54 protein-coding genes, 1 tRNA gene and 2 pseudogenes (1 of these 57 running past the window's edge) are annotated in these 57,034 nt (G+C 49.5%); 20 read left to right on the top strand and 37 right to left on the bottom strand.

All coding sequences use genetic code 11. The features are described 5' to 3' along the window. Both OGV79_RS21000 and OGV79_RS20995 read right to left on the bottom strand, forming a co-directional pair. On the bottom strand, positions 1–630 hold the 5' end (the start) of the coding sequence (locus tag OGV79_RS21000) for a glycoside hydrolase family 38 N-terminal domain-containing protein (RefSeq protein ID WP_230012241.1). 1,989 nt of this gene lie to the left of the window's left edge; only the first 630 of its 2,619 coding nucleotides appear in the window; the start codon lies at positions 628–630; its stop codon lies beyond the left edge, outside the window. 14 nt (positions 631–644) lie between these two features. Continuing rightward, positions 645–2,042 carry a PTS fructose transporter subunit IIC gene (locus tag OGV79_RS20995; protein ID WP_286468897.1) on the bottom strand — a complete coding sequence of 466 codons (1,398 nt, stop codon included), beginning with the start codon at positions 2,040–2,042 and terminating at the stop codon, positions 645–647. Between the two features lie 180 nt (positions 2,043–2,222). On the opposite strand from OGV79_RS20995, the gene OGV79_RS20990 reads away from it, so the two are divergent. After that, positions 2,223–2,882, top strand: a complete 660-nt coding sequence (locus OGV79_RS20990; protein WP_012134352.1) for a MurR/RpiR family transcriptional regulator — start codon at positions 2,223–2,225, stop codon at positions 2,880–2,882. A gap of 4 nt (positions 2,883–2,886) precedes the next feature. On the opposite strand, the gene OGV79_RS20985 is transcribed toward OGV79_RS20990, so the two are convergent. From OGV79_RS20985 to treR, 4 genes are all read right to left on the bottom strand, one after another. Further along, positions 2,887–3,633, bottom strand: coding sequence for an oligogalacturonate-specific porin KdgM family protein (locus OGV79_RS20985; protein ID WP_047459367.1), 747 nt, complete (start codon positions 3,631–3,633; stop codon positions 2,887–2,889). Between the two features lie 197 nt (positions 3,634–3,830). Then, positions 3,831–5,486: an alpha,alpha-phosphotrehalase gene (gene treC / locus OGV79_RS20980; RefSeq protein WP_012134350.1), complete on the bottom strand. Its 1,656-nt coding sequence runs from the start codon at positions 5,484–5,486 to the stop codon at positions 3,831–3,833. 49 nt (positions 5,487–5,535) lie between these two features. Next, on the bottom strand, positions 5,536–6,954 hold the full coding sequence (treB, locus tag OGV79_RS20975) for a PTS trehalose transporter subunit IIBC (protein ID WP_024130770.1): 1,419 nt from the start codon (positions 6,952–6,954) through the stop codon (positions 5,536–5,538). Positions 6,955–7,130: 176 nt separating this feature from the next. Further along, the gene (gene treR / locus OGV79_RS20970) at positions 7,131–8,078 is read right to left on the bottom strand and encodes a trehalose operon repressor TreR (protein ID WP_012134348.1); all 948 of its coding nucleotides are present in this window, start codon (positions 8,076–8,078) and stop codon (positions 7,131–7,133) included. Between treR and mgtL the strand changes: the two genes are divergently transcribed. The 4 genes from mgtL to OGV79_RS20955 all read left to right on the top strand — a co-directional run bounded on the left by mgtL (position 8,050) and on the right by OGV79_RS20955 (position 13,510). Then, on the top strand, positions 8,050–8,358 hold the full coding sequence (gene mgtL / locus OGV79_RS21665) for a mgtA regulatory leader peptide MgtL (RefSeq protein WP_353622144.1): 309 nt from the start codon (positions 8,050–8,052) through the stop codon (positions 8,356–8,358). The genes treR and mgtL overlap by 29 nt on opposite strands. 143 nt (positions 8,359–8,501) lie before the next feature. Then, positions 8,502–11,210, top strand: coding sequence for a magnesium-translocating P-type ATPase (gene mgtA, locus OGV79_RS20965; RefSeq protein WP_200076073.1), 2,709 nt, complete (start codon positions 8,502–8,504; stop codon positions 11,208–11,210). Positions 11,211–11,683: 473 nt separating this feature from the next. Then, positions 11,684–12,193: a TRAP transporter small permease gene (locus OGV79_RS20960; protein WP_012134344.1), complete on the top strand. Its 510-nt coding sequence runs from the start codon at positions 11,684–11,686 to the stop codon at positions 12,191–12,193. 30 nt (positions 12,194–12,223) lie between these two features. Beyond that, entirely contained in the window at positions 12,224–13,510 is a 1,287-nt protein-coding gene (locus OGV79_RS20955) for a TRAP transporter large permease (RefSeq protein ID WP_012134343.1), read from the top strand. Between the two features lie 185 nt (positions 13,511–13,695). Here the strand turns inward: OGV79_RS20955 and ridA are convergent, their stop codons facing one another. From ridA to pyrL, 4 genes are all read right to left on the bottom strand, one after another. After that, complete coding sequence (gene ridA, locus OGV79_RS20950) at positions 13,696–14,082, bottom strand: 2-iminobutanoate/2-iminopropanoate deaminase (RefSeq protein ID WP_012134342.1); 387 nt, start codon at positions 14,080–14,082, stop codon at positions 13,696–13,698. Between the two features lie 74 nt (positions 14,083–14,156). Next, a complete protein-coding gene (pyrI, locus tag OGV79_RS20945; protein ID WP_012134341.1) occupies positions 14,157–14,618 on the bottom strand; it encodes an aspartate carbamoyltransferase regulatory subunit in 462 nt (153 codons plus the stop codon). Between the two features lie 11 nt (positions 14,619–14,629). Then, entirely contained in the window at positions 14,630–15,565 is a 936-nt protein-coding gene (gene pyrB, locus OGV79_RS20940; protein ID WP_114848015.1) for an aspartate carbamoyltransferase, read from the bottom strand. Between the two features lie 2 nt (positions 15,566–15,567). After that, positions 15,568–15,702, bottom strand: a complete 135-nt coding sequence (gene pyrL, locus OGV79_RS20935) for a pyr operon leader peptide (protein ID WP_024130768.1) — start codon at positions 15,700–15,702, stop codon at positions 15,568–15,570. Here pyrL and OGV79_RS20930 point away from each other — a divergent pair. Beyond that, positions 15,682–15,801 (top strand): hypothetical protein, encoded by a 120-nt coding sequence (locus OGV79_RS20930; protein ID WP_077956855.1) that lies wholly within the window; start codon positions 15,682–15,684, stop codon positions 15,799–15,801. The genes pyrL and OGV79_RS20930 overlap by 21 nt on opposite strands. Here the strand turns inward: OGV79_RS20930 and OGV79_RS20925 are convergent. From OGV79_RS20925 to arcA, 5 genes are all read right to left on the bottom strand, one after another. After that, entirely contained in the window at positions 15,792–16,280 is a 489-nt protein-coding gene (locus tag OGV79_RS20925; RefSeq protein WP_024130767.1) for an arginine repressor, read from the bottom strand. The two genes, OGV79_RS20930 and OGV79_RS20925, sit on opposite strands and share 10 nt — an antisense overlap. 288 nt (positions 16,281–16,568) lie before the next feature. Beyond that, a complete protein-coding gene (locus tag OGV79_RS20920; protein ID WP_200076071.1) occupies positions 16,569–17,972 on the bottom strand; it encodes a YfcC family protein in 1,404 nt (467 codons plus the stop codon). Positions 17,973–18,029: 57 nt separating this feature from the next. Then, positions 18,030–19,034 carry an ornithine carbamoyltransferase gene (gene argF / locus OGV79_RS20915; protein ID WP_012134335.1) on the bottom strand — a complete coding sequence of 335 codons (1,005 nt, stop codon included), beginning with the start codon at positions 19,032–19,034 and terminating at the stop codon, positions 18,030–18,032. Positions 19,035–19,146: 112 nt separating this feature from the next. Beyond that, the gene (arcC, locus tag OGV79_RS20910; RefSeq protein WP_012134334.1) at positions 19,147–20,079 is read right to left on the bottom strand and encodes a carbamate kinase; all 933 of its coding nucleotides are present in this window, start codon (positions 20,077–20,079) and stop codon (positions 19,147–19,149) included. A gap of 10 nt (positions 20,080–20,089) precedes the next feature. Beyond that, positions 20,090–21,310, bottom strand: coding sequence for an arginine deiminase (gene arcA, locus OGV79_RS20905; RefSeq protein WP_012134333.1), 1,221 nt, complete (start codon positions 21,308–21,310; stop codon positions 20,090–20,092). A 676-nt stretch (positions 21,311–21,986) separates the two neighbouring features. On the opposite strand from arcA, the gene OGV79_RS20900 reads away from it, so the two are divergent. Next, a complete protein-coding gene (locus OGV79_RS20900; protein ID WP_049010330.1) occupies positions 21,987–22,439 on the top strand; it encodes a YhcH/YjgK/YiaL family protein in 453 nt (150 codons plus the stop codon). A gap of 80 nt (positions 22,440–22,519) precedes the next feature. Here the strand turns inward: OGV79_RS20900 and argF (OGV79_RS20895) are convergent, their stop codons facing one another. Both argF (OGV79_RS20895) and argL read right to left on the bottom strand, forming a co-directional pair. Then, the gene (gene argF / locus OGV79_RS20895; protein WP_012134329.1) at positions 22,520–23,524 is read right to left on the bottom strand and encodes an ornithine carbamoyltransferase; all 1,005 of its coding nucleotides are present in this window, start codon (positions 23,522–23,524) and stop codon (positions 22,520–22,522) included. Beyond that, positions 23,494–23,589 carry a putative translational regulatory protein ArgL gene (argL, locus tag OGV79_RS21755; RefSeq protein ID WP_373271748.1) on the bottom strand — a complete coding sequence of 32 codons (96 nt, stop codon included), beginning with the start codon at positions 23,587–23,589 and terminating at the stop codon, positions 23,494–23,496. Before argL ends, argF (OGV79_RS20895) begins: the two co-directional genes overlap by 31 nt. 99 nt (positions 23,590–23,688) lie before the next feature. On the opposite strand from argL, the gene rraB reads away from it, so the two are divergent. Next, a complete protein-coding gene (gene rraB / locus OGV79_RS20890) occupies positions 23,689–24,114 on the top strand; it encodes a ribonuclease E inhibitor RraB (protein WP_047459344.1) in 426 nt (141 codons plus the stop codon). A gap of 65 nt (positions 24,115–24,179) precedes the next feature. Here rraB and OGV79_RS20885 read toward each other — a convergent pair whose 3' ends face one another. From OGV79_RS20885 to pepA, 4 genes are all read right to left on the bottom strand, one after another. Beyond that, positions 24,180–24,683, bottom strand: a complete 504-nt coding sequence (locus OGV79_RS20885; RefSeq protein WP_286468895.1) for a GNAT family N-acetyltransferase — start codon at positions 24,681–24,683, stop codon at positions 24,180–24,182. A gap of 198 nt (positions 24,684–24,881) precedes the next feature. After that, on the bottom strand, positions 24,882–27,737 hold the full coding sequence (locus OGV79_RS20880) for a valine--tRNA ligase (protein ID WP_200031131.1): 2,856 nt from the start codon (positions 27,735–27,737) through the stop codon (positions 24,882–24,884). Continuing rightward, positions 27,737–28,180 (bottom strand): DNA polymerase III subunit chi, encoded by a 444-nt coding sequence (holC, locus tag OGV79_RS20875; protein WP_071257400.1) that lies wholly within the window; start codon positions 28,178–28,180, stop codon positions 27,737–27,739. Before holC ends, OGV79_RS20880 begins: the two co-directional genes overlap by 1 nt. A 128-nt stretch (positions 28,181–28,308) precedes the next feature. Further along, positions 28,309–29,820, bottom strand: coding sequence for a leucyl aminopeptidase (gene pepA, locus OGV79_RS20870; RefSeq protein WP_200076069.1), 1,512 nt, complete (start codon positions 29,818–29,820; stop codon positions 28,309–28,311). A 153-nt stretch (positions 29,821–29,973) separates the two neighbouring features. Between pepA and ytgA the strand changes: the two genes are divergently transcribed. The 3 genes from ytgA (at position 29,974) to lptG (ending at position 32,269) form a co-directional block, all read left to right on the top strand. Further along, positions 29,974–30,024, top strand: coding sequence for a protein YtgA (gene ytgA, locus OGV79_RS20865; protein ID WP_211180521.1), 51 nt, complete (start codon positions 29,974–29,976; stop codon positions 30,022–30,024). A gap of 62 nt (positions 30,025–30,086) precedes the next feature. Then, positions 30,087–31,187 (top strand): LPS export ABC transporter permease LptF, encoded by a 1,101-nt coding sequence (gene lptF, locus OGV79_RS20860; protein WP_012134315.1) that lies wholly within the window; start codon positions 30,087–30,089, stop codon positions 31,185–31,187. After that, positions 31,187–32,269, top strand: coding sequence for an LPS export ABC transporter permease LptG (lptG, locus tag OGV79_RS20855; RefSeq protein WP_012134314.1), 1,083 nt, complete (start codon positions 31,187–31,189; stop codon positions 32,267–32,269). The genes lptF and lptG overlap by 1 nt, the downstream gene beginning before the upstream one ends. 78 nt (positions 32,270–32,347) lie before the next feature. On the opposite strand, the gene OGV79_RS20850 is transcribed toward lptG, so the two are convergent. Beyond that, the gene (locus OGV79_RS20850; RefSeq protein ID WP_286468891.1) at positions 32,348–33,850 is read right to left on the bottom strand and encodes a helicase HerA-like C-terminal domain-containing protein; all 1,503 of its coding nucleotides are present in this window, start codon (positions 33,848–33,850) and stop codon (positions 32,348–32,350) included. A 135-nt stretch (positions 33,851–33,985) separates the two neighbouring features. Continuing rightward, a complete protein-coding gene (ahr, locus tag OGV79_RS20845; protein ID WP_200076067.1) occupies positions 33,986–35,005 on the bottom strand; it encodes an NADPH-dependent aldehyde reductase Ahr in 1,020 nt (339 codons plus the stop codon). A gap of 201 nt (positions 35,006–35,206) precedes the next feature. Here ahr and OGV79_RS20840 point away from each other — a divergent pair. From OGV79_RS20840 to OGV79_RS20825, 4 genes are all read left to right on the top strand, one after another. Next, positions 35,207–35,291 (top strand) — tRNA-Leu (locus tag OGV79_RS20840). A gap of 199 nt (positions 35,292–35,490) precedes the next feature. Further along, the gene (locus tag OGV79_RS20835) at positions 35,491–36,768 is read left to right on the top strand and encodes a tyrosine-type recombinase/integrase (RefSeq protein ID WP_200076066.1); all 1,278 of its coding nucleotides are present in this window, start codon (positions 35,491–35,493) and stop codon (positions 36,766–36,768) included. A gap of 266 nt (positions 36,769–37,034) precedes the next feature. Beyond that, complete coding sequence (locus OGV79_RS20830; protein WP_195296443.1) at positions 37,035–38,732, top strand: ParB N-terminal domain-containing protein; 1,698 nt, start codon at positions 37,035–37,037, stop codon at positions 38,730–38,732. A 1-nt stretch (position 38,733) separates the two neighbouring features. Beyond that, on the top strand, positions 38,734–39,669 hold the full coding sequence (locus tag OGV79_RS20825; RefSeq protein WP_200076065.1) for a hypothetical protein: 936 nt from the start codon (positions 38,734–38,736) through the stop codon (positions 39,667–39,669). Here OGV79_RS20825 and dndE read toward each other — a convergent pair. From dndE to dndB, 4 genes are read right to left on the bottom strand one after another with little or no spacing between them, the layout of a single operon-like run. Further along, a complete protein-coding gene (gene dndE / locus OGV79_RS20820) occupies positions 39,666–40,007 on the bottom strand; it encodes a DNA sulfur modification protein DndE (RefSeq protein WP_195296444.1) in 342 nt (113 codons plus the stop codon). The two genes, OGV79_RS20825 and dndE, sit on opposite strands and share 4 nt — an antisense overlap. Before the next feature lie 2 nt (positions 40,008–40,009). Beyond that, positions 40,010–41,968 carry a DNA sulfur modification protein DndD gene (dndD, locus tag OGV79_RS20815; protein WP_233596921.1) on the bottom strand — a complete coding sequence of 653 codons (1,959 nt, stop codon included), beginning with the start codon at positions 41,966–41,968 and terminating at the stop codon, positions 40,010–40,012. After that, a complete protein-coding gene (dndC, locus tag OGV79_RS20810; RefSeq protein ID WP_233596918.1) occupies positions 41,958–43,622 on the bottom strand; it encodes a DNA phosphorothioation system sulfurtransferase DndC in 1,665 nt (554 codons plus the stop codon). The genes dndD and dndC overlap by 11 nt, the downstream gene beginning before the upstream one ends. Then, the gene (gene dndB / locus OGV79_RS20805; protein ID WP_153258725.1) at positions 43,619–44,698 is read right to left on the bottom strand and encodes a DNA sulfur modification protein DndB; all 1,080 of its coding nucleotides are present in this window, start codon (positions 44,696–44,698) and stop codon (positions 43,619–43,621) included. Before dndB ends, dndC begins: the two co-directional genes overlap by 4 nt. A 129-nt stretch (positions 44,699–44,827) precedes the next feature. Here dndB and dndA point away from each other — a divergent pair, with 129 nt between their 5' ends. Continuing rightward, positions 44,828–45,952, top strand: coding sequence for a cysteine desulfurase DndA (gene dndA / locus OGV79_RS20800; RefSeq protein WP_195296446.1), 1,125 nt, complete (start codon positions 44,828–44,830; stop codon positions 45,950–45,952). A gap of 107 nt (positions 45,953–46,059) precedes the next feature. Here dndA and OGV79_RS20795 read toward each other — a convergent pair whose 3' ends face one another. Both OGV79_RS20795 and OGV79_RS20790 read right to left on the bottom strand, forming a co-directional pair. Beyond that, positions 46,060–46,953, bottom strand: coding sequence for a hypothetical protein (locus tag OGV79_RS20795; RefSeq protein ID WP_195296447.1), 894 nt, complete (start codon positions 46,951–46,953; stop codon positions 46,060–46,062). A gap of 5 nt (positions 46,954–46,958) precedes the next feature. Then, positions 46,959–47,942 carry a DGQHR domain-containing protein gene (locus OGV79_RS20790; protein ID WP_195296448.1) on the bottom strand — a complete coding sequence of 328 codons (984 nt, stop codon included), beginning with the start codon at positions 47,940–47,942 and terminating at the stop codon, positions 46,959–46,961. A 356-nt stretch (positions 47,943–48,298) separates the two neighbouring features. Between OGV79_RS20790 and OGV79_RS20785 the strand changes: the two genes are divergently transcribed. Then, positions 48,299–48,487 (top strand): hypothetical protein, encoded by a 189-nt coding sequence (locus OGV79_RS20785; RefSeq protein WP_200076063.1) that lies wholly within the window; start codon positions 48,299–48,301, stop codon positions 48,485–48,487. Positions 48,488–48,534: 47 nt separating this feature from the next. Here the strand turns inward: OGV79_RS20785 and OGV79_RS21660 are convergent. From OGV79_RS21660 to OGV79_RS20750, 8 genes and pseudogenes are all read right to left on the bottom strand, one after another. After that, positions 48,535–48,744, bottom strand: a pseudogene (locus OGV79_RS21660) (DUF7828 domain-containing protein); the annotation flags it as partial. 77 nt (positions 48,745–48,821) lie between these two features. After that, the gene (locus OGV79_RS20780; protein WP_200076062.1) at positions 48,822–49,232 is read right to left on the bottom strand and encodes a putative zinc ribbon protein; all 411 of its coding nucleotides are present in this window, start codon (positions 49,230–49,232) and stop codon (positions 48,822–48,824) included. Between the two features lie 175 nt (positions 49,233–49,407). Beyond that, positions 49,408–49,641 (bottom strand): annotated as a pseudogene (locus tag OGV79_RS20775) (hypothetical protein); the annotation flags it as partial. A gap of 35 nt (positions 49,642–49,676) precedes the next feature. Beyond that, entirely contained in the window at positions 49,677–50,246 is a 570-nt protein-coding gene (locus OGV79_RS20770) for a YagK/YfjJ domain-containing protein (protein ID WP_286468883.1), read from the bottom strand. 475 nt (positions 50,247–50,721) lie between these two features. Further along, a complete protein-coding gene (locus OGV79_RS20765) occupies positions 50,722–50,967 on the bottom strand; it encodes a hypothetical protein (protein WP_200076060.1) in 246 nt (81 codons plus the stop codon). A 205-nt stretch (positions 50,968–51,172) separates the two neighbouring features. Further along, entirely contained in the window at positions 51,173–51,766 is a 594-nt protein-coding gene (locus OGV79_RS20760; RefSeq protein ID WP_200076059.1) for a hypothetical protein, read from the bottom strand. 95 nt (positions 51,767–51,861) lie between these two features. Next, complete coding sequence (locus OGV79_RS20755; protein WP_200076058.1) at positions 51,862–52,026, bottom strand: helix-turn-helix transcriptional regulator; 165 nt, start codon at positions 52,024–52,026, stop codon at positions 51,862–51,864. Further along, complete coding sequence (locus OGV79_RS20750; RefSeq protein WP_233596916.1) at positions 52,005–52,745, bottom strand: hypothetical protein; 741 nt, start codon at positions 52,743–52,745, stop codon at positions 52,005–52,007. Before OGV79_RS20750 ends, OGV79_RS20755 begins: the two co-directional genes overlap by 22 nt. A gap of 658 nt (positions 52,746–53,403) precedes the next feature. On the opposite strand from OGV79_RS20750, the gene OGV79_RS20745 reads away from it, so the two are divergent. The 3 genes from OGV79_RS20745 (at position 53,404) to dbpB (ending at position 56,808) form a co-directional block, all read left to right on the top strand. Then, entirely contained in the window at positions 53,404–54,360 is a 957-nt protein-coding gene (locus OGV79_RS20745; protein ID WP_286468882.1) for a hypothetical protein, read from the top strand. Between the two features lie 73 nt (positions 54,361–54,433). After that, positions 54,434–55,684 (top strand): tRNA-guanine transglycosylase DpdA, encoded by a 1,251-nt coding sequence (gene dpdA / locus OGV79_RS20740; protein WP_200076057.1) that lies wholly within the window; start codon positions 54,434–54,436, stop codon positions 55,682–55,684. Next, positions 55,681–56,808, top strand: coding sequence for a DGQHR domain-containing protein DpdB (gene dbpB, locus OGV79_RS20735; RefSeq protein ID WP_200076056.1), 1,128 nt, complete (start codon positions 55,681–55,683; stop codon positions 56,806–56,808). Before dpdA ends, dbpB begins: the two co-directional genes overlap by 4 nt. Positions 56,809–57,034 lie beyond the last annotated feature (226 nt).

The raw sequence follows: 57,034 nt of genomic DNA, 5'->3' as shown, positions 1-57,034 counted from the left end.
GTTCAGGCCGGAGCGTTGGCGGATGTGGTTGACGATTGGGAATATTTTGTCGTGCAGATGCGCGTCGTCTGCACGAATATTTTTTGCCGCGCCATAGCCGAAGGGCATGGCGCAAGCGATAACCTGCGCACCGGACGGCGCTTGCCAGATGAACTGACTCTTTTCGACCTGCGTATCATGGTTGATGCCCCGCCAGAAAACGATGTTATCAAGGTTACACCCGCGAAGCAGGGTCGGGAGCTGGCTGTTATGGCCGAACGTATCGGGTAAATAGCCAACCATCATGGCATGGCCCAGTTTACGCGCGGAAAGTATCCCGTATTTCAGGTTGCGAATGATGGATTCGCCATGAACATTATACGTATCCGTCTGGGTGTACCACGGGCCGATAAAAAGCCGTCTGTCGGCGACCAGCTGTTTCAGCCGTTCGCAGTATTGAGGATTGACGGCCAGGAAATCTTCCACGACAGCGGTTTGGCCGTCGAAGTGGTAACAGGTATACGCAGGGTTCTGTTCCAGGGTTCGGATCACATCCGCAAAATTCCAGGACGCGAGAATATTGCTATCCTGCAAGGTGAAATACCATTCCTGATCCCAGTGCGTATGGGCGATGACGTGAATGTTGCTCATTTCTACTTCCTGAATTATTTGGCGATCTTAGGGCTGGCGAAGAGCACGCCCAGCGCGCATACAAGAGAACCGGCAAACACGCTGATCAGATACCCTGTGACATTTGTCGCCAGCGGCCATCCCCAGATGGCAGGCAACGGCAGCGATTGCTTCACGCCGAGTGCGATAGCAATAAGCGCGCCGGACATCGCGCCGACCATAAAGACCGGAATCAGGCGTGGATTTTTCAGGATGAAAGGAATGGCGCCTTCTGAAATACCAATGAATCCCAGCAGTAAAGACGTACCGCCGACGGTTTTTTCTTCGCTGCTAAACACGTTGGGCAGGCCAAAACGGTTATTCAGCAACGCCGCCAGGCCGACGCCGATAGATGGAATGACGATCGCCAGCTCTCTGGCGGTTAAATCGAAGGTTTCGCTGACGCCGTTAAGCCCCAGCGCCACCGAACCAGCGGCTTTATTGATGGGGCCGCCGAGGTCGAAGGCCGTCCCTGCGGCGATCATCATGGCGTAAAAACCGCGACCGGTGTCGCCAGCGGAGGTGAAAAACTCGACCATCGCCTGGTTGATTGCGCCAAAGAAGGGGTTGATCAGGTACTGCATAACGATGACGAGCGTAATGCCGGTACACAGCGGCACGATAAGCATCGTTTTAATGGTGGTAAGTTGGGCGCGAACGTTAATGGTATTGTTGAGCCACTGCACCAGATGACCGACAAAAAAGCCGATGGCGATGGCGCCGAAGAAGCCTGAGGGCATAAAACCGTCGAGATCAAAAAAGCGTTTATAGACCTCGTCGGACATAATGCCGCCGATAAGTCCGGGGATCAGCGCAGGTTTACCGGCAATAGAGAACGCGAGGTACATGGCAAAAACCGGGTACATGAACTTGATCACCATAAAGCCCAGTTTATCCAGCACCTCGAACGGCGTACCGGCAATTGGAATAAACTGCCCGGTTATTTTGGCGACCGCCATCAGTAATCCACCGAGGACGACGACCGGGAGCATATAGCTGATCGCCGCCATAATATGGCCGATGAAGGTCTGCCAGACGGAGCGAGCTTCTTCCTGTTCTTCACACGCGGCCGTTACGGTTTTATCCATAGCCAGCGCCTGACGCAGGTAACGATCGGTATTTTTGATCAGTTCCTGAGTGCGTATTTTGAGATGAGGAACGTTATCGAATCGTTCAGCGTCCTGGATGGGAACATCGATTGCCAGAATGACGGCATCTGCGCTGGCAATATCTTGCCGGGAAAGCTTGTTTTTGACGCCATCGCTTCCTTGTGTTTCCACTTTGACGATGACGTTATTTTCTTCTCCCCACGCTGCAATTTTGTTGGCAGCCATAAAGGTATGAGCGATGCCGGTCGGGCATGCCGTTATCGCGACGACTTTTTGCCTTGTCATTGTAAAACCCCTAACAATAGAATTGCAGAAATTATAAAGAGAAATAAAAAAGGCAATAAAAGGTTTGATGGTACTAATTGCGTATCACCATACCTGTTGAATAGAGTGTGATTCGCATTCCAGTGTTATAAATACGATATTGATAGAATATATTATATTCGTAGGTTAAGGGTGGGTTTTATGAATTCCTTTCAGGGTAGTGAAAGATTAATATTTGAGTATATTCAGTGTCATGCTCATGAAATATCGGGTATTTCAGCTAAGGTGATTGCGAGCGAAACATTCACCACTACAACATCCGTTAATCGGGTGTGTAAAAAAATGGGATACCGGAGCTATACCGAGCTACGGTATCAGTTTTCTCGCGACAGGTTAATAGCCGAACCCGTAAGATATGTTGTTGGTGATGAAAAAGAAGAGACCATTACACAACTGTGCAACATACTGGTTAATTCCAGCCATATCTTCTTATATGCGCGCGGCGCGTCATTGACCAGCCTGAATTATTTGTCGCGTTTTTTGTCGCTGGCGAGCTTACCGCACCTCATTCTCAATGATGTTCATCAGCTGACGCGTGTCTCTAAAGGTACGCTGGTGTTGATCAGCAAATCGGGTGAAACGGCGTCGTTAGTCGAAATGGCGCGAAACGCGTTACGTAAGGGATTAAAAATCATTGCGATTACAAAACGAGAATCCACGTTAGCGACGATTTCAACATTATGCTGGCCTCTGGATATTGATATTGACGCAATCTCGTTATATCAACGAGAAGGCCAGCTGGAACTGCTGACGGTAGTAGACCGCATCGGATGTTATCTGCTGCAATACGATGCGGCATAGCGCGTTAAAGCTGTTTTACGATACCAAGACGTACGGCGTAATCATTTTCATGATGACCGTCGTCATTGATATAGGTTTTATCAAGAGAGACCAGCTCGACGTACGGCGTCCAGCCATCGTCCAGTTTGTAGTTGAACGCGAGGGTATGTTCCCAGTAAGTATCGTCGCCCGTCCCCTGATCAACGCCATCCTGATAGCGGAAACGGGGGTTATAAGACATGCCAAAGTTACCAATATTGTAGGCAAACCATATATCGAACTGATGAGATTCACGACGTGTATAACCGCTGCCGTCTAACTCTCTGTCGCTGTGCGCATCGTTCACCGTGTTGTAACGATAACGGGCGGAAAGGTTAAGGCCATTATCGAAGGATTTCCAGCCCTGAATAAAAGGGCGATAATGGGTATTACTGGACGTAAATACGGTGACCATCCCCGGTGCGACCGAGTAACCGTCACCTAAATCAAAGCGCCAGCGAGTTTCTATTTCCTGGGCCGCTTCGGTCACGCCTTTATCATCGGAACTGTAGCGATCGGTATCGCCAAAAAACGTATCGTTATGGTTTTGCGCAGCTTCAACGGAGAAATAAAAACCATTGTCGGCCTGGTGCATGACTTTAATTCTGGAATCATTAGCTTCTGAATTGGTATTATGACCAAAACGCAAATCAACAGAGGTATTACCGCACCATCCCTGGCTGCTAATGAGTAAAGCTGAAAGTAAACTTAACTTAATAAGAGGTTTATTCATGATATCCTGCCGGTTATATGATAAGTGTCAGTGGCAGGTCTATTTTTGTTTTATTCTTTAGCGCGTGTAAATTTTATGATGGTACATTCTAAGTATCACTATACGCGGCATTTTTTTACGTTGTCAGAAAGACGGAGAAAATATCTGTGGGCTGAATAATCCGGGATACAGACAGGTCTGTCCGTATCCCGTTGTGATTACTTTTGCAACCACCAGACGGCCTCAAACGGGCGTAACGTCATGGCGGCAGGGCGGGTGGCAACCTCGTCGTAGTTGTGCATCAGCGCCTGCCAGTTTCCTTCGTGATGCTCTGGCAACCAGGCCTGACAGGCGTTGCTCAGGTTGGCGACCACCAGTAGCCGCTGCCCCTGCCATTCGCGGCGATAGCACCATACATGCGGGCTGTCCGGCAGCAGATCCTGATAATTCCCCCAGGTTAAGACCGGCTCTGTTTTGCGCAAGGCAATCAGTCTTTGATAGGTGTAGAACACCGAGTCTTCATCATTTAGCGCCGCCGCCACGTTGATGTCCGCATAGTTATCGCAGAGGTTGATCCACGGCTCGCCTTGCGTAAACCCTGCATTCGCGCTGCTATCCCACTGCATGGGCGTGCGGCTGTTATCGCGGGATTTGCTGGCAAGAATAGCCAGTAAATCATTGGCTTCCCGGCCCTGGGCGCGCAGCCCGGCAAACATGTTGTGGCTTTCCACGTCACGGTAATCGGTGATGTGGGAGAAATGCGGGTTCGTCATGCCAATTTCTTCGCCCTGGTAGATATAGGGCGTACCCTGCATACCGTGCAGCACCATCGCCAGCATCTTCGCCGCCGGAACCCGCAGTTCGCCTTCGTCGCCAAAGCGCGACACGATACGCGGCTGATCGTGGTTACACCAGAACAGGGCATTCCAGGCAACGTTATGCATCCCCTGCTGCCAGTGGCGAAACAGTGCTTTTAGCGCCACGTAATCCGGCTTTGCCAGCGTCCATTTCTCGCCGCCGGGATAATCGACTTTCAGATGATGGAAGTTAAAGGTCATCGACAGTTCGCTGCCATCGAGAGCGGCATACCGCTGACAGTTTTCCAGGGTGGTGGATGACATTTCGCCCACCGTCATCAGGTTACGCGGAGTAAAAACGTCACGGTTCATCTCGTGCAAGAACTCATGCGCGCGCGGCCCGTCGGTGTAAAAGCGGCGACCATCGCCGTCCAGATCGTTCGGGAAACGCTGATCTTTGGAGATGAGGTTCACGACATCCAGGCGCAGCCCGTCCACGCCGCGATCGGCCCAGAATTCACACACTTTTTTCAGCTCAGCGCGTACCGCCGGATTTTCCCAGTTCAGGTCGGCCTGTTCCGGGGCGAAAAGGTGCAGGTAATACTGTTCGCTCTGGGCATGCCAGCGCCAGGCGCTACCGCCAAATTTGGAGCGCCAGTTATTGGGCGGCGCATCCGGCGTACCGTCGCGCCAGATATAAAACTCCCGGTGCGGACTCTCTTTATTCAGCGCGTTATGGAACCAGGCATGCTGCGTGGAGGTGTGGTTAAACACCATATCCAGAATAATGCGGATGCCGCGCGCTTTGGCCTGCGCCGCCAGTTCGTCAAAATCATCCAGCGTGCCGTAGGCCGGGTCGATGGCGGTGTAGTTCGCGACGTCGTAGCCGTTATCAATCTGCGGTGAAACATAGAATGGCGTCAGCCAGATAGCATCCACCCCCAGTTTTTGCAGGTAATCAAGACGCTGCGTAACGCCGCGTAAATCGCCGGTTCCGCTGCCGGTCGTGTCCTGAAAACTTTTGGGATAGATCTGGTAAATAACGCCGTTTTGCCACCAGTGGGGAAGGGTATTCATGCTTGTAACCTACATATGCGATGGGGCGCAACTGCGCCCCGAAGAAGAATCAGACAATCTGCAACGTGCCCTGACGGTATTTACGCTGATAGATAACGGAAGTCAGCACGATTGGGATGACGACCGCGATCGCCATCGCCATGCTAAACACCTGCCAGTAGCTCGGCTGGATAGAAAGGATGCCCGGCAAGCCGCCGACGCCGATCCCGTTCGCCATGACGCCGTTCAGGCCGCATAACAACCCGGCGAGGCCAGAGCCGATCATGGCGCACAGCATCGGGAAGCGGTATTTCAGGTTGATGCCGTACATCGCCGGTTCGGTCACGCCGAGGTAGGCGGAGATGGCGGCCGGAACGGAAATTTCGCGTTCGTTGTGCTTACGGCTGGAGATAATAATGCCCACCACAGCGGAAGCCTGGGCGATATTCGACAGCGCAATCAACGGCCATACCGGCGTACCGCCCATGCTCTGAATCATCTGCATATCGATAGCCAGCGTAGTCTGATGTACGCCGGTAATGACCAACGGGGCGTACAGGAAGCCGAACAGCGCCGCGCCGACAGGGGCGAAACTCCCGGTCATCAGATGGCGCACCGCAAAGGCCACGCCATCGCCAATCATGCGACCAAACGGGCCGATAAAGGCGTGTGCGAGAAAGACCGCGAGGATCAACGAGCATACCGGTACCACCACCAGATAGAGGTAATCCGGCACGATGCGCTTCATGCGCGTTTCAATAAAGCCGAGCGCCAGACCCGCCAGCAATGCCGGGATGACCTGCGCCTGATAGCCGACTTTCGCAATGCTGAACATGCCGAAGTCCCACACTTCAGGAGCCTGCTGGCCCAGCAGATAGGCGTTCATCAACTGCGGCGACACCAGCGTTACGCCGAGTACGATACCGAGGATCGGCGTGCCGCCCATTTTCTTCACCGCAGACCAGCAGATCCCGACCGGCAGGTAGAAGAAGATCGCTTCACCGATCAGCCACAGGAAGTCGTAGATCGTTTTCAGCGCGGGATGCATCTGCGCCAGCGTCTGGCCGTTGCTCATCGGCAGATCGCCGATCACGTTGCGAAAACCTAAGATCAGACCACCGCTGATCAGCGCAGGCAGCAGCGGGAAGAAGATCTCAGCGAAGTGGGAGATCAACTGCTCGTGCCATTTCATATTCTGCCGCGCGGCTTTTTTAGCCTGCTCTTTGTCGGCGTGCGCCTGACCGGTGGTCGCCAGCAGCGCGTTGTAGTAGTCGCCAACGTCAGTGCCAATCACCACCTGGAACTGCCCGGCGTTGGTGAAGCAGCCTTTAACCATCGGTAATTGTTCAATTTCTTTCGGTCTGGCATTTGCTGGCTGGTTCAGCACAAAGCGCAGGCGAGTAATGCAGTGGCTCACCGTGGCGATATTGTCTCGCCCGCCGACCAGTTCAATCAGCTGGTCTATATCAGCTTGTTTTACTTTGCTCATCATAAAGCCCCGTGGCAGATGAAATGTGTCCCTGTAAGCCGGATGATAAGACGCTTTAGCGTCGCCATCCGGCAGCTCTTACGTTGTTGGCGCAAGAGTATATCTTCGGTGAATATTAAAAAATGGGAACGTTCCCGAAACGCAGCGAAGATCACAAATTACCGTTCAGAAAAGAATCAGGAGAGGGTAGACGGAATGACGATCTGGCGGGGATCGCTGCGGCCGTTGATTTGCTCGATCAGCTGTAAGGCCGCTTGTTTCCCGGCTTCAGCGTAACCGGGATCAACCGTGATAATCTCCGGGTGGAGAAATTTCATCAGCGGCGTGTTCCCGACGCTCGCCAGTTGCAGAGAATCGATACGCTGTTCCTGCAAATATTTACTGGCACCCAGCGCTAGCGTATCGGTCGCGCAGACCAGCGCGCTGGTGTCTGGTGTAATGACATCCGCAGCGTGCTCATAGCCTTGTTTCATCGCCAGGCCAGGCAGAGCGGCGACAGGGTGCAGTTTATTTTTTTTGCAGAAACTCAGATAGGCTTCGTGACGGCGCTTACCGGTCGTGACGTCGCTGTGAGGCACGCCGAGAAAGCTGATCGCCCGATGTCCCTGGTCATACAGACGCTGCATTAAGGTATGGATAGCGCCTTCGTCGTCATAGCACACCGACGCAAAACCGCTGGCGTCCCTTGCCAGCAGCACCAGCGAGGCCTGCCAGGGCGCAAGCATCTCCTCGCAAATACCGGTAAAACCGAACAGCACCACGCCGTCAATATTACGCCGTCTGAGCATCCCCAGGTGTTCTTCTACCAGTTCTGGCGAGAACTGACTCTCCATCATGATGGGATCGTAACCCTGCTCGTAAAACGCGGGCAGCATGGTCTGGACGGCGAGGTTTTCTGACAGGGAATCCAGACGGGTAACAATAATGGCGACCACTTTATCACTTTGCCCGCGCATGGCGCGTGCGGAACGGGAAGGGGAAAAACCATGTTGATTCATTACGGCTTCCACACGTTCACGAGTCCGTTCACTTACCCCGCTTTCGTTGTTGAGCACGCGGGAAACGGTGGATTTCCCTACGCCGCTTAAGCGGGCAATGTCTTTAATGGTCAGCCGATTCTGCATCCTGTTTTCCCGTGGTGCGCATCAAGTTGTGTCAAAAAGAGTAACTTTACTCAAGCAAGGGGCAATGGGTAAAGTCTGGTTTATACGCTTCATCCTTCAAGCTAAATGTTTTTGTGTATACGTTTGGTTTAATTACACGGCGGTATCATACCGCCATAATTGCCACAAACCTTATGGTTTTCTGCGTATAATGCGCGGCGCCAATCATTCACTTACCGGAGGCTGCATGGATCCCGAACCCACCCCTCTCCCGCGATGGAGAAATAGCCCTTTCCGGTAAGCCTGTTTTTCACTGTCTTACCGGATACGTAAGGCAGTGACGTTCCCGACGTCCCTGTTATCGCTTTAAATTATCGTCAGGTAAGGTTTTGCCGCGCCTGAGAGATGTTTCTGCGCCACTTTTTCGGCGCGGAGGGACTGCTTATGCTGAAAAATATCACCCGCGAGCTGTTTGCCCGCCTTAACCGTCATTTACCTTATCGTCTGGTGCATCGCGACCCTCTGCCCAGTGCGCAGAGCGTTGCGAATACTCCGATTCCCCCGTCATTGAGCGATCGCTGCCTGAAAATGGCGGTGATGGAAGAGGCGGCGCTCTGGCGCGCATTCGATGCGCATCCTGAGGGGCTGAATGTCGCAGAGGTGGAGGATGCGCGCGAGAAATACGGTGAAAATCAGCTGCCCACACAGAAGCCGACTCCGTGGTGGAGACACCTGTGGGTCTGTTATCGCAACCCTTTCAATATCTTGCTGACCATTCTCGGCGTCATCTCCTATGCCACGGAAGATCTGTTTGCCGCAGGCGTTATTGCGCTGATGGTCGGGATTTCGACTCTGCTGAATTTTGTGCAGGAAGCGCGTTCGACCAAAGCGGCAGATGCGTTGAAGGCGATGGTCAGCAATACCGCTACGGTGCTGCGCGTTATCAATGAAAAAGGCGAGAACAGCTGGGTTGAGCTGCCCATCGACCAACTGGTGCCGGGCGATATTATCAAGCTGGCGGCGGGCGATATGATCCCGGCGGATTTACGCGTTATTCAGGCGCGCGATCTGTTTGTCGCGCAGGCTTCGCTCACGGGCGAATCTCTGCCGGTAGAAAAAGTGGCGACAACCCGCGACCCTAAGCAAAGCAATCCGCTGGAATGCGACACGCTGTGCTTTATGGGCACCAACGTGGTGAGCGGGACGGCGCAGGCGATCGTCATCGCGACGGGCGGCGAGACCTGGTTTGGTCAACTGGCGGGCCGCGTGAGCGAGCAGGAAAGCGAGCAAAACGCGTTTCAGAAAGGCATCAGCCGCGTCAGTATGCTGTTGATTCGCTTTATGCTGGTCATGGCGCCTATCGTGTTGATCATTAACGGCTATACCAAAGGCGACTGGTGGGAAGCGGCGCTGTTTGCGCTCTCGGTCGCGGTAGGCCTGACGCCGGAAATGCTGCCGATGATTGTCACCTCCACGCTGGCGCGCGGGGCGGTGAAACTGTCGAAGCAAAAAGTCATTGTTAAGCACCTGGACGCCATTCAGAACTTCGGCGCGATGGATATTCTCTGCACCGACAAAACCGGCACGCTGACTCAGGATAAAATTGTGCTGGAGAACCATACGGATGTCTCCGGCAAGCCCAGCGAACGCGTGCTGCATTCCGCCTGGCTGAACAGCCACTACCAGACCGGGTTGAAAAATCTGCTGGATACCGCAGTGCTGGAAGGCGTGGATGAAGAGTCTGCGCGTCAGCTCTCCGGGCGCTGGCAGAAAATTGATGAGATCCCGTTTGATTTTGAGCGTCGCCGGATGTCCGTAGTGGTGGCGGAAGAAGCCGATGTGCATCAACTGGTGTGCAAAGGCGCGTTGCAGGAGATCCTCAGCGTCTGCACCCAGGTGCGCCACAATGGCGATATTGTGCCGATGGATGACAACATGCTGCGCCGGGTGAAGCGCGTAACGGATACGCTGAACCGCCAGGGGCTGCGCGTGGTGGCTGTTGCCACGAAGTATCTGCCTGCGCGGGAAGGGGATTATCAACGCATTGATGAGTCTGACCTGATCCTCGAAGGCTACATTGCGTTTCTCGATCCACCGAAAGAGACGACCGCTCCGGCGCTGAAGGCGCTGAAAGAGAGCGGCATTACCGTGAAGATCCTCACTGGCGACAGCGAACTGGTGGCGGCGAAAGTATGCCATGAAGTCGGGCTTGATGCGGGTGATGTGGTGACTGGCAGTGATATCGAAGGGCTGAGCGATGATGAACTGGCGGAACTTGCCGCGCGCACCACGCTGTTTGCCCGCCTGACGCCGATGCACAAAGAGCGCATCGTCACGTTGCTGAAACGCGAAGGGCATGTGGTTGGTTTTATGGGCGATGGCATCAATGATGCTCCGGCGTTGCGTGCGGCGGATATCGGCATTTCCGTTGATGGTGCCGTGGATATTGCCCGCGAAGCTGCGGATATCATCCTGTTGGAAAAGAGCCTGATGGTGCTGGAAGAGGGCGTTATCGAAGGGCGTCGCACGTTCTCCAACATGCTGAAATACATCAAAATGACCGCGAGTTCTAACTTTGGTAACGTCTTTAGCGTGCTGGTGGCGAGCGCATTCTTGCCCTTCCTGCCAATGCTGCCGCTGCACTTACTGATTCAGAACCTGCTGTACGATGTATCCCAGGTGGCGATCCCGTTTGATAACGTGGATGACGAGCAGATCCAGAAGCCGCAACGCTGGAATCCCGCCGATCTGGGGCGTTTTATGATCTTCTTCGGGCCAATCAGTTCGATTTTCGACATCCTGACCTTCTGCCTGATGTGGTGGGTATTCCATGCGAATGTGCCGGAAGCGCAAACCCTGTTCCAGTCGGGTTGGTTTGTCGTCGGGCTGTTATCGCAAACATTGATTGTGCATATGATTCGCACGCGCCGCGTACCGTTTATTCAGAGCCGCGCCGCATGGCCGCTGATGCTGATGACGCTGGTGGTGATGGTGGTGGGTATCGCGCTGCCGTTCTCGCCGTTGGCGGGCTATCTGCAATTACAGGCGCTGCCGCTGAGCTACTTCCCGTGGCTGATCGCTATTCTCGCGGGTTATATGACATTGACACAATTAGTGAAAGGTTTTTATAGCCGTCGTTACGGCTGGCAATAATCCAGAATAATGGCTGCTGCGGCAGCCATTACGCTTTTCTATACTCCGTAAATATATCCTCACGAAAGTTCCTGTTTTATTTTTTTTGAAATACTAAAGAGTGTGACGGATCACAATTTTACTCCTCTTTCAGACATCTTTTTATCAGGAAAAAGACCTTCATTGCAAAAATGAAACAGCGTGCTAAAAATATTTCCATTCAGTCATATTTTATGAACATAATTATCGTAATACTTTCTTACATGCGTTGGCCTGCGCAGGCTACGCTGTAAAAGGTCATATATAACTGTAAGTTAAGCCCGGCACTCTTTTATCCTGTCAGTTAGCGCTATTCATGGCATTTTTTAAACTGCCAGCGAACCCTATAAAGATCGCCAGGATTTGATTAAACGGATTCAGGATATGAAGTAATACCTCTGGCGGGGTAAGGACTTTATCCGCCTGAACCTAAAGATTAATTCAAGGGGACGACCATGGGTGAATTTTATTCGTCGGTAATGGATTTGTTTTACCGAATCTCAATGTGGGTTGCCGGATTGGCGCTGTTGATTATGGTGGCCGTTATTCCCGTCGGGATATTTGCGCGCTATGTGATGAACAGCGCGTTGTCATGGCCGGAACCGGTCGCCATTCTTTGCATGGTGACATTCACCTTTGTTGGCGCAGCGGTGAGCTATCGCGCGGGTTCCCATATTGCCGTCAGCATGGTGACCGACCGCCTGAGCGAGGGCGCGCAGCGAATCTGTTTCATTGTGGCGGATCTGATGCTGATGGCCGTCAGCCTGTTTATCCTCTGGTACGGCTCCCTGCTGTGCTATGACCTGTGGGAACAGCCGGTGGCGGAATTTCCTCTGTTATCAGCGGGAGAGAACTACCTGCCGTTGCCTGTCGGCTCGGCCATCACGCTGCTTTTCATTATCGAGAAAATTTTCCGTGGTTCGCAGTATCAACGTCCTGTCGTCATGCTGGGCTCAACCCATTAATGCGCGACCCCATTTCATAAAGGAAAGCAGATGGATGCATTTATTCTCGTCTTTACGCTCGGCATTATGCTGGCGATTGGGGTGCCTGTAGCATACGCGGTGGGCATTAGCGCGATCGTTGGCGCCTGGTATATCGACATTCCCCTGGAAGCGGTCATGATCCAGCTCACCAGCGGCGTGAACAAATTTTCGCTGCTGGCGATCCCATTTTTTATTCTGGCGGGGGCGATTATGGCGGAGGGCGGTATTGCGCGTCGCCTGGTGAACTTCGCCTACATCTTTGTCGGCTTTATACGCGGCGGGTTGTCGCTGGTGAACATTGTGGCGTCTACCTTTTTTGGCGCGATTTCCGGCTCGTCTGTCGCGGATACGGCGTCTATCGGCTCGGTGATGATCCCGGAGATGGATAAAAAAGGCTATCCGCGTGACTTCGCGGCGGCGGTCACCGCCAGCGGCTCCGTACAGGCGATCCTGACGCCGCCCAGCCACAACTCGGTGATTTATTCGCTGGCGACGGGCGGTACGGTGTCGATTGCCGCGCTGTTTATCGCCGGCATTCTGCCGGGGCTGCTGTTAAGTTTTACCCTGATGGTGATGTGCGTCGGTTTTGCCCATAAGCGCGGTTATCCGAAAGGCGAGCGGGTGCCGTTTCGCCAGGCGTTGAAGATTTTTGTCGATACGCTGTGGGGGCTGATGACGGTTGTCATCATCATGGGCGGGATTCTCTCTGGCATCTTCACCGCGACGGAATCGGCGGCGATCGCCTGTCTGTGGGCCTTCTTCGTCACTATGTTTATCTACCGCGACTACAAATGGTCTGAACTGCCGAAGCTGATGTACCGCACGGTAAAAACGGTCACCATTGTGATGATCCTGATCGGGTTCGCCGCCGCATTTGGCGCCATCATGACCTACATGCAGCTGCCGATGCGCATTACCGAGGCGTTCACCAGTATTTCAGATAACAAATACGTCATCCTGATGTGCATTAACATTATGCTGCTGCTGATCGGGACACTGATGGACATGGCGCCGCTGATCCTGATCCTGACGCCTGTTCTGCTGCCGGTCACTACGGCATTGGGTATTGATCCGGTGCATTTCGGCATGATCATGCTGGTGAATCTTGGGATCGGCCTGATTACGCCGCCGGTGGGATCGGTGCTGTTTGTTGCCAGTGCGGTGAGTAAGCAGAAAATAGAACAGGTGGTGAAGGCGATGCTGCCGTTCTACGCGGTACTCTTCCTGGTGTTGATGTTAGTGACCTATATTCCGGCGATCTCGCTGTTCCTGCCGAAACTGTTTGGGGTGATGTGATAAATGCCCGGTGGCGCTGGCGCTTACCGGGCCTACAAACGGCACTGCCGTAGGCCGGATAAGGCGGAGCCGCCATCCGGCGCAATGCCCGGTGGCGCTGGCGCTTACCGGGCCTACAAACGGCACTTCCCGTAGGCCGGATAAGGCGGAGCCGCCATCCGGCGCAGACATATTTTTAAGGAGACTTAGCGGCGAACAGCGATCGCTTCGATCTCGATTTTTACGTCTTTCGGCAGACGCGCAACTTCAACGCATGAACGTGCCGGGAAGGTCGCATTATGCTCGGTGAAGAATGCTTCATAGGTCGCATTCACGGTCGCGAAGTCGTTCAGGTCTTTAACGAACACGGTTGTTTTCACGATGTCGCCCACTTTCAGGCCTGCGGCTTCGACGATAGCTTTTACGTTTTCCAGCGACTGGCGCGCCTGGGCGGACACGTCATCCGGTACGCTGCCGGTTTTTGGATCAACCGGGATCTGACCGGAAGTGATGATCATGCTGCCCAGGTCAACGCCCTGAACGTATGGGCCGATAGCTGCGGGTGCATTTTCCGTCGCGATAGTTTTGCTCATGATTTCTCCTGAATTACAGCGGTAAATTAGGTACAGGTCATTATAGGGAGCCGGATACCCATTACCAACCTCAATTAGTTGGCCAGCACCACATAATGCGAAAACTCTTTTTCGCAGTATTTACATTTGAGCGCAATGTCATCTGTGCGTTTTTTCACTGCAAAACTGGATGAAACCGGCTCAGCATGACTGATGCAGTTGCTGTTCGGGCAGACCAGCACGTTGTCGATGCGATCCGGCAGGCTCGGGCGCGATTTGCCCACCACATCATAGTTGTCGATGCGGTTTACCGTTGCCTGCGGCGCGTACAGGGAGAGCTGGTTAACCTGTTCTTCGGTCAGGAAGGTGTTCTCGATTTTAATCAGGTCTTTACGCCCCATCTCGCCGGACGGCAGGTTAAGGCCGATGGTGATGCGCTGATCGGTCTCGGTCAGTTTGAACAGCGTCAGTAACTTAAAGCCAACCTGCGCGGGAATGTGGTCGATTACGGTGCCACGTTTGATCGCTTCAACCTGTAGTTTATTGTCGTGTGTCATCTCTTTTCCCCTTACAGTGCCAGATCGCTATTCAGAACCAGTGCCAGTAACGCCTGGCGAGCGAAAATACCGTTTCCTGCCTGCTGGAAGTACCAGGCGTGCGGCGTTTTATCTACGTCGGTGGTGATCTCATCAATACGCGGCAGCGGATGCAGAACCTTCATGTTTTCACGCGCGCCGTTCAGGTCGCTGGCGCGCAGGACAAACTGCGCTTTGACGTTGGCGTATTCGGACGGGTCCAGACGCTCTTTCTGCACGCGGGTCATATACAGAATATCCACTTCCGCCATCACCTCTTCGATGGCGCTGTGCAGACTCCAGGCAATGCCTTTATCATCCAGCATATCCAGAATGTATTGCGGCATCGCCAGCGCGTCCGGCGCGATAAAGTAGAAGCGGTTGCCGTCAAACTTCGCCAGCGCCTGCGTCAGTGAGTGTACGGTTCGGCCATATTTCAGGTCGCCGACCATAGCGATGTTCAGATTGTCCAGGCGGCCCTGGGTTTCCTGAATGGTAAACAGATCCAGAAGCGTCTGGGTCGGATGCTGGTTTGCGCCGTCGCCGGCGTTCAGTACCGGCACGTTGCCGGAGAACTCGGTCGCCAGACGCGCAGCGCCTTCCTGTGGGTGACGCATCACAATCGCGTCCACATAAGTGCTGATAACGGAGATGGTATCCGCCAGCGTCTCGCCTTTTTTGCCCAGCGACGTGTTAGCGCTGTCGGAGAAGCCCACCACGCTGGCGCCGAGGCGGTGCATCGAGGTTTCAAACGACAGGCGGGTGCGTGTGGATGCCTCGAAGAAGCAGCTGGCGATCACTTTATGCTTCAGCAGCTCTGGCTGTGGATTGGCTTTTAATTTCGCCGCCGTCGCCAGAACCAGATTGAGGTCATCGCGGCTGAGGTCGTTTATGGAAATGATGTGTTTTTGGTATAGCGGGTTAGCCATGTTTATCTCCTGACGCCTGGGCAAAAAAAAAGCCCCTCAATGAGGGGCCTGGAATAGGTGAGCAACGGGAAGAAAAACGGCAGTCCAGCGTCTGTTTTCAGACGCGGTAAGACAGAATGTCGTACACACTGAACCATACTTCCTCCCGGCAAATTGTCCGCGATTATACTCAGCTATGTTATGGGATCAAGCGATTAATGCACATTTTATTCATCGCAAACGGTTCTCATGAATAAGAATTCATTTTTAATAAATAATTAATTTGCTTGTGAACAAGCCCGGTGCGCTGTACGACCCGTGGCGCGACCCAGACGATACTGCTGCCCGCAATCACACCTAAAATTTCCGGCAGGGCGTGATAATCCAGGATTCTGGCAACGGCGCGGCCATAACCGGCCACCGTGTGGATAAGGATAAATTCGCTATTGTGTTCCACGCTGACCACCATCTCGGATATCGATCGCGCAGCGTCAGGAGCGGGGCGCAATTGCGGATTTACGGAATAAATTTTTTGTCCCTTTGTATTTCTTATTTTTATGACGCCGAGCAGTTTCAACAGACGTGAAACGGTCGACTGGCTGATGCCTTCGAAGCCGTGGTTTTGCAGATCGCGACGTATTTCCTCCTGGGATAAGTAACTTTTTTCTGTAATCAGGCGCTGACATACCGCCAGTTGCTGCTGTTCTTTGGCGGAGCAATCATTGTATTCCTTCATATATGCACCTTGCTTTGTCATTGATATCAATGGACTAGCGAAATTCATCCTGTTTGTCACATTGATAACGAATCAACCGGTCGGTTTTGCAGGAAAGTGAGAAGCCAGTCAAAAAAGAAAGCGTATTGGCTGCGTTCGTTTGCCGGATGGCGGCGCTAAAGCGCCTTATCCGGCCTACGAAATGCGCAACCTGTTGGCCTGTGCCGGATGGCGGCGCTAAAGCGTCTTATCCGGCCTACGAAATGCGTAACCTGTAGGCCGGATAAGCGAAGCGCCATCCGGCGGGAGTTACAGCATTGCGCCAACGCTCAAAACAGCCATATTCAGTAGCGTCAGGATCAGCAGCAGCGGCGCGACCCACTTCAGATACCGCACATACGGCACGCGCGCAATCGCCAGCCCTCCCATTACGACCGCCGACGTCGGCGTAATCAGGTTCACAATCCCGGACGCCGATTGATACGCCGTTACCACCAGATCCCGTTGCACATGGGCGAAGTCCGCTAACGGCGCCATGATCGGCATGGTCAACACCGCCAGACCAGAGGAAGAGGGCACCAGGAATGAGAGCAATACTTCCAGCCAGTAAGTGACATTGATAAAAATGGTGGTGGACAAGCCAGATACCAGATTTTCCGCGCTGTGCAAAATGGTATGCGTAATCATGCCATTATCCATCACCACCACAATGCCGCGTGCAATACCGATAATCAGCGCTACGCCAAGCAGATCCCGCGCGCCGTCGATAAACGTACTGGTGAACGCCTCTTCGCTCATCCGGGCGATAATGCCGACGATAATCGCGGACGCCAGGAAAACGCCGGAAATTTCCGCCATCCACCAGCCGAGAACCGCGACGCCGTAAATCATCACGGCAAAGGCGGCGGCGAAAATCAGCAAGATCCATTTGCGGGTTGCGGTGAACTCCAGCAGCGTGCTGGAACGGTTGCCAAGAAAGTGAGCGCGGTTCTCCTCCATCTTATCTGCCACGATAGATAACTCCGGGTTGCTGCGCACTTTGCGGGCATAGCGCATCACCCAGACCACGCAAATAACATAACCAACGACCAGCAGAATGATGCGTAACAGCATACCCTGAGTGAACGGGATTCCGGCGGCGTTGGCGGCAATCACCGTGGCAAAAGGGTTGATGGTCGAACCGAGTGTGCCAATACCTGCGCCGAGCAGCACGGTGGCGGCCGCGACCAGCGGATCGAATCGAGCGGCCATCATCACCGGAACCAGCAGCGTGTAGAAGGGGAGTGACTCTTCTGCCATTCCGTAAATCGTCCCGCCTGCGGCAAAGAGTCCCATCAGTATGGGGATCATCCACTCCTCTTTGCCGTTGAGCCGTACCGTGACGCGTTCAATACCCGCATCGATTGCACCGGTTTTGTTCACTACGCCGAGAAAGCCGCCGATGATTAGTACAAACAGCGCCACATCGATTGCGCCTGCGGTATAGGTTTCGTGGTTGTAGAGGCCGTCAATGGGAGCCAACAGTACGGCGGTAATCCCTTGCGGATGCGACTCGGCAGGAGCATAGGTGCCCGCGACCGGAACCTCTTTACCCAACGTGGGGTTCATCGCCATCTGGTATTTGCCCGCCGGGACAATCCAGGTCATCACAGCGACCAGTGCGATAAGAATAAACAGGATGGTATACGCGCTGGGAAATTTAAATTTGCCCATGGTGTTCTCTCCAGATAACACGGGCATGCGTCGTCAGGCGGCACATGCCCGGAGGGGTTAGTCGCCGAGCGTCGCCACCATGACCGCTTTAATGGTGTGCATACGGTTTTCTGCTTCGTCAAACACGATGGAGTGGGCTGACTCGAACACCTCTTCCGTCACCTCCAGTCCTTTCAGGCCATAGGCGGCCTCGATTTCGCGGCCCACTTTGGTGTGCTCGTTGTGGAAGGCGGGCAGGCAGTGCATAAACTTCACGTTGGGGTTGCCGGTGGCGTTGATGACCTGCTGGTTGATCTGGTATGGCTTCATCAGGCTGACGCGCTCCGCCCACGCCTCTTTTGGTTCGCCCATCGACACCCAGACATCGGTATAGAGGAAATCCACGTCATAAACGCCTTCCTCCACGTCCTCGGTTAGCGTAATGCGCGCGCCGGTGACGCTGGCGATGTCGCGACACTGCGCCACCAGTGCGTCGTCCGGCCAGAAGGATTTCGGCGCGACCAGGCGGATGTCCATCCCCATTTTTGCCGCGCCGACCATCAGCGAATTGCCCATGTTATTGCGGGCGTCGCCGAGATAAGCGAAGCTGAGTTCAGGCAGCGTTTTGCCCGGCGCATGTTCCAGCATGGTCATCAGGTCGGCGAGGATCTGCGTAGGGTGAAATTCATCGGTCAGGCCGTTCCACACCGGTACGCCCGCGTACTGTCCCAGTTCTTCAACGATCTGCTGACCAAAACCGCGATACTCAATGCCGTCATACATCCGGCCCAGCACGCGGGCGGTATCTTTCATGGATTCTTTATGCCCAATCTGCGAGCCGCTTGGCCCGAGATAGGTCACCTGTGCGCCCTGATCGAATGCGCCGACCTCAAACGCGCAGCGGGTGCGGGTGGAGGTTTTTTCGAAAATTAGCGCGATGTTTTTACCGACCAGCGTTTGCTTCTCGCGTCCGGCTTTTTTTGCCGCTTTCAGCTCGATGGCCAGATCGATCAGGTACTGGATCTCCGTCGGAGTGAAGTCGAGCAGTTTAAGAAAGTTGCGATTTTTCAGTGAAGTAGCCATTACAGTGTCCTTGTTAAAATGAATTACCTGATGGCGCTGCGCTTGTCAGACCTACGGTTATGCGCGTGCTGTAGGCCGGATAAGGTGCCGCCGCCATCCGGCAGAAATTGACTTATGCGTCGTAATCGACGGTTTCGGGTCGAATCAGGGTGCCTTTGTCACCGCTGAGAATGGCCGGGCCGTCGGCCAGTGAACCGATGCCGGCAATCCCCTGGCAGTGGCTGACAAACTCGGCGCAGGCGGTGACTTTCGGCCCCATCGAACCGGCATCGAACTGCATTTCGCTGAGCAGTTCCGGCGTTACCTGAGCCAGCGGGCGTTGGGTCGGCTTGCCCCAGTCGAGGTACACCGCGTCGGCATCGGTCAGGATCAGCAGCGCGTCCGCGTGGATTTGACTGGCGAGCAGAGCGGCAGAGAGGTCTTTGTCGATCACCGCTTCAATGCCATGAAAACCATCGGCTTTTTCCACTACCGGCACGCCGCCGCCACCGTTGCAGATCACGAGATGGTCGCGGGCGATCAGGGCGCGGATCGCGTCGCTCTCAACGATGCGTTTGGGCTGTGGCGAAGGCACTACGCGGCGAAACGCTTTTCCGTCGGCTTTGAAAATCCAGCCTTTTTCCGCCTGTAGCGCGTTGGCCTGGTCGCCGTCATAAACCGGGCCGATATATTTGGTTGGGTTGCGGAATGCCGGATCGTCGGCGTCCACCTCCACCTGAGTGAGCAGGACGCTGATTTCACGCTGCGGAAGCTGGTTTTTCAGCGACTGTTGCAGCATGTAGCCGATCATCCCCTGGCTTTCCGCGCCGAGAATATCGAGCGGGTAGGGGGTGACGCGGTCATAGGCGCTGTTCTGTAACGCCAGCAGGCCAACCTGCGGGCCGTTGCCGTGTACCAGCACCACGCGCCACTGTTGCGTCAGTTGGGCGATGGTTTTTGCCGCCAGATCGATGTTTTTGCGCTGGATATCCGCTTCCAGCGGTTCGCCGCGTTTGAGCAGCGCATTGCCGCCCAGTGCGACAACCAGAGTGGGTTTGTTGTCCATAATCGCTTCCTTAAATGCCGTCGCGTTCCAGCGGGCAGCTCATGCAGCGCGCGCCGCCGCGTCCGCGTCCCAGTTCATCGCCAGGAATGGGCAGAACGGTGATGCCCGCTTTGTCGTATTTTTCGTTGGTCCAGATGTTGCGCTCGTAGCCGACCACCACACCGGGGCGCAGGGTGAGAACGTTATTGGCGTCATTCCACTGCTCACGTTCGGCTTCGAAGGCATCGCCGCCAGTGGTGATCAAACGCACCTGATCAATGCCGAGGGCTTTTTCGATGGCGTGTACCAGCGTGCTTTCCTGGGTACGCTTCAGCCCGCCGCGCCCGTCCGGTGTTAAGGTCCAGCACTGGACGTCCGGGCGAACCACTTCCGGGTAGACGGAGAAGGTGTCGATGTCGATATGGGTCATGACGGTATCGAGGTGCATGCAGGAACGGTGTTTTGGCAACTCAACGGCGATGACGCGCTCGGCCTGGCGATGTTTAAACAGCGACTGGGCGAGGAACTCGATCCCCTGCGGGGTGGTACGTTCAGACATGCCAATCAGCACGGCGCCGCGACCAATAACCAGCACGTCTCCGCCTTCTAACGTGGCATGGTCGTAATTAATGTTTTCGTCGCCGAAATATTTAATAAATTCGCCATCTGCAAATTGTGGATGCCAGCGATAAATTGCCCGCAGATTATTGGTCTCACGCTGGCGCGCTGTTTTTGCCATTGGGTTGATCGACACGCCGTTATATATCCAGCATGAGGTATCGCGGGTAAATAAGTGATTGGGTAATGGCTTCATAATAAAGTCATTAATATCGTGTGTATCAACCACCATATTTTTAATCGAGGCGGGGATTTCGCCATATGTCAGCCCACCGCTTAAATGGCGCGCTAATTCCCGATGCGGCATATCCGCCAGCCAGGCGCGAATATCCGCCGCGAACGTCGGGCCCAGGCGATAGTCGGAGATTTGTGTTTCCAGCAGCCAGGTTTTGGCTTCGATAACATCCAGTGTTTGCGTCAGCAGGTCGGTTAGCAGCAACACCTCTATGCCTTGTTGGCGTAACGTATTAGCGAAAATATCGTGCTCTTCGCCTGCGCGTTCCACCGACAGAACGTCATCAAAAAGCAGCTCCTGGCAATTTGACGGCGTCAGTCTTTTCAGACTGAGATTAGGGCGGTGTAACATCACACTACGTAATTGACCGATTTCAGAACCGACATAATGTTTTTCCATCACGATACCTTTTACTCAATTTTCAGGAATAAAGAAGTGGTGGCTGCAAATAATTAAATTGTTTGCAGTCATTACTGTTCAGCTAATTTTCGGAAATCATCATTGATTCTAATTCGGTCTGATAATGTGATGTGTTTCACATCGGAAGGGATATTTAATTTTTCTTATTTAATATATGAGCAAGGTCAGAGAAATTGAAAAATAAAGAGAGTAATAACTGAATTACTACGCAATAAAATGTCTTGTTATTCTTTTTTGTTAATTATTTGTAGATGATCTAAATTTATTATTTAATTCTATCTTGTTGATTTTATGATGTTTTATTTTTGTCTGTGCATAGGTATGCGGGAGGGTTATTTTATTATTTTTACCTTAACGTAAATCATAAAATAACTATGGTGATAAATGCAGGTTATGCAGGGAAAAGGAAGTGTGATCAACAAGATGTTTTTCTGATAAACCCTTTTATAACAGCATATTACGATTTTTGCTGTAAAATGGAGGGGGAAAGTTATGCAAAGGATATGCATAATCTTCGATGACGATTAACAGTCGGGCAACATCTTCAGCGATAAACATGCGCTGACGCAAAACATCGTGAAATAGAAGTGGTATGGCAGCGGTTTTTTTCGTATAACCATAAAAATGAAACGTTGTTTTATTTAAGGAGTCTGTGATGATCGTTGGTAATATCCACAATCTGCAACCCTGGCTGCCGGACGTGCTGCGTCAGGCCATTGAACATATTAAAGCGCATGTGACGGATGAAACGGCAAAGGGCAAGCATGATATCGACGGCAATCGCCTGTTTTATCTGGTTTCGGAAGACATGACCGAGCCGTTTGAAAAGCGTCGTGCGGAGTATCACGCGCGCTATCTTGATATTCAGATCGTATTAAAGGGGCAGGAAGGAATGACCTTCAGCACCCAGCCTGCGGGCGCGCCAGAAACTGACTGGCTGGCGGATAAAGACATCGCGTTTTTGCCTGAAGGGGCAGAGGAGAAAACGGTGATCCTTAATGAAGGAGATTTTGTGGTCTTTTACCCGGGGGAAGTCCATAAGCCGCTGTGCGCCGTAGGGGCGCCAGCTCAGGTACGCAAAGCGGTTGTTAAGCTGCTGGTCGAGTAAGTTGTATTGCCGGGTGGCGACGCAAAACGTCTTACCCGGCCTACGGGAACACGATCTGTAGGCCGGATAAGACGTAATCGTTATTTTGCCAGCGTCGCCACCATCACCGCTTTGATGGTGTGCATCCGGTTTTCCGCCTGGTCAAACACGATGCTGGCCGGAGATTCAAACACCGCATCGGTCACTTCCATCCCGCCGTGCAAACCGAACTCTTCGGCCATTTTCTTGCCAAGCGTGGTCTGATCATCGTGGAATGCGGGCAGGCAGTGCAGAAACTTCACCTGAGGATTACCGGTCTGCGCCATCATTGCGCTGTTTACCTGATACTGACGCAGCAGTGCGATACGCTCCGCCCATTTCTCTTTTGCTTCACCCATCGACACCCATACGTCGGTATAGATAAAGTCCGCGCCTTTCACACCCGCTGCGATATCTTCAGTCAGCGTAATATCGCCGCCGTTCTTTTGCGCCAGCGCTTTGCACTCTGCGACCAGGCTCGCTTCCGGCCAGCAGGCCTGCGGAGCCACCAGACGTAAATCCAGCCCTGTCAGCGCGGCGGCTTCCAGCATGGAATTTCCCATGTTGTTACGCGCATCGCCAGCGTAAACCAGCGTCATCTCATTGAAGGCTTTGCCCGGCAGATGTTCCTGCATGGTCAGCAAATCCGCCAGCAGCTGCGTGGGGTGAAACTCGTTGGTCAACCCGTTCCACACGGGAACGCCTGCATATTCCGCCAGCGTTTCTACCACTTCCTGGCCGTGGCCGCGGTACTGAATACCGTCATACATGCGTCCCAGCACGCGGGCGGTGTCTTTAATTGACTCTTTATGCCCAATCTGGCTGCCGCTTGGCCCAAGGTACGTTACGCGAGCGCCCTGATCGTATGCGGCAACTTCGAAAGAGCATCGGGTGCGGGTCGAGTCTTTTTCGAAGATGAGCGCGATGTTTTTGCCGGTCAGTCTGGCGACTTCTACGCCGTTTTTCTTGTCGGCTTTCAGTTTGGCGGCGAGTTGCAGCAGAGCGGTGAGTTCAGCGGAGGTGAAATCGAGTAATTTCAAAAAATGTTTCTGATAAAACGTAGACATGGTTCCCTCACATGGCAAAGGCCATTTGTTGAATTAAAATTCAATTTATATGGATGATTATTCATTTGCAACCCCATTTAACAAATCTTTCCTGGAAAGGTGGAGGCAATGACAGCGGTGTGTGACAATAAGAGTATCGGCAGGACATTTATGAGGAACGAGCCATGGCAAACCCGGAACTACTGGAAGAGCAGCGTGAAGAGACGCGGCTGATTATTGAAGAATTACTTGAAGATGGCAGCGATCCAGATGCGCTGTACACTATCGAGCATCACTTTTCCGCTGACGACTTCGAAACGCTGGAAAAAGCAGCCGTAGAAGCGTTCAAACTCGGTTATGAAGTGACCGAGCCAGAAGAGCTGGAAGTGGAAGAAGGCGATACGGTGATTTGCTGCGATATCCTCAGCGAATGTGCGCTGAATGCCGATCTGATTGATGCTCAGGTTGAACAACTGATGAACCTGGCTGAGAAATTTGACGTGGAATATGACGGCTGGGGTACGTACTTCGAAGATCCGAACGGCGAAGAGGGTGAAGACGGCGACGATGAAGATTACGTCGACGAAGACGATGACGGCGTACGCCACTAACTCAGAAGCAGAATGTTTGCATAAATTGCCGGATATGGCGTCGCCTTATCCGGCCCGTGGGTGACTTACAGCGTTTTCAGCATGCGGACTTCGCAGTCAACATGCCCGGTGCAGCCCAGCGGTTCGCTGATATGCTCAAATCCCAGATGTTCATACAGGCCAATCGCTTCGCGTAAGGATGCGGTGGTTTCCAGGTAGCAGCGTTTAAACCCCTGCTCACGCGCGTGCTTCAGCGCCATCAGCGCCAGTTTCTTCGCCAGCCCCTGGCCGCGTACCGTCGGCAAAAAGTACATTTTTTGCAGTTCGCAGATATCCGGTTCGCTACAGCCTAACGCCGCCACGCCGCCGCCGCCCACCACCTGACCGTTCTGCTCGACGACCCAATAGGCCGCGCCTGGCTGACTGTAAACCTGGAACAATTCATCCAGATTAGGATCGGCAACCGTATAGCCTTTATCAGCGGTCAGGCCGTATTCAGCGGAAACCTGGCGGATGACGCGGGCGATAGCGGCGTTATCGTCAGCGGTAAGACGACGCAACGTTGCCGGGACAGAGGTAATGACACTCATAGCGAACTCATGACAGAAACGTGGAACATATGCAGTTAATAACACTGCGGGGAGGGGGAGTGCAAGCGAGGATAATTCAATAAAAAGCCTCTTAGCGAGTGCGTCAGAGGCTTTTATCGTCTGTGGTGTCGGATGCGCTGAAGATGCCTGTAGGCCGGATAAGCGTAGCACCATCCGGCAAACAGTCAGGCACGATCTTTACAGCGCCGCGATAACTGCCTGCTGTTCAATCAGCTTCGCTTTCGCTTCCGCGTAGTTTTCCAGCTTCTCACGCTCTTTGGCGATCACCGCTTCCGGTGCGCGGGCGACAAAACCTTCGTTCGCCAGCTTGCCTTCAATGCGGCCAATTTCAGCTTCGACCTTCGCCACTTCTTTCGCCAGACGCGCCAGCTCGGCTTCTTTGTCAATCAGCCCCGCCATCGGGATCAGCAGTTCGGCGCCATCGATAATCTTCGTCACGGAAACCGGACCTTTGTCATCGGCTGGCAGCACGGTGATGCTTTCCAGACGCGCCAGGTTCAGCAGGAAGCTGCGGTTGTCGTTCACGCGGCGAATCGCCTCTTCGCTGCAACCACGCAGCAGCAGTTCCAGCGGTTTGCCCGGCGCGATATTCATTTCCGCACGGATGTTACGTACGGCAACGATCGCCTGCTTCAGCCATTCGGTATCGGCCAGCGCGGCTTCATCCACCTGGGAGGCATCGTACTGCGGGAACGGTTGCAGCATGATGGTGTCGGCGGTAATGCCGGAAATCACTTTCACACGCTGCCAGATAGTCTCGGTGATAAACGGGATGATCGGATGCGCCAGGCGCAGCAGACCTTCCAGCACGGTGACCAGCGTGTTGCGGGTGCCGCGCAGTTCTGCTTCAGAGCCGCCGTTCATGACCGGCTTGGTCAGCTCCAGATACCAGTCGCAGAACTGGTTCCAGGTGAACTCGTACAGAATGCCCGCTGCGATATCGAAGCGGAAGCTGTCCAGCGCTTCGCGGTACGCTTTGATGGTCTGGTTGAACTCCGCCAGTATCCAGCGGTCTGCCAGTGACAGGGTCATCTCGCCGCCGTTGAAGCCGCAATCCTGATCTTCGGTATTCATCAGCACAAAGCGGCTGGCGTTCCACAGCTTGTTACAGAAGTTACGGTAGCCTTCCAGACGCTTCATATCCCAGTTGATGTCGCGGCCGGTAGAGGCCAGCGCCGCCAGGGTGAAACGCAGGGCGTCAGTACCGTGCGGCTCAATGCCGTCCGGGAATTGTTTCTCGGTACGTTTGGCGATCTTCTCAGCCAGCTGCGGCTGCATCATGTTACCGGTACGTTTTTCCAGCAGATCCGGCAGGGAAATGCCGTCAACCATATCCAGCGGGTCGATAACGTTACCCTTGGATTTGGACATCTTCTGGCCTTCGTCATCGCGAATCAGACCGGTCATATAGACGGTCTTGAACGGTACCTGCGGCTTGCCGTTTTCATCTTTGATGAAGTGCATGGTCATCATGATCATGCGGGCAATCCAGAAGAAGATGATGTCGAAACCGGAGACCATCACGCTGGTCGGGTGGAACTGACGCAGCGCGTCGGTGTTTTCCGGCCAGCCGAGAGTAGAGAAAGTCCACAGTGCGGAAGAGAACCAGGTGTCCAGTACGTCGTCGTCCTGACGCAGCGCAACGTCGGCGCCCAGGTTGTTTTCCTGACGCACTTCGTCTTCGCTACGGCCAACGTAGACGTTGCCCGCGTCGTCGTACCATGCCGGGATGCGGTGGCCCCACCACAGCTGACGGGAGATACACCAGTCCTGAATGTCACGCATCCAGGAGAAGTACATGTTTTCGTACTGTTTTGGCACGAACTGGATATCGCCATTCTCTACCGCTTCCACTGCCGGTTTTGCCAGCACGTCAGCACGTACGTACCACTGGTCGGTCAGCATTGGTTCGATAACCACGCCGCCACGGTCGCCGTAAGGAACGGTCAGGTCGTGCGGTTTAATCTCTTCCAGCAGGCCGAGGGCATCGATAGCGGCAACCACTGCTTTACGCGCGGCAAAGCGCTCCAGTTTCTGGAACTCAGCCGGGATTTCGTTGGAGTAAACGTCGGACTCTTCGCCTTTGGTGTCATACACTTCCGCGCTTTCACGGATATCGCCGTCAAAGGTCAGAATATTGATCATCGGAAGCTGATGACGACGGCCCACTTCATAGTCGTTAAAGTCGTGCGCCGGGGTGATCTTCACGCAGCCGGTGCCTTTTTCCATGTCGGCATGCTCGTCGCCCACGATCGGAATACGACGGTTCACCAGCGGCAGCACCACGAATTTGCCAATCAGATCTTTATAACGCGGATCTTCCGGGTTGACGGCCACGCCAGTATCGCCCAGCAGGGTTTCCGGGCGGGTGGTGGCGACCACCAGGTAATCTTTACCGTCTGCGGTTTTCGCACCGTCAGCCAGCGGATAGCGGATGTGCCACATAGAGCCTTTGGACTCGCGGTTTTCCACTTCCAGGTCAGAGATCGCGGTGCGCAGTTTCGGGTCCCAGTTGACCAGGCGCTTGCCACGGTAAATCAGATCTTCTTTGTACAGGCGGACAAACACTTCTTTCACGGCATTGGAAAGACCTTCGTCCATGGTGAAGCGTTCGCGCTCCCAGTCCACGGAGTTGCCCAGACGGCGCATCTGACGGGTAATGGTGCCGCCGGATTCCGCTTTCCACTGCCAGATTTTGTCGATGAAGGCATCGCGGCCATAGTCGTGGCGGGTTTTCCCCTCTTCTGCGGCAATCTTGCGCTCAACCACCATCTGGGTAGCGATCCCTGCGTGGTCAGTACCGACCTGCCACAGGGTGTTTTTACCCTGCATGCGCTGATAGCGGATCAGGGTATCCATGATGGTTTGCTGGAAGGCGTGACCCATATGCAAACTGCCGGTGACGTTTGGCGGCGGGATCATGATGCAGAAGCTTTCCTGGCTTTCATCGCCATTCGGCTTAAAGTAGCCCTGCTGCTCCCAGTGCTCGTAAAGCGGCTGTTCGATATCTTGTGGGTTATATGTCTTTTCCATTATTTCCAGGTTGCCGTATTCAGGTTAAAACCAGCCACGCGGTAGGCTTTGTAGCGTTCGCGCGCCAGTTGTTTCAAAGTTTCTTCGTAAGGGACAAAGTCTATCACTTCTGTGAAAGCGGTGGCAAAATCTGCAAAGCCAGTACGCAGGCTGATCAGAATATCACGCGGGCTGCTGTTGCGTTTTTGCGGCCAGGCGATTTCCACCGGCGCGCCGCCGCGCGGACCTTCTCCCGCCAGATTATGCGGGACAAAACTCTCCGGCGGTCTTGCCCACAGCGCTTCATCCAGACGGATGGCCTGTTTTTCGTCTTCACAGGCAATCAGCACGCGTTTACCACTGCGCCAACGTTCTGCGGCAATGTCGCACACCAGTTGTTCAACGGCGCTCAGGCCATCAACGGTGGTGTCATTGTCCAGAATATAGAACGTTGCATTCTTCATATATGGGGCTTCTTGTGGTGAATTTAAATGCGAAGCCGGATGGCGCTACGCTTATCCGGCCTACGGTTAAATACTCCATGTAGGCCGGATAAGGCGCATATGCGTCGCCATCCGGCAATCATGCAAACTTACTCTTCGCCGTTAAAACCCGCGCGATTGAGCAGGAACTGCGACAGCAACGCCACCGGACGACCGGTTGCGCCTTTCGCTTTACCGGAACGCCATGCGGTGCCGGCGATGTCCAGGTGCGCCCAGTTGTACTTACGGGTAAAGCGCGACAGGAAGCAACCGGCGGTGATAGCACCACCAGGACGGCCGCCGATGTTCGCCATATCCGCAAAGTTAGACTCCAGCTGTTCCTGGAACTCATCGCCCAACGGCAAGCGCCATGCGCGGTCGCCCGCCTGTTCGGACGCGCTAATCAGCTCATGCGCCAGTGGATTGTGGTTCGACATCAGACCGGTGATGTGATGGCCCAGCGCAATCACGCAGGCGCCCGTCAGGGTCGCGACGTCAATCACCACTTCCGGCTCAAAACGCTCAACGTAGGTTAACACGTCGCACAGTACCAGGCGGCCTTCGGCATCGGTGTTCAGCACTTCTACCGTCTGGCCGGACATGGTGGTCAGCACGTCGCCCGGACGGTACGCTCGCCCGCCAGGCATGTTTTCGCAGCCTGCCAGCACGCCGATGACGTTAATCGGCAACTGAAGTTCCGCGACCATGCGCATCACGCCGTACACTGCCGCCGCGCCGCACATATCGTACTTCATCTCGTCCATGCCTTCGGCAGGCTTGATGGAGATGCCGCCGGAGTCAAAGGTTAGCCCTTTGCCGACCAGCACAACCGGACGCGCGTCTTCGGACGGGTTGCCTTTGTATTCGATAACCGACATCAGCGATTCGTTCTGCGAACCGTGACCGACCGCCAGATAAGAGTGCATACCCAGCTCTTTCATCTGCTGTTCGCCGATGACGCGGGTGATGACGTTCTTGCTGTAGCTGTCGGCCAACTGGCGCGCCTGAGAGGCCAGGTAGGCGGCATTACAGATATTCGGCGGCATATTGCCGAGATCTTTCGCCGCTTTAATCCCGGCGGCAATCGCCAGACCGTGCTGGATCGCACGCTCGCCGCTGGTCAGCTCGCGGCGGGTCGGCACGTTGAAGACCATTTTACGCAGCGGGCGACGCGGCTCGCTCTTGTTGGTCTTCAGTTGATCAAAGCTGTACAGCGTCTCTTTGGCCGTTTCGACAGCCTGACGTACTTTCCAGTAGTTGTTGCGGCCTTTGACGTGCAGTTCGGTCAGGAAGCAGACTGCTTCCATTGAGCCGGTGTCATTCAGCGTATTGATGGTTTTCTGAATGACCTGCTTGTACTGGCGCTCATCGAGCTCGCGCTCTTTACCACAACCAATGAGGAGGATTCGCTCGGAAAGAACGTTAGGAACATGGTGCAGCAACAGGGTCTGCCCCGGTTTTCCTTCCAGTTCACCACGACGCAGCAGGGCGCTGATGTACCCGTCGCTGATTTTATCGAGCTGTTCTGCAATCGGAGAAAGGCGGCGTGGTTCAAAGACGCCCACGACGATGCAGGCACTCCGCTGTTTCTCCGGGCTACCGCTTTTTACACTGAACTCCATGCACTACGCTCCTGAATCTTAAAGACAACGGCGGCGGCTACAGTTAGAATTGCAAGCTTTCGTAACTCATGTCCGCAGTTGCGGTGACTTCGTGTTAATCTTAACGTTATTACGGCATTGGCACGTCAGAACGCGTTCTGAGTGGCGAATCCGCTGAGTATAATAATTTTAGCGACGATTTCGACGACTCAAGAGAATAAATGACGTTTAAGCCATGAAACAAGCTAAATTCCTGCAAAAGACGAGTTTTTACGGGCGTATTTAAAGTGATAATCATAAGATATCTGGTGCGGGAGACGCTCAAAAGCCAACTGGCGATTCTTTTCATCCTGCTTTTGATCTTCTTTTGTCAAAAGCTAGTGAGGATCCTCGGGGCGGCGGTTGACGGTGACATTCCGGCAAATCTGGTGCTCTCGCTACTGGGGCTGGGCGTGCCGGAAATGGCGCAGCTCATCCTGCCATTAAGCCTGTTCCTCGGGCTGTTGATGACGCTGGGCAAACTGTATACCGAAAGCGAAATAACGGTCATGCATGCCTGTGGTCTGAGCCGGGCTGTGCTGGTGAAAGCCGCGATGGTGCTGGCGCTGTTTACCGGCGTCGTCGCCGCTGTCAACGTCATGTGGGCGGGGCCCTGGTCATCCAGACACCAGGATGAGGTACTGGCGGAAGCAAAAGCCAATCCTGGCATGGCCGCGCTGGCGCAAGGGCAGTTCCAGCAGGCGACCAATGGCAGCGCCGTGCTGTTTATTGAAAGCGTTGACGGCAGCGATTTTAAAGATGTATTCCTTGCGCAAATCCGCCCGAAAGGCAACGCCCGTCCTTCTGTGGTGGTGGCCGATTCTGGACATCTGACGCAATTGCGCGACGGCTCCCAGGTTGTGACGTTGAACAAAGGGACGCGCTTTGAAGGTACTGCCCTGCTGCGTGACTTCCGCATCACCGATTTCCAGAACTATCAGGCGATTATTGGTCATCAGGCCGTTGCGCTGGACCCGAACGATACCGATCAGATGGATATGCGCACGCTGTGGCAGACCGATACCAATCGCGCCCGTGCGGAACTGCACTGGCGTATTACGCTGGTATTCACCGTATTTATGATGGCGCTGATGGTTGTACCGCTGAGCGTGGTTAACCCGCGACAGGGGCGCGTGCTGTCGATGCTGCCAGCTATGCTGCTGTATCTGCTGTTCTTCCTCCTGCAAACTTCCCTGAAATCAAACGGCGGTAAGGGCAAACTGGACCCGGTTATCTGGATGTGGGCGGTCAACCTGATCTATCTGGCGTTGGCGGTTGGTCTGAACCTTTGGGATACGGTGCCGGTACGCCGCCTGCGCGCCCGTCTTCTGCGTAAAGGAGCGGTATAATGCAGCCGTTTGGTGTACTTGACCGCTATATCGGTAAAACCATTTTCACCACCATCATGATGACGTTGTTCATGCTGGTGTCGCTCTCCGGCATCATCAAGTTTGTTGACCAGCTCAAAAAAGCCGGGCAGGGGAGCTACGATGCGCTGGGCGCGGGGATGTATACCCTGCTCAGCGTGCCGAAAGATGTGCAGATTTTCTTCCCGATGGCGGCGCTGCTTGGTGCGCTGCTGGGGCTGGGGATGCTGGCGCAGCGCAGTGAACTGGTGGTGATGCAGGCTTCGGGTTTCACCCGGATGCAGGTGGCGCTGTCGGTGATGAAAACCGCCATTCCACTGGTGCTGTTGACAATGGCCATCGGTGAATGGGTCGCTCCGCAGGGCGAGCAGATGGCGCGTAACTACCGTGCGCAGGCAATGTACGGCGGTTCGCTGCTCTCTACTCAGCAAGGCCTGTGGGCGAAAGATGGCAACAATTTCGTCTATATCGAGCGGGTGAAGGGCGACGAAGAGCTGGCGGGCATTAGCATCTACGCCTTTAACGATCAGCGTCGCTTACAGTCAGTGCGTTATGCCGCGTCTGCGAAGTTCGACGCAGACAACAAGGTCTGGCGTCTGTCGCAGGTGGACGAGTCTGACCTGAAAGACCCGAAACAGATCACCGGTTCGCAGACCGTGAGCGGCACCTGGAAAACCAACCTCACGCCGGACAAACTGGGCGTGGTGGCGCTGGACCCGGATGCGCTCTCCATCAGCGGCTTGCATAACTATGTGAAGTATCTGAAGTCGAGCGGCCAGGACGCCGGACGTTATCAGCTCAATATGTGGAGTAAAATCTTCCAGCCGCTTTCCGTGGCGGTAATGATGTTGATGGCACTGTCGTTCATTTTTGGCCCGCTGCGTAGCGTGCCAATGGGCGTGCGTGTGGTGACCGGGATCAGCTTTGGTTTCGTCTTCTACGTTCTGGACCAGATTTTCGGCCCGCTGACGCTGGTTTATGGCATTCCGCCGATTATCGGCGCGCTGCTGCCAAGCGCCTCGTTCTTCTTGATTAGCCTCTGGCTGATGATGCGTAAGTCGTAAAATCGATCTCTCTCGTTGTTGGCTGGATACGGCGCAGCGCCATCAGGCGCTGCGCTTAGCAAACCAGGATTCCTTCTGCTAGCGTTTTCTACCGCCCATCAGGCTACCTAACATCCCCCGGATAATTTGGTTCGTTACCTGACGCGCTGCGCTTTTGGCGACGCTCTGCACCACGCCATCACGTTTGCCGCCGCGTGGCCCGGTGCTGCCAAACAATATCTCTTTCAGCCCGCCAAGAATTCCGTCATCAACGGCGACTTCTTTGCCTTTTGCTAGCGGATTGTTTTGCTGCTCGGTGGTGGCCTGAACGCCTTTTTGCAACATTTCATACGCCGATTCGCGATCGACTTCGTCTTCATATTTGCCGTACAGCGAGGAGTGATTGATAAGCCCGTTACGCTCATCGTCCGTCACCGGCCCCATGCGTGAGCACGGCGCGATGACCATCGCTCGTTCAACCACTGATGGGCTGCCTTTGGCATCCAGGAAGGAGATTAGCGCCTCGCCAGTGCCCAGTTCCTGAATCGCTTTCTCGGTATCAAACGCCGGATTCGCCCGCATGGTTTGCGCGGCGGCTTTCACCGCTTTCTGATCTTTGGGGGTGAAAGCGCGCAGGGCGTGCTGTACGCGGTTGCCTAACTGACCGAGCACGTTGTCCGGGATATCGGAAGGGTTCTGTGAGACGAACCAGACGCCCACGCCTTTGGAGCGAATCAGGCGGATAACCTGTTCGATTTTATCCAGCAGCACCTGCGGAGCGTCATTGAACAACAGGTGAGCTTCGTCGAGGAAGAACACCAGCTTCGGTTTTTCCAGATCGCCCGCTTCCGGCAGTTGCTCATACAGTTCGGAGAGCATCCACAGCAGGCTGGCGGCATACAGTTTGGGCATCTGGTAGAGTTTTTCGGCGCTGAGGATGTTGATAATGCCTTTGCCGTTGGCATCGGTACGCATCCAGTCTTTGATGTCCAGCATCGGTTCGCCGAAGAAGTGCGCCGCGCCTTGCTGTTCCAGCGACAGCAACCCGCGCTGGATCGCCCCGACCGATGCGCTGCTGATATTGCCATACTGGTTCTGGAAGGATTTGGCATTATCACCGATATACTGCGTGATCGCCCGCAGGTCTTTAAAGTCCAGCAGCAACAGCCCCTGGTCATCGGCGATGCGGAAGATAATATCCAGTACGCCGGACTGCACCTCGTTCAGGTTCAGCAGGCGAGCCAGCAATAGCGGCCCAAGATCGGAGACGGTCGCCCGTAGTGGATGACCTTTTTCGCCAAAAATATCCCACAGCACCACCGGATTAGCGTGCGGTTGCCAGTCGGTGATGCCGATATTTTTCAGCCGTGCGAGCAGTTTTTCAGAAGGTTCGCCTTCCTGCGCGGCGCCGGTTAAGTCACCTTTCACATCCGCCATAAATACCGGAACGCCGATGTCTGATAGGGACTCAGCCAGTTTTTGCAGGGTAACCGTTTTGCCGGTTCCGGTTGCGCCGGTAATCAGCCCGTGACGGTTGGTCATGCCCGGCAACAGGAACAGTTCGCTTTCCAGCGTGCGGGCAATTAACAGGGGTGCACTCATGAGATTTTCTCCATTTATCCTGCCTGGAGTATAGGCAACTGCGGCGTACTCTTCACCGCTAAATTGCGGAGATTGCGAGAAGAATTCCAAAAGGGGGAGCAAAACCGGGCAGCGAATGCCGCCCGGTGAAGGCAATTAAAAGTCGGCTTGCAGTACCACACGGTAGCGAGCTTTACCGTCACGAACGTGCTGGATGGCCTCGTTGATTTGCGACATTGGGAACAGCTCGGTCGTCGGCGAGACCTTGCTGCGCCCGGCAAATTTCATCAACTTGCGCAGTTCATACGGCGTACCGGTTGCCGAACCGGAGATGCTGCGATCGCCTGCAATCAGGGTAAACGCCGGAACCGGTAGCGGCTTCAGCACCGCGCCAACGGTGTGGAAGTTGCCGCCATAGGCCAGCGCTTCGAAGTAAGGCTGCCAGTCGAGATCGACATTGACGGTGTTGATGATGAGATCAAATTGACCTGCCAGCGCTTTCAACGCCTCTGGATCGCGGCTGTTGACCACTTTATCGGCGCCCATCGCCAGCACTTCCTGTTCTTTGGCCGGACTGGAGCTGAATGCGGTAACCTCGCAGCCCATCGCGTGCAGTAGCTTAATGGCGATATGGCCGAGGCCGCCGATACCGATCACCCCAACGCGACTGGTGGCGGTAACGTGGTGCATCAGCAGCGGTTTGAAGACGGTGATGCCGCCGCACAACAGAGGGCCTGCGGATCCAATATCGATGCTTTCTGGAAGCGGGATCACCCATTGCCAGTCTGCTCGCAGCTTCTCGGCAAAGCCGCCGCGATTGAGGATGGTCGGCACCGATCCTTCCAGACAGTTAATCTGATTGCCGCTGATACAGGCATCGCAGTGCCCACAGCTGCGCGCCGTCCAGCCAATCCCGACGCGTTGACCTACCTTCAGACCTTTATCCTGCGCGGCGCTGCCGAGTGCCACGACGCGGCCAATCACCTCATGCCCGGCAACCAGCGGATACTGAGAAAAGCCCCATTCGTTGTCGATCATCGACAGATCGGAGTGGCAGATACCGCAGTAATCTACCTGTACCTCAACATCTTCCGGCTTGAGTTCACCCGCATCATATTCATAGAGTTCAAGTTCGCTGCCCGCCTCTTTTGCGGCATAGCTTTTTATAATAGACATCGTGTTTCCCTCAGTGTGGTGTTGAACTGGAAGTGTAGAGCATGGGAAACGGAGTCGCTTCGCAGAAGGAGGGGTTAAGGAGGTGCCAGCCGTGGGGTTGTGCTGATTTTTTCAACACTTAGCGAGCCGGGCATATGCTACCGCTTGCATGGTGGCGTGTGACAGGTATAATCCACAACGTTTTCCGCATACCTCTTCAGTGCCGAAGTGGCGAAATCGGTAGACGCAGTTGATTCAAAATCAACCGTAGAAATACGTGCCGGTTCGAGTCCGGCCTTCGGCACCATCGGAACATCAATAGACGTCAACGGGCGTCTTTTTTTGTGCCTGAAATCCGCGCTACACAAGGCTTTCCGCGATTTTCCTTTCAACAGAAGTCAATCTGAGTCAACCCACATCAAGTTGCTTGTGAGTATAGAACCGAGTATATATGCTGGTTCGATAATGGTTGTATACTCATAGCGGCGCATGGAAGGAGAACTTTTATGGCTCTGACAGATATCAAAGCGCGTTCTGCAAAACCGCAGGAAAAGGAATACACCCTTGTCGATGGGGATGGCATGTTTTTGCTTATTCACCCTAACGGCTCAAAATATTGGCGGTTCCGTTTTCGCTTTGGGGGTAAGCAGCACCTGATGGCGTTTGGGGTTTACCCTGAAACGTCACTGGCTGATGCTCGTCAAAAAAGAGAAGAGGCCAGAAAGCTTGTTGCTGCAGGAATCGATCCCCGTCAACACAAACGTGCAGTGAAAGAAGAGCAGGCGAAAGAGGCTATTACCTTTGAGTCAGTTGCCAGAGAGTGGCACGCAGCAAATAAAAAATGGACAGAGGAACACAGTCGGCGAGTGCTGAAAAGCCTGGAAGATAATCTGTTTTCCGCAATTGGCAACCGTAGTATCGAAGAGCTAAAAACTCGCGACCTCCTTACACCCATTAAAGTCGTTGAGGCTACAGGCCGCCTTGAAGTCGCTTCTCGCCTTCAGCAGCGAACCACAGCAATCATGCGATATGCCGTTCAAAGTGGCTTGATTGATTATAACCCGGCCCAAGAGATGGCTGGCGCAGTTGCTTCCAGTAATCGTGTCCATCGTCCTGCACTTGAGCTGAAACGTCTACCTGAACTACTCTACCGAATTGACGGTTACACGGGACGCCCGTTGACCCGTTTGGCCGTTGAACTCACCTTATTGATATTCATTCGCTCTAGCGAATTGCGCTTTGCTCGTTGGTCCGAAATAGATTTTGAAACGGCAATGTGGACAATCCCGGCAGAACGAGAAGCTATAGAAGGTGTTAAGCATTCGCAACGTGGTTCTAAAATGCGTACACCTCACTTAGTGCCGCTATCTAGCCAGGCGTTAGCAATCCTCAAAGAGGTTAACAAGATTAGTGGCGATCGTGATTTTGTTTTCGTTGGCGATCATAACCCTCGTAAACCGATGAGTGAAAACACAGTGAACAAGGCGCTGCGGGTTATGGGGTATGACACTAAGGTGGAGGTTTGTGGGCATGGCTTCAGGACTATGGCATGTAGCTCGTTGATTGAATCTGGATTGTGGTCGAGGGATGCGGTAGAGCGTCAAATGAGTCATATGGAGCGAAATTCTGTGAGAGCAGCTTACATTCATAAGGCTGAGCACTTGGATGAGAGAAGGTTGATGTTACAGTGGTGGGCGGATTATCTAGATATGAATAGAAATGAAGGGGTTAGCCCTTTCGATTTTGGGAAACTGAAGCGAAAAACCGGTACAAATATCATATAATGAACTAGGCCTAACATCTTGTATACCTCTTTTGATAGTCGCTACCTTTTAAATTTTGGTATGGACTAATTTCATATTAAAACATCAAGTAGGCATCAGCGAAGTTGGATTTAATTCAAAAGATTGATGTGTGAGCTTTCTGTTATGTTCATGATAGTGTAGGATAAAATTTTATCCTATAAGATATGCAAAGAGTATCTTGTCATTTGTAAGCTGGTAGCAGCGTAAAGCTATTTGATGCAAGTTTACGGCTTTGAGGGACAATAATGAAGACATTAGACTTTGAATACGATGCAGTGATTTTGCATCAAACGGAGACCAGCAAACCAATAGTGTTATTTGGAGCCCCGGCTATGGATATCGAAATTTGGGCTGGTGTTCCGCAAAAGAAAACTTTCCAACCAGATGGAGCCGAGAGCTCAGGCTTTCAGCGGGTTGAAAATAGAGCTAGATTAGAACAAATCAGGCGTTTTTATCTGAATGAAAATAACGTAATACAGAATAGCTTAATATGTGCATTACGGGGAGTAGAAGGCGGAAAAGTAGAATTTAAGGCCGAATATGGTTCAATTTTAGGTAAGCTAAAGATTAGTTTTCCTGATCTTTATACTGCAGATTATTTATTCTTATTTACTTTGCTTCGAAAATCTTTGGAAAACAGGCTGGGTAAGTATAATCAACCTATAGATTATGCTTTATTTGAGAAGTTGAAAGGACAGCTTTCACGGCAAATAGACAGCGACATTATTGTTGCGGATTCATGTGATGAAGTGGAAGCTGAAGTCGAAACTGAAGCAGAAGCTGAAGCAGTTATTCTAGAGGAAACACATTTACATGAATTTTTACGCGATGTAGTAATAAGACATGAAATTCTTAAAGATATAGACCCTATGCTCTTATCAGGGATGGATGACTTCTTAGGATTTGATCGTGATGCTTTACTCTCATTTCTTTTACCTGTAACTCTGGTAGATGGACAGCATCGGTTGAAAGGAGCCATTCTCGCTGCAAAACATCATATCCAGAGTGATGAATATATCAGTATGGTTGCTGATAGAGTTATGTCTGGAGAAGATCCAAAAGAGGTCGAAAAAGATGTTCTCAGAATAATTTCAAGGAAGTTGCCAGTATCACTATTGATGGATGATGATCCCAAAGAACAAGTGTTTCAGTTTGTGGTGATAAATCAAAAAGCTACTCCTATTGGAAAATCATTACTTGGTACAATAATATCTACTTCTTTAACTGATGAAGAGATGGGGTCGGTTAACAATAGGCTAAGAGATTCAGGTATTTTACTTGAAGAAGCGAGAGCAATAACCTGGGCTGCTCGTAACCCTGATAGCCCATTTTGTGGACTTGTTGAAAGAGGTATGCCGTCTGACAAGAAAGATCTTCTGCAATGGAATGTAATGGGGTCCCTTATTCAGATCTTTAGAAATCTAAATGGCGGCAGTTTATTTCACGCAAAAGTTGATTATGCTAAAAGCTGGAGAGAGAAATTCCTAGTAAATTCCAGCTTAGTTGAGTCTGATAATTTTGAAGATGCGTATGAAAAATGGCGTGCTTTAGATGGAGTTTGGAAAAAATTCTTTGTTATATTTTGGACTAGGGTTCGTGATATATTCGGTGAGACAACAGATGATTCACGATATAATTATTGGGGGAACACTCGCCGTTCCAATTTATTTAACAAGATATCTTTAACAATTCTTGCTGCTGATTTTTTTAGATATCTTTGTATTGCAAGAATTACTTTAGAGAATGAAGAACAGATAAATAATGTCATTGATGAATGGTTAGAGGGGGTTAACCCAAAATACTTTGATCGTGATTGGGAACTCACTGGAGTAAAAAAAGACTCAACTGGCATTAGAGCTAAATGGTCTGAGTTATGGACAGAATATAGAGACAGTCCAGAACAATTGCCACAGGTTCGGCTTTATAGGCAAGCGAAGAAATAATATGGCATTGAGTACTATTAAGCAAATTCAGAGTAGTGTTCTTAATCCTGAGGGGGCTTGGGATTGGGATATGCAAAAAGAAATAGCAAACATTAAACCCCCGGATTTACTTATGGGGGTTAGACGAGATATGATGCATGGTGAAATAATCCGGGAGTGGTCAAAATGGATTATTGAGCAGTTTATTGATGAAAGAAACATAAAAGATGATATCAGCTTTCCAGTAATACTAAGTGATATAAATCAAACGATTAGTGAGCTGGTTGGAAAACAAATATCAAGTAGTGATAAAAAGGACATTGTGATAGCCATAAGTAGAGTGGTCTTTAATCGAGTTGAGCAACTGAATCGATTAAGGGCAAAAAGGGCAAGCATAACACAACAAGTAAAATATGATTTATTAAGCATTTATGGCCCCAGGCCAAGATGCTGGTTAACAGGTTATCAGTTTTCTGATGAGGCAATACACAATTTCACAGCCAAAAAAGGGGAGATGAGAGATATAAAACTACCTGTATTTATAGATAAATATAAACCTATGGGATTAATAGCACGTGATTTAACTATAGAGGTCGATCATCTGTATCCATTTTCCATGGGCGGAGGTGATGATATTCAAAACTATAGGTTAATTTGTGGATGGGCTAATAAAGTAAAAAGCAATCATATTAGTGGATTTAGTACTGGAACTAGAGCAGATATATCAACCCAGTTATTTCCAAAAAGATATTATTACTGGGTTGTTAGATTAATTGGGATGCGAAGAAAATGTGAGGTAGATGGCTGTTTAAATAACATCAACAATTCTGAGCTCACAGTCAGGTCTTCGCTGGGTGACTCAAAATTACTTACCCCCATGAGTATGCAAGTTGTTTGTCAACATCATGCATCCTCATTAGTCGGGAGATATGTAAAAAGGTCGTTATATGAAAACTAAATTATTAAATTGTTCTCTTTCAAAAGATACGATAAACCTCGAGAAATATGGCACTTTAAAAAGGATAAAAAACTATTTTCGATATTTTGTTTTTTAAACGCCATTATGCATATGGCATTATATATTTCATAATACTCACCACCAAAGGTTCTCCATGTCATTTCAACATTACTATCCGAAGGAATATTTTCCTTCGGTGGTATGGTCGGATCTGCTAAAGATGTACAGAGTGCCCAGCGGCATAACACGTTCCAGTTATCAATGCCTGTTTTACGCTTAAGGGTAATTAGCTGCTGTTTCTGTTTTTCTGATAGACGAATCACATCGATAGGTTGCATAATTAGAAGTATCCTTCTTTGAAACTTGATGATTTATCTTGTTCGCTATAGCTAATATGATACTCATGGCTTATATAAGGTTTAACTTCTTGATAATAGTCATTTATAATCTCCTCATCTGTTGATAACAGAATTACTTGAGGTCCAGCTTTTGGAAAATAGTTTTTAACTAAATTGCTACGATGTTTACCATCTAATCTGCTTAACGGGGTATCAATTACCGTTGGTAATTCTTTACCAGAAGCTTCTGCCAATCCCCATAATATTGCAATGGATAATAGCTGACGTTCACCGGCAGAGAGCTTTGATGGTTCGATAGTTCTTCCCATCGAATCATACAGTGTGATATTGAAGCTTACAGGACAAATCTGCAATTCACTTATGAGTTGTGATTTACGACCTAATGCATTAAATTTGTGTCTCACTAAATTCTGTAAGCATTTGATATTTTCACTTATCAACAACTCACCAAATTGCTGCAATGTTGTCTTCATTTTTTCAATATGATTGCTTACTTGAATCGCTCGTTTCTGTTCAAAAGTATCTTTATTTTGTTGTGCCAATAAATTTGTATAGCGTTGAGATAAAATATCTTTTCTTGAAACTGCTTGCTCAAGTAATTTGTTTTTATTTTCTAGTTGTAACACTAAATTTTTAAGGGATAATTCTTGCTTGGCTAACTCAGCGATTAAATGATGAACTGATTCGTAATCCGGTACGGTATCAAGCTGTCTTTGTAAAACAGCTTGCTGTTCAAGTAATTTTTTTGCTTTTTTTTGCAAGGAATCACGATGATTTTCTTCTCGAGTAATACGTTCTTCTAACCCATTAAATATACTAATGTCACTATTTAAATAACACTTTACGTTAGCGGTTTCACGTCGCGCTTGTGTTTCCTCAGCGATTATTTTATTTACATGAGTAATGGTTTTTTTAGAGGAGTTACATGCGATTAATGCATGTATAATTTTCTCATTGTAAATACCAATACTTTTTTCTAGTATCCTAGCTTGTGTGGCGAGCGCTTCTAAATTTATTTGTTTTTTTGTTTCCTGGATTAAATCCTTTACTAATCCGAGCGGGCCAACACCTGCTGATAATTTAACCTGCTCGAGGTTATTTATATTTAACTTTGCTTCAATAGCACCAAGATCAAACTTAATTTGATCACGATTCTCAATCAGGTGAGCCCCCGCATTACGTGCTGACTGTCTCGCTCTATTAATAGCAATATTTGTGCTGCTTATATTAAGTTCAATTTCGGCTATATGTTTTTTTAATTGTGATATTTCTTTATCCGCTTTCTCTATTTCGGACTCACAGATCTGTACTTTTTCAATAACATGCTCATCAATATTTGAAACGCGCTTTTTTTTATGTACCTGCATGAGGTCAATCTGTAGTTGAGAAAGTAAGTCAAGCCCTAATAAACTCTCGATGCCTGTTCTGACAAGTTCAGACGAGCGTTGTGGATGTGCAAGATTTTCAATCTTCTCGCCATCAAAAAAGAATAAATCAGATAAAGTAATTGGGATGAATTCGTTAACGAATTCATCCCAATTCTGGGTTAGATGTTCATCATGTTTATCATCTACATATACTTTGATTTTATCTCTTGTTTCTGAACCAGTTATTTTCCAAGTACGTTCAATTTCGTAGCGATTTGTTCGGTTTTCTGTCCGATGCGTAAATGTTAAGCTTAATTGTACCTCTTCATCTGGACGTGCGAAACGATTCTTACAACTTTGCAAGAATGAGCCATAAGCAGTCCCTGCCCGGTTAGAGCAACGAGCATGTTTTCCATATAAAACTAGCTGTATAGCATCGAGAAATGTAGTCTTTCCTCCACCATTTAATGCCCCCATTAGAATAATGGGCTTGTCCTGTTCTACATTAAGATTAATTGAATGCTCACCTTGATAAATACCAAAATTTTTAATATATAATTTATTAAATATCATCACTGATAACCTCTGTTTCAATCAGCAGAGAACTATAACCTTTTTCTTTAAGAGAACGAGATATAATAGAAATCTGCTCATTGATGAATTCTTTTTCTTTAGTAGACAAATTAGGTGAATTGTCATGTTTTATTTGAAGCTCTAATCTTTTTCGCTCAAGGGCAAAAACTTTAGCTTCATCCATTGAAGAAAATGCACCTTTTTCAAGACTTTCAGTTAACTCAGAAGCTAGATTAGCTCGTCTTAATTGGCTTTTGTGTTTGTTGGCAATGGCCATGGCGGCTCGTATTTGTTGATACATCAAACCTTCATCGTCATCATTTGTTTTGCAGAAGGTTTTGAGTTTATCTAATACTGTTTTATTCAAAATTGGATGGTGGGCACGACGTACTCCTGGATAAGGTTTACCCATTAATTTTTCATAAATAAGTGGAAGAGAATCCTCTACCTCCAGTTTTTCCTCCAGCCAAATACGTCGTATTTCTTCTAATTCTTCTAAGGGTAATAACTCCAGATCTTGGACTTCTGTTGGTCCCATCTTTTGTACTGCTATTTGTGCTTGTAATACTTTTTCTAAAAGTGACTCTCGAAAACTTTGTATATACGGCCCGGGAACAATATCCGCTCCATGTTTTGTGACATGAACTGTTAACGTACCATTCATTCGACGAAAGTCTCGTCGAGATTTGTCGCGGCGTAGTTTATCAAGTTTCTTCCCGTGATCGCTATCGTTAATATCAATTTCATTACGAAGCGCTAACAGCGGGTACATCCATTCCTTTTCCTCATCATTGGCAATCATCGCGGACATCGATTTATCTTCTGAAACCATTGTGCAAACATAACAGCCAAAACGGCTATCACCGCAACTTTGAGTACTTTTATCTACTACCAGTGGGCATTCTCCACCCTCCGTAGCTCCTTGATACATCCCCATTAAATCTTGATTAGGGAAATTCCAAGGGTTGGAAACCGAGTTTAGGTATATCCATACATCATCGTTGGTCCAGTCAGCAATAGGAGGATAAACCCAAACTCTATCGAGGGTGCCATTCGCTGTTAGACCATCTTCTCTACGAGTATTGGTTTCAGTATTCTCATAATGTTCCATAGTGGCAGCACGAGTTGTACTTTCCGCTTTTCTTGTTCCGAGTACTAAAATAGCTTCACCTCGTTTATCAACTAAATTGTTAATGAACGTGTTGGAAGGAGCGATTTTAAGTCGATCGGTACACCACCGGAATTTATATCGGGGAGCTGGATAACCTTTGCCAATAAGATTCACCCAAAATCGATCCTTTACAGCAGGTGTAAGGCGATGTGGATGAATAGGAATGCCTTGTTCATTTTTTGCTTCAAGCATTCGCTCTAATGATTTCTCTACCCACATAGCAACAATAGGGTTTTCAACGAGGGTATCAGTGCTTATTACGTGTACATCTTTATGGCACTTATTTTCTTTTTTAAGGTCCAAGAGAGCATACCATACTAATTGTAAAACAGCTGTTGAGTCTTTACCTCCGCTATATCCAATAACCCATGGCACTTGATCTGATAAATATAAATTTTTAATGTGAGAAATAGTATCAGCGATTGTTTTTGTCAATCCGTGCTGTTCAAATACGGAATATGAATTATTTACTGACATATTCATTTTTTGGTTCCTAAAAATTTATCTTCCGCTTTTTGTTGTTCTGAATTTAAAGGAAGTTGAAGATGTTGTTTTAACGCATTCAATGTCAGTAATGCAGAATAAACGCTATGATCCATTCGACCTTTATTAAAGCAACGCTCTACCCATACTTTGTTAGTTCGTGCCCAATTAAGTCCTTGAAGGCTTTTGAGCATTTGTTTCCAATCGGCGTGTTCTGCAAGTATCTCTTTACCAAACATAGCAAAGCTTTTGAGCAAAATAGCGCTAAACAGAACGTAGTTTGCTCTGTCTGCTGGTTTTATCTGATGATTCTTGGCTTGTTGCCATAATGGTAAATTTTTCGCCAGCTCATCCCAATATTCTACGGCCTTTTCAGCTTGTTTCTGCCAACTCTCCTCCGTAATATTTGGACATAATTCCATGCATGCAGCATGTACTGAGCTATGCATAAAGAATTTGGCTGATCGTTTGCTGATACGGCTGGAAAACTCAACCACACCATTGAAAAAATCACTGTATTCAACTACATGATTAGTTAGATTTTCTTCAGGCGAGGAGCCGTACAGGACGGCAATAGATCTATTAGCAGGAATAGGATATAAGTTTAAATCACGAAAGATTTTTTGTCGTTGTTTGAGATTTTTGTCCACAAAAAAAACAACTGATATAGTCTCATCGCCCAGAGCTGGGTCTTCTTCTAAAGCTTGTTGTATAGCCGCACTACGGTGCTGACCATCAGTCAAGTAAAACTCGGCATCTTCATCAACAACCAGATTGCCTATTTTGCTACCATGCCCTTCCTGCGCTATGGGCTCAAAAAATGTTTTACCTTCGATACATGCAGTGATGGCCGAGAATGTATAATCGTGTCGATTGCTATGAATATATCGAGCAATTTGCGGAATCCGGCTATGATTTAGAACTCGTTGGGCCTTGTCGGTCTCTGCAAGCATCGATTCATCAAGCGTGAAGATTTTTTTTAGCCTTTTGAGAGGACACATCACGATATAGTACTCGTGCCCAGCTTGAATTCCCCGGATGGCGGGAAAACTGATTCCAGATACGATATTGCTCACTACTGATAGTCCTCGCCTAATCTTACTCATAGGGTGTTCGAACGAAAAAAATGATTTGTTCGTACGAACATGTAGTAGCATAGTAGCAAAATCCTTGGGTGATGTCTGCAGATTTTTAGGAACAAGCAAATGACGGTATATCTTGACTACAACGCTACAACTCCAGTACTTCCAGAAGTTGCTGATCTTGTTTATAAAATGATGGTGGATGAGTATGGAAATGCTGGTAGTCGTACTCATGAATTCGGGGTAAATGCAAAACGTGCAGTAGAAAATGCACGGGCTCAGGTGGCAACAGTAGCTAATGCTGATAAAAATGAAGTAATTTTTACTAGTGGTGCGACAGAAAGCAACAATATTGCCATATTAGGTATGCGTGCGTTTGCTGAAAAAAGTGGTAAAAAGCATATTATTACCAGCAAAATTGAGCATAAAGCAGTATTAGAACCAATTGCTTACTTGGAACAGCTTGGCTTCAGTGTGACATATCTGGATGTCACCCCTGAAGGCAGAGTTGATACTGAACACCTGAAAACATCTTTAAGAGAAGATACGATCCTTGTATCAATAATGCACGTCAACAACGAGACAGGATCCATCCAGCCATTAGATGAAGTGTGCCAGTTGTTAACTGGACATGCTGCCTATTTACATGTAGATGCTGCACAAAGCTTCGGTAAATATTCGTTTGGTCTTGAAAATACTCGCATTGATTTTATTAGTGTTAGTGGACACAAACTTTATGCTCCAAAGGGCATTGGTGCTCTTATAGCGAGGCGGCGCAATTTTATTAAACCACCTCTAACGGCAATTTATTTTGGTGGAGGTCAGGAAAAAGGACTAAGACCAGGGACCTTAGCCACTCCTTTGATTGCAGGATTGGGGCTTGCCTGCGAGTTGGCAAATATAAATTCCGACAAATGGATAAAACATGTTACCACCCTGAAAAATGAATTTATTAATAATCTTAAGGAATTTGGAGCGATAGTCAATGGAAGTCACACTTCGCCTTACGTTTTAAATTTTTCCATACCAGGAATTAATTCAGAAGCAGCAATGGTTCAATTGAAAGGAATTATAGCAGTTTCCAATGGTTCTGCCTGTACATCTAGCAGTTATAATCCTTCCCACGTGCTGGTTGCCATGGGGCTGAATGGTGAACGAATTGATGGCTCTATTCGAGTGTCTTTTGGCGCGAATACGCAAAATATTCCATATCAAGACATACGAAAAAAACTCAAGGCATTACTTTGATTAGCATTACTCAAATTTGAATAGTACTAATTAAAAATCAAAGTTAACAAACTATAAAAACAGAGGGTAAATACATAAAAGTTATTTACCCACATCAACTACTAAAATTAGCACGTGGTATATATTCTGCTGTTTATACTATTTATTGTTTTGTAAAGTACGTGATAAATATAGGATAGCCCTGCAACAATATTTTTGTCATGGGGTTGAAGTGTCCGATTTCCAGCCCACGAGAGTGAGGAATTGTAGCTTTTAATATTCTTGAAAAAAACTTCTCCTAAATCTTGACCTTTATCACCATAATAATGGGCATATCTATAGTTCCAATCATTTCTTATTCTACTTGGCTTATGCCAGCGGTCATCATCTCCATCACAAATATTTAAAAAAAGCTCTTTAAATTGATGTTCATCATCGTCCACATCTAGTTTTTTAACAATTTCTGCAATGTTTTTCCAAACTTCAACATGAACTCGAGGTGATTTTTTTTGGAAAGTCATCTTAACTCTTTTATCATATTCTGAATTTTTCAAGATGGCTTGGTAGCCATAATTAGTATCATCTAAACTGATACTGGAATTTAAAGGCTTAGAAGATCTTCTGATAATTTCTTTCATATCATCAGCAGAAAAATTTATTATAAATGAGCCACATAATTTTGTGATCTCAGTCGCCATAAAAAATGCAGCATAATATGATGTAACGAGTACCCACGATGTTTGACAAGTGTTTTCAATTTGGATCTGTAAGTTTTTTATTTGCTCGTTTATTCTTACTAACCCAAAATAATAATCTGAAAATAATGCATCCCTATATATTTCTGAAGGCAATTCAACTGAGAAGGATTTTAGATCGCTTATTTCAAAAACCAAATCATGTAAAGGATCAAGTAATATATCCTTGATGGTGTCCTTGGAACGATACTCTTTTCCCGGTTGTGGAGAAAGAGCATGCTGGCTGATTAATTTTATGGTTTTACTAAATAATTTCTCAGACAGCATGATTATTAACCTAATAGATCATCTGGAGTTTCAAGAGTTCTGACATTTAACTCAATTAGATTTCTCAAGTCGTCAGCTAATGCTTTTACGTTTTGCGAGTTTGTTCCACTATGATTTTCAAAATTAATTTTGTTTATTCCAAACAGTATTTTAAAAAAAGAGGATTCTGAGTAGTTTCTATAATACGTTATTGCATAAGAGCAGACATCTTCAAATATTAAAAATAATGCTTGGAAAAATATGGATGTGACTAAACGTTTATCGTTCCCTTCTATTTCCTTGAGAACAGAGGATGCTGCGTTTAAATAATGGGTTATAAGTGTTTTCTTTTTCTCATAATCAAAATTTTTCAATGTTCCACTATCAATTAATTTTTCAAGACTTGAATGAAAAGGCACGTGGGAGAGTTTTCCTATAACTGATGAAGTTGGTGCTATCCGCCCGTATAATGGAGATGCTATATCATCACCTAACTCTCTGAACATTCGAACTAAAACTGACTCTTTAGACTCAGGCTCTGTCAAAAACTTCAGTAACTCAATTCGTAATGTTTTTGGCACGCCAACTTGATTAGAGTTTATATCTAAGAAGTATTGAACCTCTTGTTTCAGATTCAAACCACTAAATATACAAACTGGTAATAAGATATCTTTTTCGCTTTTGCTAGCTCCATATAAACGATGCTGACCATCAATCACAAATAATTTACTGGCTAAATCTTCAAAATCTAATGAATTGTTTTTTGAGTCATAGTTCAGATTGCATCCTTCTTTGGTACTTAAAATGATAGCACCTGGGATTATATTTCCCTCATCTAGATAAGCAGCTATCGATTTAGCTCTTTTATCACTGAGTAGTCGTTGATAACCTTCCGTTGGGTTTTCAGCTGCCCTTGAGACTTCAGTGATATTAAAGAGATGCTTGGCATTCATGACAGTTACAAAACAATCAACATCTCCGTTTCCTATGTTCCATGCTAAAAGTTGCATTGTAGTGGTTCTCATTAAAAAATGTAATTTTCTTTATACTAATATAAAAACTTTGTCCATTTCAACGTTCTTTCCCAAGATTATGTGCTGGATTGGCCTTGCCCTCAATATGGTGACTCTTACCCAAAATTCTGCTCCATTTAGCAATAGAAAGACGGCATGATCTACACACCCAAAGTGGAGGTGGTGTCGATGAAGAAATCACGATTCACCGAAGAGAAAATTATCTTTGTTCTTAAATAGGCCGAACTGTGGCACCGGTACCGAAATTCTGCTGTAAGCAGGGTATTTCCGATGCCACGGTCTAAACATGGCGCACGAAATACCGCAGAATTTCGCCCTCAGAACTGAAGAACATGCGCCAGCAGGAAGAGGAAATCCTGTGGCTGAAGAAACTGGTGACAAATCTAAGACTCGACAAAACGATGTTGCAAGGCGTACTGGCAAAACGACCCGGCGCGGGCACGGCTTCGTTAATGGAATTGGGAGCTGCAGGCATGTTACGAGGGCAGCGAACGGAAGGTCTATTTTGTGCATCGGATTAACCGTAGTTCGTTCCGTTATAGGCTGCTGAAACATATCGACAGGGGCTTCAGGTGTCCTTTCCGACAAACTGAGCGTAGCATGAAATGCTGCCAGTTACGGCTAGCGATCGTCGTTTCTCATCGGCTTTCACTCCGGGATCCAGATACACACAATCCATCAGTTGTCTCCTGGCAACGGTACACTGGTCGTGTTCGAACTTGGCTGGTTCCTGTGAAGAGCCGGCATGCAGTATCAGTGCACAGCCGTATGACACACCACTCCAGACTCTGGAGCCAGAGACCGCTTAACTGGCCGTTACGTAATGTTTTATGTCATCCGGGGCGAGGTGGCATTTCAGTATTCGCATATTCCCTCCCTAGTCACTGGCGCTGCAACCGTGCAGAACTTTCCGGTGCGACAAGTCAGACAGTAGCGTTGACCGGGGTAGTCCCTGTCACAGCCGTTACAGTGCCAGTCGGCCTGGATAACCAGCGGGTATACATCCGGTACATAAGATTGCAGTTGCCGTATCAGTTGTGTCTTTTTCCGATTCGGCCTGGCATACGGACAGTGCTGTAGACCATTCTCCGTCAGTTTGTTGGTCTGGTGTTCGAACCACGGCCGTTCCGTGTCGTATTCAGGATGGTACTGCAGGGCACTACCACACAGATGGCAGCTATAATGGTCGTAAGGCGCGGTCTGCGCAGTACGGGCACCGGTCAGACGACCATTACCGTCAAGAGCCATGAAGGATTTTGCGTACATAGTATTGTTCCTTGCCGCCAGACAACACGCAGGCGTCAGCCGTCCCGGTCCGGGCAGCGTGGTCAGGGTGTGAATGGCGGGTCAGTTAAGAAGTATCAGAAGGGGAGTAAGTCTGCGTTAGCAGTCGTTACAGTCCGGTGGTTGTCACACTAAGGCGTTGTGACGTAAAAAACTCTCAGAGATTGCGTCGTGGTCGACCTGTCGGTGGGCGGGGTGGAACTTCGTTGCAACCAAACAACAGCATCCCCTCTTTTTGTTGAATTTTGGTCATATACGCCAGTACCTGCCGGATGTTGGTGATACTGTCCGAATCGCTGTAACGTACCGGAATGTTGATATTGGCATTGCAATGTTCTTTAAACTCACATCGGTGATACCAGCCTCCCTGGTTAGTGATATCACTCCAGTGGCTTTGCTGTCGGGCGCGGGGCACACACTGGTAATTCAGCCCTGCCGCGGCCTGCCCCTGTTACTTTTCTCCGGTACCGTACTTCGCCCCAGAATCACGCCATCCTCTTTCTGTTTAATTTTCGCGAGATAGCTGATGGCATACCGCAGGGCATTAATTGCGAGGGTATCGGTATAGTGGATAACCTGGTCGACTCGGACCGGGTAATTCTCTTTAGTTCGGCACAGGTAGTGGTATCCGTCTCCTTCGGTTGCACTTTTCCAGATATTCCCCATCGTTCGGGAGAGCAGGTAAGGGTTCTGGTGATATTGCCCGTTCAGATAACCGAGTAAATGGATATGCAGACCTTTCTTCGGCGTGTATTCCATCACCCAGTAAAAACCTGCCAGGGCGTTTTCTGTTTCGGCAAGCAGGTGACGGATTTCTGTACACATAGTGTGTTTACAGGCATGCCCGAAACTGGCAGTGTTTTTCCGGTAAGCAAAATCAATCCTGAAGGGTAACAGCTTAGCAAAACGCTGAAACATCGCTTCCATGTGGGCGTTTATGTCCTCCAGGAGAGGACCGTTCATGACGTAGTTGGGATTGGCGTTGTAAGGCTTCATTGGAATTCCTCGTGTTGAGTCAAAGGAAAAGGTTGTGGCGTAATTTATGAACACCTCCCATGGAATCGGGTGTATCGGGTAGAATGATGTGGCAACAGCAGACCGTAATTGCGGTAACAACGCCATGTGACGTATACCCGCCTGTTGTTAATCTTGTTTTCATAAACTGATGTTCGATCTCATGCGAATACCCTTCCAGGCAATAAGCTGCATTGGCAACTGTTACCAACAACATTCGTCAGTGCAGGACTGACTTCGCAGAGGGCCATTGATATGAGCGGATTGTTACCAGTCAGACACGGTGGTGGCTGACTGGATTACGACTACCGGGCATGGGTTTGCACGACAGAGCTACACATGGAGACTTACAGTGAGACAGGCAGTGAGACAGGTATGCAGTGAGGCAAAGACAGACATAACTTACTGACTTCTATAAATAATATTAATTAACCTTAATTATTCATTTCTGATCACATCAGTTGATGCTTAAGTCTGTATCACCAACGTCAATGTCCACCTGCATCATTGCCGCCATCAGCATGCGGAGATCCATTTCAAGTTGGCGGTGATCCTGCAGATGATATTTCGCAGCATGGTGCTGATAGAACAGAGCAACCCGTAGAGCCCGCATGCAGGAGTAGCGGGCAACCATTTCATTGATATGGTTGTTCAGAAGAGATTTCAGATACCAGTCTGGTTCCCATTTTGGTTTGTTTTGCATAGGATAAATTCTTTCATGCTGGCAGAGAGCCGCAGGTTTGATGAAGCCTCCGGAGGGGGAGGCGTTGATAAGATTATTGACAAGAGTCAGGGTTACTGAGGGGGATGTAACAGGGTGTACCTTCAACTTAAGAATATTAATTAACCCAAATTAATTCTCACTCCCCAATTACCCCCAAAATCCCTTGCAGGACGATGGATGAAGCCTAACTCAGTGGTTCAGCTGTCGTTCGCCACGCAAAGCAGACGTACTCGTCCATCAGGCTGGTCAGCGCAGGGTTTTCAGCCTGCCGGTCATTGATCCAGATATCCATCTCTTTGTCTTTTTTGAACCTGAGGTTGTCGGTCCAGTCATCAAGGCAATTCCCCAGCATCAAATCGTACCAGCACAGCCAGACCAGCTTCAGACGCAGCTCGCTACCGCTGAACTGGCGGAACAAACTGATGAGCTTATTTGCCAGAGGGCGTTGTTTTAAACGCACGCACTCAGACAGCAAAATCCCCTCCAGCATTGGATGGTGAGCCAGCAGATGTTCCTGGGTAAATAAACTGACGCGCAGGTCATCATTAACAGTCAGTGGGGCTGCTGCTCTGCCATAAATTATCCGGTGCAGGTACTGGGGGACAATAGCAATAACCTCTTCCGCTCCCGGAAACCTAAGGCTGCCAACCGTCAGGGTATGATGGTGGTAGATATTCTGGTGACACATGCCCGATCTAACCGTCAGCTTCGTAAAATCAGTCAACCAGGTTTGGTAGCATTTATAGAGTTCTTCGTAACGAGGTTTATAGTCTTTCATGGTTTATATTCCTTAAGGCTTAAATCGCAGACAGCAGAAAACCGCCGAGCGAGTCGGATAGTTATTTCCTTGCCGGGGGTTAGGTCAGAGTGGTGTTATTTACGGGACTGGTTAATACGTTCCTGAAGCCAGTTTTCTACTTCGCTCTTTAACCAGCGGGAACTTCGTCCCAGTTTGACTGGTTTGGGGAAGGCACCATCTTTGATGAGCTTATAAAACCATTTATCAGTAAGCCCTGTCAGGCTAGTGATAAATACCATGTCAATGAACTGGTCTTCCGCTCCTTTGATTCTGGCTGATGACGGGTCAGGAAGGCCTCGAGATGAGTGCGGCGGATGACGAACAGAGCGTCAGGAGGCAGCGTGTCCTGCAGGTAGCAGACGGACAGATTGAGCCGGGATTTAAGGTCATTGCGACCATTACCATACAGCTGGCCAATCAGCAGATGCAACTCTTCCTGGAGGTTGTTCTGCGTGGCGAGCAGTTCCAGTAAAAGCTCTCGTAACGATTTGCGGCAACAGAGTTGGTAGTAGCTGTCGTTCTCATCGCAGACCACAATGCCAATCTGATTGCAGCAGTGGGTATCATTGGGGCAAGGATGATTCAGCGTCTGCGCCAGTTGCTGGTGGAGTAGCAGGCGTTCAAGGCCGATTAAGGGCAAATTCCACAGATGGCTGGTGGTCAGTTGCAGAGTCGGGTCGCGTCTGCACGGCGGCGAGTTCGCCATCACTTTGCGGTTGCCGGGTTTGTTGCACTGCGAAGGTGGAAAAGGAGGCTTGCTGAATCGGCAGGCAAAGCGGCAAGGGGGATTGAGTGGTCTCAGAAGTACGGGTGAAGGGAAGTAGACCGAGAGCGACAGATCACCGTGCAGGGCATGGCGGATCAGGTCGGCGGGCAGCAATGTGATGTTGTGCTGCTGGATGACTTCTGCGGCCTCGTCCAGCGTCAGCCACTCCTGGCGGATTTTGTGTGGGGGCATGGGGCGTTCCTTTTTGTTTTGTTGGTTGCGTGTGTGCTTGTTGATTGTGATAACCGGTGTGAGATGTTTTTGCTAAAACAACTAACCTGATCAGTTTAGTGAATTATTTTATTATTGGGTAAGAGCCAAAAGGTATTATGGTAATATAATGATTGAGTTAAAGTGTTATGCAGGTGAAAACAATAAGGTGATTAATTCTATATCGTTAATATGCTAATTGTTATAAATGGGCATTGGTCTATTAAATATGAACCATATTCAATGCTTGCAAATTCGACTTGAATTATTTATACCTATACTCATAGCCACTAATGGAGGGTATGTGATGTTGTCATTTGATACGAAGGCCGCGTTGGAACTGATCACACACTCTGCTGGTGGTTTTAGCTATGACACTCTTGCTAGGGCATTGATTTCAGATAAAAAAGTACAACCTTCCCAACATCTTTTGGCTGATTGCCGTGAGTTTTGCGAATCCCTGGAGTCGCAGGGGATTATTCAGCGGTGTGCATCCTGTCGCGAAGTTCAGGATGTGTATTACGAATATCGTGCCCACTAGACTGAACGTCAGTGTAGGGAAACACATTTTTATTTGTTCAGGCTTGCAACCTAATCTCTCATGCTGTAGCTTTGTGCGGGGGTTTCTGAGGGTATTACTGTGAGCCAAATTAATCTGATAACAACATGTACAAATGGTAAGCACAGTAACGGTTATCCGATACTGAATCTCGCAACGTGGTCAACTTCTCTTTCCTGTTCCCAAAATTTAATCCAGGCATGGTGTAAGGTCGTTAATTCAGCTATTTTTGCTGGGCATACCTTGCCTGTTGAGAAATTGTATAAAGGTGGACACTGGGCGACAGCAATATCTATCCACAAGATATATCCAGTTGAATTGTGGGTCCTTTCTGCTGGACTAGGACTACTAAAACGTGGCGATAAGGTTGTACCATACCAGGCAACTTTTGCGGTTGGTCATAATGACTCTATTCCATTATTCAATGAATCGTATAACGGAAAAGAATTTCATCAGAGATGGTGGTCTGAATTAAATAAACATTCACCATTTCAGGAGAAGCATCCTGTTTCGTTGACTGATCTAATGAAGACCAGACCTGATGAGTATTTTATCATTTGCGGTTCGCCTGATTATATTAGCGCAGTTGGCCCAGATGTTATTACCGGTTTGCCTTATTTAAATTCAGCAAAAAAACAGGTATTGATAATATCTTCCTCTCGAGTTAAGTCGCCATTAAACCATTATTTACTGGAAAGTAACAAGCGAATTGCTGAATGGCTAAATTGCAACATGCTGATGCTGAATATAAAAATCGCGCAGTATGTAATAGAGCAGTTTACTCGAGAAGAATATGATAATTTGGGGTTATTAGCCGATAGGTTGAATAAACAGTTCTCTTCGTTGCCAGCGGCCTGCAAGAAACAAGGCGTGCGCAGGACTCCGGAAGAGGTCGAAGCCTGGGTATTACAACATCTCAAAGAGGTGCCTGATACCAGCGCATCACGTGCTCTGCGTGTCTTTCGTGATAGCGGCAACAGTTTTGAAGAGAAGCGATTTCGTGCCTTGTTCCACACTGTGCAGTTGCGCAATCAGTAATGTCCCAACAATGATAATGTGGTAAGATCCCGCGTTTTTTGAGACCAGACAGAGGCGTCACAGGAGAGCAGGGTTGTCGAAGCTAAAATACTTTTTCCCCGATAGTCAGGATTTTATCGATCCCAGTTTCGACTTCGTTCGCGAAACGCGCAACGAGCATCGCGTTCGTCAGCGTGACGACCACTATCCACATGAGGTCTTCCCACATCCTTACGACGGTATGCTGGTATCAAAAGCAGTGGTTGACGGTCTGGGCGGTGGGGAAAGTAAATACACCCGAGCACAGCGTTTACGCTACTTCCGTAATGGGATGAAACATTTCTTTCGTCTGCCTGATAATATGCAGACGATGGGTGACTGCGGCGCATTTACTTATGTAAATCAAGACGTCCCACCATATCGCGTCGAAGAAGTTATCGAGTTCTATGAAACATCCCGCTTCAACTATGGGGTTTCGCTCGACCATATTGTTTTTGGCTATGAAAAGCCGGGCGAGGTATTCGAAGCATCATTTTTGGCTGAGTGCCGCCGCCGCCAGGATATTACCCTGACTCTGGCTCAGGAGTTCTTAGTCAAGTCACAGAAAAGTTGTTTTACGCCTTTTGGTGTGGCGCACGGTTGGAGTAAGGAGTCTTACCGACAGTCAGTAGAAGCACTGTTGGCGATGGGGTATAAGAATATCACCATGGGGGGTATGGTACCGCTGAAAACGGCGCAGATCCTTGAAACCCTCGAAGAGATTAAACCGCTTCTCAAAAGCGATACCCAAGTTCATCTGCTCGGTATTGCTCGTCCGGAGAGCTTTACGGATTTTATTCGCCTTGGTGTTACCAGTATTGACTCCACCACACCGCTTCAGCAGGCGTTTAAAGATCGCAAAAACAATTACCACACGCCAGAAGGTCGTGCCTATACAGCAGTGCGCGTGCCGCAGTTCGATGCTAACCCAAGTCTAAGTCGTAAGATAAAATCTGGAGTGATCGACCAGGATGTGGCTCGTCATCTCGAGAAAGATGCTATGCATGCGCTGTTTGAGTACGATAACAACGCTTTATCTCTGGAGAAAACGCTGGAAGCTGTGTTGGCTTATGAGCGTTTACACTCAGGAGAGAAAGAGGCAGAGAAAATCCGAGTCGATTACGAACGTACTTTGGGTGATCGCCCCTGGCGGAAGTGCCAGTGCAATATTTGTAAATCCATTGGTATCAACGTGATTATTTTCCGTGGCGCCGAGCGCAATCGCCGGCGTGGGTTCCACAATATTCAAGTACTGTACAATCGCTTACAGCACACATTGTCATTACGCTCAGAGGATAAATCATGAGTGAGTTCCGTGTCCCCGCCTTGCGTATCCGCCAAGGTGAGAAGAGACAACTTTTTAGCCTGGCTATTGAAGGCAAACAAATTAATAAAATTGCCGCCATTTCACGTATTCGACGTGGAGATGAGAACCTGGTTGGGTATCAGCGTCCGGAAGTACGTAGCCATATTAAGGAAATCCAGCGCTACATTGAAAGCTCCAATCCAATGATTCCCAATCCGGTCATTATTGCTTTTGACCAGCGTGTTCGTTTTGAACCGCTGATGGAAAACAGTGATATGGGGCATCTCGTTATTCCGTATTCTGAAGAAGCCAATTTCGAGAAACCGGGGTTTATCGTTGATGGGCAGCAACGTACCGCTGCGTTACGAGAAGCGGACATCAACTCTTTTATGATGCCGGTCTCTGCGTTTATCGCTAATGATGCAGAAGAACAACGCGAACAGTTTATGCTGGTGAATTCCACCAAACCGCTGCCGAAAACGCTGTTGTACGAACTGGCCCCGCATACGCATGGCCGCTTGCCTTCCGATCTGCAACTGCGCAAATTCCCTTCACTGCTGACACAACGTCTTAACTTTGGTGAGGGACCATTGGCTGGGCGAATTAAGACTGCGACCAACCCGGACGGAGTGATTGCTGATAACTCAATGATCAAAATGATCGACTCAAGTTTACGTGAGGGAGCATTGTATCGCTTTCGTGATCCGGCAACTGGGCTTGGCGATGAAGCCAAAATGGTCAAGTTGCTGAATAACTTCTGGTCTGCTGTAGAAACTGTGTTTACTGACGATTGGGATAAAAAGCCTCGTTACTCTCGCTTGTTACACGGTGTGGGGATTCTTGCTCTCGGTAGCCTGATGGATGAAATTGATCAGGTGCATCAGGATTACAAAGGTGAACCAGGGTGGACCGAGATCCCTTCCTATTCTCGCTTTGTTGAAGAGTTAAATCGTATCAAGCCGCTTTGCGCATGGAGCAGTGGGGTGTGGAACTTAGGCACGGATATAGATGGTCATCCGATCGTTCGTAAGTGGAACGAGGTTCAGAATTTATCGAAAGATATATCATTGGTTACAGATTATCTGGTAACCAATTATATTAAAACAGCTAATGCTGATATTTAATTTTTTAGTTAAATCTAAAGCCTCATATTGTTAAATAGAGGCTTTATTTTTTTAATGAAATTATTTCATGATGGTACTAAGAGAGAGGTAATTAAGGTTTGTTTGATTTACTTTAATTTGACGGTATTAACTGATTGATTTAAATCTCTAAGTTATGTGATCAAGATCACCTACTAATTTATGTAGTAGCCCGACCTTGCCCTCCTGCAGATTTGCTTCATTGGTC

The sequence above is a fragment of the Citrobacter sp. CK185 genome, from assembly GCF_030333565.1.
In the GTDB taxonomy this organism is placed as follows: Bacteria; Pseudomonadota; Gammaproteobacteria; order Enterobacterales; family Enterobacteriaceae; genus Citrobacter_B; species Citrobacter_B koseri.
The sequence above is the reverse complement of the archived record's forward strand: the minus strand, read 5'-3'. Positions and strand labels throughout refer to the sequence as shown.

Excerpts from the sequence above, each read along its gene's own strand:
- OGV79_RS20995 (WP_286468897.1), bottom strand. The coding sequence starts at position 2,042 with ATGACAAGGCAAAAAGTCGTCGCGATAACGGCATGCCCGACCGGCATC.
- OGV79_RS20990 (WP_012134352.1), top strand. The coding sequence starts at position 2,223 with ATGAATTCCTTTCAGGGTAGTGAAAGATTAATATTTGAGTATATTCAG.
- OGV79_RS20985 (WP_047459367.1), bottom strand. The coding sequence starts at position 3,633 with ATGAATAAACCTCTTATTAAGTTAAGTTTACTTTCAGCTTTACTCATT.
- treC (WP_012134350.1), bottom strand. The coding sequence starts at position 5,486 with ATGAATACCCTTCCCCACTGGTGGCAAAACGGCGTTATTTACCAGATC.
- treB (WP_024130770.1), bottom strand. The coding sequence starts at position 6,954 with ATGAGCAAAGTAAAACAAGCTGATATAGACCAGCTGATTGAACTGGTC.
- mgtL (WP_353622144.1), top strand. The coding sequence starts at position 8,050 with ATGTCTTTAATGGTCAGCCGATTCTGCATCCTGTTTTCCCGTGGTGCG.
- treR (WP_012134348.1), bottom strand. The coding sequence starts at position 8,078 with ATGCAGAATCGGCTGACCATTAAAGACATTGCCCGCTTAAGCGGCGTA.
- mgtA (WP_200076073.1), top strand. The coding sequence starts at position 8,502 with ATGCTGAAAAATATCACCCGCGAGCTGTTTGCCCGCCTTAACCGTCAT.
- OGV79_RS20960 (WP_012134344.1), top strand. The coding sequence starts at position 11,684 with ATGGGTGAATTTTATTCGTCGGTAATGGATTTGTTTTACCGAATCTCA.
- OGV79_RS20955 (WP_012134343.1), top strand. The coding sequence starts at position 12,224 with ATGGATGCATTTATTCTCGTCTTTACGCTCGGCATTATGCTGGCGATT.
- ridA (WP_012134342.1), bottom strand. The coding sequence starts at position 14,082 with ATGAGCAAAACTATCGCGACGGAAAATGCACCCGCAGCTATCGGCCCA.
- pyrI (WP_012134341.1), bottom strand. The coding sequence starts at position 14,618 with ATGACACACGACAATAAACTACAGGTTGAAGCGATCAAACGTGGCACC.
- pyrB (WP_114848015.1), bottom strand. The coding sequence starts at position 15,565 with ATGGCTAACCCGCTATACCAAAAACACATCATTTCCATAAACGACCTC.
- OGV79_RS20930 (WP_077956855.1), top strand. The coding sequence starts at position 15,682 with ATGTCGTACACACTGAACCATACTTCCTCCCGGCAAATTGTCCGCGAT.
- pyrL (WP_024130768.1), bottom strand. The coding sequence starts at position 15,702 with ATGGTTCAGTGTGTACGACATTCTGTCTTACCGCGTCTGAAAACAGAC.
- OGV79_RS20925 (WP_024130767.1), bottom strand. The coding sequence starts at position 16,280 with ATGAAGGAATACAATGATTGCTCCGCCAAAGAACAGCAGCAACTGGCG.
- OGV79_RS20920 (WP_200076071.1), bottom strand. The coding sequence starts at position 17,972 with ATGGGCAAATTTAAATTTCCCAGCGCGTATACCATCCTGTTTATTCTT.
- argF (WP_012134335.1), bottom strand. The coding sequence starts at position 19,034 with ATGGCTACTTCACTGAAAAATCGCAACTTTCTTAAACTGCTCGACTTC.
- arcC (WP_012134334.1), bottom strand. The coding sequence starts at position 20,079 with ATGGACAACAAACCCACTCTGGTTGTCGCACTGGGCGGCAATGCGCTG.
- arcA (WP_012134333.1), bottom strand. The coding sequence starts at position 21,310 with ATGGAAAAACATTATGTCGGTTCTGAAATCGGTCAATTACGTAGTGTG.
- OGV79_RS20900 (WP_049010330.1), top strand. The coding sequence starts at position 21,987 with ATGATCGTTGGTAATATCCACAATCTGCAACCCTGGCTGCCGGACGTG.
- argF (WP_012134329.1), bottom strand. The coding sequence starts at position 23,524 with ATGTCTACGTTTTATCAGAAACATTTTTTGAAATTACTCGATTTCACC.
- argL (WP_373271748.1), bottom strand. The coding sequence starts at position 23,589 with ATGAATAATCATCCATATAAATTGAATTTTAATTCAACAAATGGCCTT.
- rraB (WP_047459344.1), top strand. The coding sequence starts at position 23,689 with ATGGCAAACCCGGAACTACTGGAAGAGCAGCGTGAAGAGACGCGGCTG.
- OGV79_RS20885 (WP_286468895.1), bottom strand. The coding sequence starts at position 24,683 with ATGAGTGTCATTACCTCTGTCCCGGCAACGTTGCGTCGTCTTACCGCT.
- OGV79_RS20880 (WP_200031131.1), bottom strand. The coding sequence starts at position 27,737 with ATGGAAAAGACATATAACCCACAAGATATCGAACAGCCGCTTTACGAG.
- holC (WP_071257400.1), bottom strand. The coding sequence starts at position 28,180 with ATGAAGAATGCAACGTTCTATATTCTGGACAATGACACCACCGTTGAT.
- pepA (WP_200076069.1), bottom strand. The coding sequence starts at position 29,820 with ATGGAGTTCAGTGTAAAAAGCGGTAGCCCGGAGAAACAGCGGAGTGCC.
- lptG (WP_012134314.1), top strand. The coding sequence starts at position 31,187 with ATGCAGCCGTTTGGTGTACTTGACCGCTATATCGGTAAAACCATTTTC.
- OGV79_RS20850 (WP_286468891.1), bottom strand. The coding sequence starts at position 33,850 with ATGAGTGCACCCCTGTTAATTGCCCGCACGCTGGAAAGCGAACTGTTC.
- ahr (WP_200076067.1), bottom strand. The coding sequence starts at position 35,005 with ATGTCTATTATAAAAAGCTATGCCGCAAAAGAGGCGGGCAGCGAACTT.
- OGV79_RS20835 (WP_200076066.1), top strand. The coding sequence starts at position 35,491 with ATGGCTCTGACAGATATCAAAGCGCGTTCTGCAAAACCGCAGGAAAAG.
- OGV79_RS20830 (WP_195296443.1), top strand. The coding sequence starts at position 37,035 with ATGAAGACATTAGACTTTGAATACGATGCAGTGATTTTGCATCAAACG.
- OGV79_RS20825 (WP_200076065.1), top strand. The coding sequence starts at position 38,734 with ATGGCATTGAGTACTATTAAGCAAATTCAGAGTAGTGTTCTTAATCCT.
- dndE (WP_195296444.1), bottom strand. The coding sequence starts at position 40,007 with ATGCAACCTATCGATGTGATTCGTCTATCAGAAAAACAGAAACAGCAG.
- dndD (WP_233596921.1), bottom strand. The coding sequence starts at position 41,968 with ATGATATTTAATAAATTATATATTAAAAATTTTGGTATTTATCAAGGT.
- dndC (WP_233596918.1), bottom strand. The coding sequence starts at position 43,622 with ATGAATATGTCAGTAAATAATTCATATTCCGTATTTGAACAGCACGGA.
- dndA (WP_195296446.1), top strand. The coding sequence starts at position 44,828 with ATGACGGTATATCTTGACTACAACGCTACAACTCCAGTACTTCCAGAA.
- OGV79_RS20795 (WP_195296447.1), bottom strand. The coding sequence starts at position 46,953 with ATGCTGTCTGAGAAATTATTTAGTAAAACCATAAAATTAATCAGCCAG.
- OGV79_RS20790 (WP_195296448.1), bottom strand. The coding sequence starts at position 47,942 with ATGCAACTTTTAGCATGGAACATAGGAAACGGAGATGTTGATTGTTTT.
- OGV79_RS20785 (WP_200076063.1), top strand. The coding sequence starts at position 48,299 with ATGCGCCAGCAGGAAGAGGAAATCCTGTGGCTGAAGAAACTGGTGACA.
- OGV79_RS20780 (WP_200076062.1), bottom strand. The coding sequence starts at position 49,232 with ATGTACGCAAAATCCTTCATGGCTCTTGACGGTAATGGTCGTCTGACC.
- OGV79_RS20770 (WP_286468883.1), bottom strand. The coding sequence starts at position 50,246 with ATGAAGCCTTACAACGCCAATCCCAACTACGTCATGAACGGTCCTCTC.
- OGV79_RS20765 (WP_200076060.1), bottom strand. The coding sequence starts at position 50,967 with ATGCAAAACAAACCAAAATGGGAACCAGACTGGTATCTGAAATCTCTT.
- OGV79_RS20760 (WP_200076059.1), bottom strand. The coding sequence starts at position 51,766 with ATGAAAGACTATAAACCTCGTTACGAAGAACTCTATAAATGCTACCAA.
- OGV79_RS20755 (WP_200076058.1), bottom strand. The coding sequence starts at position 52,026 with ATGGTATTTATCACTAGCCTGACAGGGCTTACTGATAAATGGTTTTAT.
- OGV79_RS20750 (WP_233596916.1), bottom strand. The coding sequence starts at position 52,745 with ATGCCCCCACACAAAATCCGCCAGGAGTGGCTGACGCTGGACGAGGCC.
- dbpB (WP_200076056.1), top strand. The coding sequence starts at position 55,681 with ATGAGTGAGTTCCGTGTCCCCGCCTTGCGTATCCGCCAAGGTGAGAAG.